The 57,671-nt window shown below is 35.6% G+C and carries 55 protein-coding genes (2 of these 55 running past the window's edge); 15 read left to right on the top strand and 40 right to left on the bottom strand.

The genetic code is table 11. The features are described 5' to 3' along the window. The 20 genes from N2Z58_04670 to N2Z58_04575 form a co-directional block, all read right to left on the bottom strand. Positions 1-392: the 5' end (the start) of an alpha/beta fold hydrolase gene (locus tag N2Z58_04670; protein MCX7653955.1), read on the bottom strand. Its footprint begins 1,306 nt before the window's first position; the window shows 392 of its 1,698 coding nt (coding positions 1-392); its start codon is at positions 390-392; the stop codon falls past the left edge of the window. After that, positions 392-1,270, bottom strand: coding sequence for a branched-chain amino acid ABC transporter permease (locus N2Z58_04665; GenBank protein MCX7653954.1), 879 nt, complete (start codon positions 1,268-1,270; stop codon positions 392-394). The genes N2Z58_04670 and N2Z58_04665 overlap by 1 nt, the downstream gene beginning before the upstream one ends. Beyond that, positions 1,267-1,980, bottom strand: coding sequence for an ABC transporter ATP-binding protein (locus N2Z58_04660; GenBank protein MCX7653953.1), 714 nt, complete (start codon positions 1,978-1,980; stop codon positions 1,267-1,269). The genes N2Z58_04665 and N2Z58_04660 overlap by 4 nt, the downstream gene beginning before the upstream one ends. Continuing rightward, positions 1,970-2,746 carry an ABC transporter ATP-binding protein gene (locus N2Z58_04655; GenBank protein ID MCX7653952.1) on the bottom strand — a complete coding sequence of 259 codons (777 nt, stop codon included), beginning with the start codon at positions 2,744-2,746 and terminating at the stop codon, positions 1,970-1,972. Before N2Z58_04655 ends, N2Z58_04660 begins: the two co-directional genes overlap by 11 nt. 87 nt (positions 2,747-2,833) lie before the next feature. Next, positions 2,834-3,994 carry an ABC transporter substrate-binding protein gene (locus N2Z58_04650; protein ID MCX7653951.1) on the bottom strand — a complete coding sequence of 387 codons (1,161 nt, stop codon included), beginning with the start codon at positions 3,992-3,994 and terminating at the stop codon, positions 2,834-2,836. 44 nt (positions 3,995-4,038) lie between these two features. After that, positions 4,039-5,322: a 4-hydroxybutyrate--acetyl-CoA CoA transferase gene (locus tag N2Z58_04645; GenBank protein MCX7653950.1), complete on the bottom strand. Its 1,284-nt coding sequence runs from the start codon at positions 5,320-5,322 to the stop codon at positions 4,039-4,041. Then, positions 5,319-6,485, bottom strand: coding sequence for a TetR/AcrR family transcriptional regulator (locus tag N2Z58_04640; protein ID MCX7653949.1), 1,167 nt, complete (start codon positions 6,483-6,485; stop codon positions 5,319-5,321). Before N2Z58_04640 ends, N2Z58_04645 begins: the two co-directional genes overlap by 4 nt. 131 nt (positions 6,486-6,616) lie before the next feature. Further along, the gene (locus N2Z58_04635) at positions 6,617-7,600 is read right to left on the bottom strand and encodes a ketoacyl-ACP synthase III (protein ID MCX7653948.1); all 984 of its coding nucleotides are present in this window, start codon (positions 7,598-7,600) and stop codon (positions 6,617-6,619) included. 301 nt (positions 7,601-7,901) lie between these two features. After that, entirely contained in the window at positions 7,902-8,750 is an 849-nt protein-coding gene (locus N2Z58_04630) for a DUF4438 domain-containing protein (protein MCX7653947.1), read from the bottom strand. A 36-nt stretch (positions 8,751-8,786) separates the two neighbouring features. Continuing rightward, complete coding sequence (locus N2Z58_04625) at positions 8,787-9,305, bottom strand: nitroreductase family protein (protein MCX7653946.1); 519 nt, start codon at positions 9,303-9,305, stop codon at positions 8,787-8,789. A 24-nt stretch (positions 9,306-9,329) separates the two neighbouring features. Then, positions 9,330-11,954 (bottom strand): hypothetical protein, encoded by a 2,625-nt coding sequence (locus tag N2Z58_04620; protein MCX7653945.1) that lies wholly within the window; start codon positions 11,952-11,954, stop codon positions 9,330-9,332. Positions 11,955-11,987: 33 nt separating this feature from the next. Continuing rightward, complete coding sequence (locus N2Z58_04615; GenBank protein MCX7653944.1) at positions 11,988-12,827, bottom strand: ABC transporter ATP-binding protein; 840 nt, start codon at positions 12,825-12,827, stop codon at positions 11,988-11,990. After that, positions 12,827-13,414 (bottom strand): hypothetical protein, encoded by a 588-nt coding sequence (locus N2Z58_04610; protein MCX7653943.1) that lies wholly within the window; start codon positions 13,412-13,414, stop codon positions 12,827-12,829. Before N2Z58_04610 ends, N2Z58_04615 begins: the two co-directional genes overlap by 1 nt. After that, positions 13,407-13,799, bottom strand: coding sequence for a GntR family transcriptional regulator (locus N2Z58_04605; protein MCX7653942.1), 393 nt, complete (start codon positions 13,797-13,799; stop codon positions 13,407-13,409). Before N2Z58_04605 ends, N2Z58_04610 begins: the two co-directional genes overlap by 8 nt. Beyond that, on the bottom strand, positions 13,796-14,761 hold the full coding sequence (locus N2Z58_04600; GenBank protein ID MCX7653941.1) for a hypothetical protein: 966 nt from the start codon (positions 14,759-14,761) through the stop codon (positions 13,796-13,798). The genes N2Z58_04605 and N2Z58_04600 overlap by 4 nt, the downstream gene beginning before the upstream one ends. A 247-nt stretch (positions 14,762-15,008) precedes the next feature. After that, positions 15,009-15,986 carry an aromatic ring-hydroxylating dioxygenase subunit alpha gene (locus N2Z58_04595; GenBank protein MCX7653940.1) on the bottom strand — a complete coding sequence of 326 codons (978 nt, stop codon included), beginning with the start codon at positions 15,984-15,986 and terminating at the stop codon, positions 15,009-15,011. Between the two features lie 13 nt (positions 15,987-15,999). Further along, positions 16,000-16,545 carry an isoprenylcysteine carboxylmethyltransferase family protein gene (locus N2Z58_04590; GenBank protein ID MCX7653939.1) on the bottom strand — a complete coding sequence of 182 codons (546 nt, stop codon included), beginning with the start codon at positions 16,543-16,545 and terminating at the stop codon, positions 16,000-16,002. A gap of 28 nt (positions 16,546-16,573) precedes the next feature. Further along, entirely contained in the window at positions 16,574-17,338 is a 765-nt protein-coding gene (locus N2Z58_04585; protein MCX7653938.1) for a hypothetical protein, read from the bottom strand. Next, positions 17,328-17,972: a glycerol-3-phosphate acyltransferase gene (locus N2Z58_04580; GenBank protein MCX7653937.1), complete on the bottom strand. Its 645-nt coding sequence runs from the start codon at positions 17,970-17,972 to the stop codon at positions 17,328-17,330. The genes N2Z58_04585 and N2Z58_04580 overlap by 11 nt, the downstream gene beginning before the upstream one ends. Then, on the bottom strand, positions 17,965-19,047 hold the full coding sequence (locus tag N2Z58_04575; GenBank protein MCX7653936.1) for a glycosyltransferase: 1,083 nt from the start codon (positions 19,045-19,047) through the stop codon (positions 17,965-17,967). The genes N2Z58_04580 and N2Z58_04575 overlap by 8 nt, the downstream gene beginning before the upstream one ends. A gap of 163 nt (positions 19,048-19,210) precedes the next feature. Here N2Z58_04575 and N2Z58_04570 point away from each other — a divergent pair, with 163 nt between their 5' ends. Together N2Z58_04570 and N2Z58_04565 are read left to right on the top strand one after the other, a co-directional pair. Continuing rightward, positions 19,211-20,410, top strand: coding sequence for an MFS transporter (locus N2Z58_04570; protein MCX7653935.1), 1,200 nt, complete (start codon positions 19,211-19,213; stop codon positions 20,408-20,410). A gap of 19 nt (positions 20,411-20,429) precedes the next feature. Then, complete coding sequence (locus tag N2Z58_04565) at positions 20,430-20,624, top strand: DUF3783 domain-containing protein (GenBank protein ID MCX7653934.1); 195 nt, start codon at positions 20,430-20,432, stop codon at positions 20,622-20,624. Positions 20,625-20,683: 59 nt separating this feature from the next. On the opposite strand, the gene N2Z58_04560 is transcribed toward N2Z58_04565, so the two are convergent. Beyond that, a complete protein-coding gene (locus N2Z58_04560) occupies positions 20,684-22,003 on the bottom strand; it encodes a S8 family peptidase (protein ID MCX7653933.1) in 1,320 nt (439 codons plus the stop codon). A gap of 134 nt (positions 22,004-22,137) precedes the next feature. After that, the gene (locus N2Z58_04555) at positions 22,138-23,715 is read right to left on the bottom strand and encodes an FGGY-family carbohydrate kinase (protein MCX7653932.1); all 1,578 of its coding nucleotides are present in this window, start codon (positions 23,713-23,715) and stop codon (positions 22,138-22,140) included. A gap of 114 nt (positions 23,716-23,829) precedes the next feature. On the opposite strand from N2Z58_04555, the gene N2Z58_04550 reads away from it, so the two are divergent. Further along, positions 23,830-25,236 (top strand): S41 family peptidase, encoded by a 1,407-nt coding sequence (locus tag N2Z58_04550; protein MCX7653931.1) that lies wholly within the window; start codon positions 23,830-23,832, stop codon positions 25,234-25,236. 57 nt (positions 25,237-25,293) lie between these two features. Here the strand turns inward: N2Z58_04550 and ppcA are convergent, their stop codons facing one another. The 3 genes from ppcA to N2Z58_04535 form a co-directional block, all read right to left on the bottom strand. After that, positions 25,294-26,757, bottom strand: a complete 1,464-nt coding sequence (gene ppcA / locus N2Z58_04545; GenBank protein ID MCX7653930.1) for a phosphoenolpyruvate carboxylase — start codon at positions 26,755-26,757, stop codon at positions 25,294-25,296. Between the two features lie 289 nt (positions 26,758-27,046). Beyond that, positions 27,047-28,738 carry an HD-GYP domain-containing protein gene (locus N2Z58_04540; GenBank protein ID MCX7653929.1) on the bottom strand — a complete coding sequence of 564 codons (1,692 nt, stop codon included), beginning with the start codon at positions 28,736-28,738 and terminating at the stop codon, positions 27,047-27,049. 129 nt (positions 28,739-28,867) lie between these two features. Then, the gene (locus tag N2Z58_04535) at positions 28,868-30,574 is read right to left on the bottom strand and encodes a methyl-accepting chemotaxis protein (GenBank protein ID MCX7653928.1); all 1,707 of its coding nucleotides are present in this window, start codon (positions 30,572-30,574) and stop codon (positions 28,868-28,870) included. 375 nt (positions 30,575-30,949) lie between these two features. Between N2Z58_04535 and aglB the strand changes: the two genes are divergently transcribed. Beyond that, positions 30,950-32,386 carry a cyclomaltodextrinase gene (gene aglB, locus N2Z58_04530; protein ID MCX7653927.1) on the top strand — a complete coding sequence of 479 codons (1,437 nt, stop codon included), beginning with the start codon at positions 30,950-30,952 and terminating at the stop codon, positions 32,384-32,386. Here the strand turns inward: aglB and N2Z58_04525 are convergent. From N2Z58_04525 to N2Z58_04505, 5 genes are all read right to left on the bottom strand, one after another. Further along, complete coding sequence (locus tag N2Z58_04525; protein ID MCX7653926.1) at positions 32,383-33,723, bottom strand: FAD-dependent oxidoreductase; 1,341 nt, start codon at positions 33,721-33,723, stop codon at positions 32,383-32,385. The genes aglB and N2Z58_04525 overlap by 4 nt on opposite strands. Before the next feature lie 142 nt (positions 33,724-33,865). After that, a complete protein-coding gene (locus tag N2Z58_04520) occupies positions 33,866-35,335 on the bottom strand; it encodes a carboxypeptidase M32 (protein MCX7653925.1) in 1,470 nt (489 codons plus the stop codon). Positions 35,336-35,348: 13 nt separating this feature from the next. After that, on the bottom strand, positions 35,349-35,807 hold the full coding sequence (locus N2Z58_04515) for an HAD-IIIA family hydrolase (protein MCX7653924.1): 459 nt from the start codon (positions 35,805-35,807) through the stop codon (positions 35,349-35,351). Between the two features lie 18 nt (positions 35,808-35,825). Beyond that, on the bottom strand, positions 35,826-36,449 hold the full coding sequence (locus tag N2Z58_04510) for a sigma-70 family RNA polymerase sigma factor (protein ID MCX7653923.1): 624 nt from the start codon (positions 36,447-36,449) through the stop codon (positions 35,826-35,828). A gap of 9 nt (positions 36,450-36,458) precedes the next feature. After that, entirely contained in the window at positions 36,459-37,292 is an 834-nt protein-coding gene (locus N2Z58_04505; protein MCX7653922.1) for an HAD-IIA family hydrolase, read from the bottom strand. Between the two features lie 150 nt (positions 37,293-37,442). Between N2Z58_04505 and N2Z58_04500 the strand changes: the two genes are divergently transcribed. After that, entirely contained in the window at positions 37,443-38,291 is an 849-nt protein-coding gene (locus N2Z58_04500) for a hypothetical protein (GenBank protein ID MCX7653921.1), read from the top strand. A gap of 190 nt (positions 38,292-38,481) precedes the next feature. Continuing rightward, positions 38,482-40,242 carry an NADH-dependent [FeFe] hydrogenase, group A6 gene (locus N2Z58_04495; protein MCX7653920.1) on the top strand — a complete coding sequence of 587 codons (1,761 nt, stop codon included), beginning with the start codon at positions 38,482-38,484 and terminating at the stop codon, positions 40,240-40,242. Positions 40,243-40,397: 155 nt separating this feature from the next. Here the strand turns inward: N2Z58_04495 and N2Z58_04490 are convergent, their stop codons facing one another. The 3 genes from N2Z58_04490 to N2Z58_04480 all read right to left on the bottom strand — a co-directional run bounded on the left by N2Z58_04490 (position 40,398) and on the right by N2Z58_04480 (position 43,480). Then, positions 40,398-41,240 carry a carbohydrate ABC transporter permease gene (locus N2Z58_04490; GenBank protein ID MCX7653919.1) on the bottom strand — a complete coding sequence of 281 codons (843 nt, stop codon included), beginning with the start codon at positions 41,238-41,240 and terminating at the stop codon, positions 40,398-40,400. Continuing rightward, positions 41,237-42,112, bottom strand: coding sequence for a sugar ABC transporter permease (locus tag N2Z58_04485; GenBank protein MCX7653918.1), 876 nt, complete (start codon positions 42,110-42,112; stop codon positions 41,237-41,239). The genes N2Z58_04490 and N2Z58_04485 overlap by 4 nt, the downstream gene beginning before the upstream one ends. Before the next feature lie 144 nt (positions 42,113-42,256). Continuing rightward, positions 42,257-43,480 carry an ABC transporter substrate-binding protein gene (locus N2Z58_04480; protein MCX7653917.1) on the bottom strand — a complete coding sequence of 408 codons (1,224 nt, stop codon included), beginning with the start codon at positions 43,478-43,480 and terminating at the stop codon, positions 42,257-42,259. A 280-nt stretch (positions 43,481-43,760) separates the two neighbouring features. On the opposite strand from N2Z58_04480, the gene N2Z58_04475 reads away from it, so the two are divergent. The 4 genes from N2Z58_04475 to N2Z58_04460 all read left to right on the top strand — a co-directional run bounded on the left by N2Z58_04475 (position 43,761) and on the right by N2Z58_04460 (position 48,299). Then, positions 43,761-44,639, top strand: a complete 879-nt coding sequence (locus N2Z58_04475) for a cytochrome B5 (GenBank protein ID MCX7653916.1) — start codon at positions 43,761-43,763, stop codon at positions 44,637-44,639. A gap of 29 nt (positions 44,640-44,668) precedes the next feature. After that, complete coding sequence (locus N2Z58_04470; protein ID MCX7653915.1) at positions 44,669-45,046, top strand: hypothetical protein; 378 nt, start codon at positions 44,669-44,671, stop codon at positions 45,044-45,046. Positions 45,047-45,169: 123 nt separating this feature from the next. Beyond that, positions 45,170-45,817: a hemolysin III family protein gene (locus tag N2Z58_04465; GenBank protein ID MCX7653914.1), complete on the top strand. Its 648-nt coding sequence runs from the start codon at positions 45,170-45,172 to the stop codon at positions 45,815-45,817. A 46-nt stretch (positions 45,818-45,863) separates the two neighbouring features. Continuing rightward, complete coding sequence (locus N2Z58_04460) at positions 45,864-48,299, top strand: SpoIID/LytB domain-containing protein (protein MCX7653913.1); 2,436 nt, start codon at positions 45,864-45,866, stop codon at positions 48,297-48,299. A 21-nt stretch (positions 48,300-48,320) separates the two neighbouring features. Here N2Z58_04460 and N2Z58_04455 read toward each other — a convergent pair whose 3' ends face one another. The 7 genes from N2Z58_04455 to acpP form a co-directional block, all read right to left on the bottom strand. Next, a complete protein-coding gene (locus N2Z58_04455; GenBank protein MCX7653912.1) occupies positions 48,321-49,178 on the bottom strand; it encodes a GNAT family N-acetyltransferase in 858 nt (285 codons plus the stop codon). 24 nt (positions 49,179-49,202) lie between these two features. Beyond that, positions 49,203-49,538: a ribosomal L7Ae/L30e/S12e/Gadd45 family protein gene (locus tag N2Z58_04450; protein MCX7653911.1), complete on the bottom strand. Its 336-nt coding sequence runs from the start codon at positions 49,536-49,538 to the stop codon at positions 49,203-49,205. A 48-nt stretch (positions 49,539-49,586) separates the two neighbouring features. Next, on the bottom strand, positions 49,587-50,378 hold the full coding sequence (gene folE2, locus N2Z58_04445) for a GTP cyclohydrolase FolE2 (protein ID MCX7653910.1): 792 nt from the start codon (positions 50,376-50,378) through the stop codon (positions 49,587-49,589). 42 nt (positions 50,379-50,420) lie between these two features. Beyond that, a complete protein-coding gene (locus N2Z58_04440; protein ID MCX7653909.1) occupies positions 50,421-50,969 on the bottom strand; it encodes a tetratricopeptide repeat protein in 549 nt (182 codons plus the stop codon). Positions 50,970-51,013: 44 nt separating this feature from the next. Further along, entirely contained in the window at positions 51,014-51,934 is a 921-nt protein-coding gene (locus N2Z58_04435) for an ABC transporter substrate-binding protein (GenBank protein ID MCX7653908.1), read from the bottom strand. 49 nt (positions 51,935-51,983) lie between these two features. Next, positions 51,984-52,673: a glycerophosphodiester phosphodiesterase family protein gene (locus tag N2Z58_04430; protein ID MCX7653907.1), complete on the bottom strand. Its 690-nt coding sequence runs from the start codon at positions 52,671-52,673 to the stop codon at positions 51,984-51,986. Positions 52,674-52,805: 132 nt separating this feature from the next. Beyond that, positions 52,806-53,030 carry an acyl carrier protein gene (gene acpP, locus N2Z58_04425; protein ID MCX7653906.1) on the bottom strand — a complete coding sequence of 75 codons (225 nt, stop codon included), beginning with the start codon at positions 53,028-53,030 and terminating at the stop codon, positions 52,806-52,808. 248 nt (positions 53,031-53,278) lie between these two features. Here acpP and N2Z58_04420 point away from each other — a divergent pair, with 248 nt between their 5' ends. The 5 genes in view from N2Z58_04420 to fabD are tightly spaced (at most 10 nt apart) and all read left to right on the top strand, a layout consistent with a single transcriptional unit that may run on beyond the window. Further along, positions 53,279-54,127: a DegV family protein gene (locus N2Z58_04420; protein MCX7653905.1), complete on the top strand. Its 849-nt coding sequence runs from the start codon at positions 53,279-53,281 to the stop codon at positions 54,125-54,127. Next, positions 54,127-55,365, top strand: a complete 1,239-nt coding sequence (gene fabF / locus N2Z58_04415) for a beta-ketoacyl-ACP synthase II (GenBank protein MCX7653904.1) — start codon at positions 54,127-54,129, stop codon at positions 55,363-55,365. Before N2Z58_04420 ends, fabF begins: the two co-directional genes overlap by 1 nt. A 10-nt stretch (positions 55,366-55,375) precedes the next feature. Continuing rightward, positions 55,376-55,828 carry a 3-hydroxyacyl-ACP dehydratase FabZ gene (gene fabZ, locus N2Z58_04410; protein ID MCX7653903.1) on the top strand — a complete coding sequence of 151 codons (453 nt, stop codon included), beginning with the start codon at positions 55,376-55,378 and terminating at the stop codon, positions 55,826-55,828. Next, complete coding sequence (locus N2Z58_04405; protein MCX7653902.1) at positions 55,821-56,795, top strand: nitronate monooxygenase; 975 nt, start codon at positions 55,821-55,823, stop codon at positions 56,793-56,795. Before fabZ ends, N2Z58_04405 begins: the two co-directional genes overlap by 8 nt. Further along, positions 56,785-57,671: the 5' portion of an ACP S-malonyltransferase gene (gene fabD, locus N2Z58_04400; GenBank protein MCX7653901.1), read on the top strand. 13 nt of this gene lie beyond the right edge of the window; the window shows 887 of its 900 coding nt (coding positions 1-887); its start codon is at positions 56,785-56,787; the stop codon falls past the right edge of the window. Before N2Z58_04405 ends, fabD begins: the two co-directional genes overlap by 11 nt.

The following is a 57,671-nucleotide window of genomic DNA, read 5'->3' as shown; positions in this document are numbered from 1 at the left end:
CTTATCCCTGCATGTCCACCAGTTATGTGCTCAAGTGAGCCAAATAATTGTTCAACTGCTACCACAAATCCCATAGTGGCTATGGCAAGATAAAATCCAGACAGTCTTAAAGCCGGAAATCCAATTATAAGTCCGAACAAGAAAGCAACAACTCCACTGATTAATATACCAAAAACAACAGGAAGATTGTAATGCATAACCAAGAGAGTGGAAGTATAGGCTCCAATACTCATGAATGCAGCATGACCAATTGATATTTGACCGGAGTACCCCATAATTATGTTTAACCCCATGGAGGCGATTGTATAAATGCCCACAAGACTTAAGATAGTCATTATGAACGCATTTTTAAGAAGCAAGAAGGGAATGATTGCCAAGACAATCCATATCATTATACTCGCCTCCTCACATTTCTGCCAAACAATCCCCTTGGGAAGAATATTAATACAAGTATTATTATGATAAGTGAAATCGTTGCCTTGAATCCTTCTGAGATATAGTTTCCGACGAGTTTTTCAATTACCCCAAGTATCAACCCACCAAATACAGCACCTGCAAATGTTTCAAACCCACCTAAAACGGCCGCTGTGAAGCCCTGAATTTGGTAAAAAGTTAGCATTACGGGTGAGACAAAGACCTTCGGAGCGGCAATTACACCAACAAGTGCTGCCATGCTTACGCCGAAAGCCCAGGAAAATGCCAATATACTTCCGACGTTTATTCCCATGTATCCTGCAATTTCTTCATTTTCAGAGACGGCACGGACAGCTATTCCAAATTTTGTGTATTTTGTGAATATGAATATTAGAAGAGATATGATGGCAAGAGTAACAAAGATTAAAATGTCTTGTTTTCTAAGTACTATTACACCAAATTCCCCTTTAAGAACGAAAGGCGTACCACTAACAAGCTCAGGAAAAGATTTATATTCTGTTCCCCAAATTTGTACAGCTAATCCTTCCAATATCATAAGGATTCCAAATGTTACGATAAGCATAGAACCATGAGAAAGGTGTCTGATAGGTCTAAGTCCAAATCTTTCCACACTAATTCCCATAAGTGCCGCGAGGAATATTCCGATTATTATTCCTATGTAAAGATTTATATTCAACGTGCTGGTGATCCACCAAATTATATAAGTTATAAACATTCCCATGTTTCCATAAGCAAAGTTCATGACGCCACTTACTTTGTACATCATCACCAAACCTATAGCAACTAAGGAGTACATTGCGCCAGTGGATAAACCGAGTAATATTTGATTAATCACTTTCTAGCACCTCCGAGATATTTTTCACGGATAATGTCGCTTCTAAGTAATTCCTTCGAACTTCCACTTGCAGCTACTTTTCCATTTTCGAATATGTAAGCGTAGTGTGATATGTTTAAGGCAAGTGAAGTGTTCTGTTCTACAAGAACAACGGTAATGCCAAAATCATTTATTCTCCTGATTACTTCAGCTATCTTGTTAACGATAACAGGTGCTAATCCCAAGGAGGGTTCATCAAGCAATAGATATCTCGGATTACTCATAAGTGCACGGGCAATGGCTAACATCTGTTGCTCACCACCTGAAAGTGTACCAGCCGTTTGCTTGAGTCTTTCTCTCAGAATCGGAAATGTCTCAAAGACAAGCGAAAAATCTGGTTTTTTGTTCCTATAAGCACCTGCTAAGAGGTTTTCTTTAACGCTCATAGTGTAAAATATTCCTCTCCCTTCTGGGCAGAGTACAATTCCCTTCTCAACTCTTTTGTGAACAGGTAGCTTATCTATGGTTTCATCACCAAGGAGTATATTTCCTATGTATTTCACCCCACCAGCTAGGGCTTTCAATGTGGATGATTTACCCGCCCCATTCGCACCAAGAATAGCAGTTATCTTACCTGCCTCAATTTTCACATCCACACCTTTAACTGCATGTATGGGTCCGTACCAAACCTGTAATTTACTAATTACTATATCTCCAAGTTTATCTGTCATCAAGATTCACCTCTTCGAAACCTGTACCAAGATAAGCTTTTATAACTTCTTCGTTATTTACTATTTCTTCCGGTTTGCCTTCTGCAATTTTTTTTCCAAAATTGATTACCGTTATTTCATCAGATATATCCATAACCATTCGCATGTCATGCTCTATGAGTAACACCGTTATACCGTAGTCTTTGATCTTTCTAATCTTTTCTTTCAAGATATCTGATTCCTTCTCTGTCAAACCTGCTGCAGGTTCGTCAAGAAGGAGTATTTTAGGCTCACTCATTAAGGCTCTGCCAACATCTATCAATTTTTGATAGCCGTACGGCAAGGTTCCTGCATACACACCAAGTAGGTTCTTTATACCTATCAAATCTGCTACATCAATTGCCTTTAGCATTGCTCTTTTTTCGTAGTTTTGGTGTTTTTTGGTGTCAGATATTTCGTCCAACATGGAATAATTTAACGAATGATGATAACCAAGCATCAAGTTTTGAAGTACTGTCAGATATTTAAAAATTATAACGTTTTGAAAACTTCTTCCTAATCCATACTCCACACGTTTGTGAACAGGTATGTTTGTAATGTCTTTATCGTGGATATATATCTTTCCATTATGTTTAACGAGTCCTGATATAGCGTTAAAAACGGTTGTTTTACCCGCGCCATTTGGACCTATTAATGAATGTACCACACCTTCTTTGACGATCATATTTAGATTATCTACAGCAACAAGTCCAGAGAATCTGACCGTAATATTTTCAAGTCTTAGCAACTAACTCACCTCACTCAGTTAGATGTTCATAAGATTAGAATAACAAAACGTAGCGCACAAAGATGTGCGCTACGTTCTGCAAAAATATTATGGTCTTATTAAATCTGTCAATGGTACAAATTGTTTGTTTTTAACAACCATAAAGTACATTGAGGATTTACCACGTCTTACATTCGGTCCCCAAGTAATATCTTTTGCAAGTATACCATTCCATCCCTTGAAGCTTTCAAGTGCTTTTACAAGTCCCTCTCTTGTAAGATTCTTTCCAGCTCTTACAAGTCCTTCTATAAATACCTCAGCAGCTATAAAGCCGGCAACTGCATATGAAGACATGTTTTGCTTTGGATAACTTTCCTGGAATATCGAAAATGCCCTTTGATAATCTCTGACAAATTCTGGTCTATCAGGTGTAGCAAGTGGTACCCAACCAGTGAATATTATTCCTTCTGCATAGTTTCCTGCGAGATTTATGAAAGATGGATCAGCATTTGGATAGATTGTTATAATCTTGCTGTTAAGTCCGTAATCTCTTATTGTTTTTACCCATCTTATAGTGTCTGTCAATAAGCCATAAATGATTATGACATCTGGATTCTTTTCAACAAGTCTTACGACCAAACCACTGTAGTCTGTATCAGCTGGGTTATATGAAACTTCCGCTACTGTTTGACGCTTGTAATCTGCTAATTTATCTTTGAAAGCTGCATAACCTTCAAGCCCTATGTCGTTGTTCATGTAAACTATCGCTGGTGCCTTGAAGTTATTGATTTCAGCAACAAATTTGGCTATAAGTGTTCCTTCAAGTGTGTAGTCTGGTTGAACTCCAAATATGTATCTTTTTGGTGGTACAACGAGTTTGGATGTACCTGCACCTTGGTAGACAAAAGGTACTTTGTTTTGTTCAAGATAATCCATAACGGCTAAACAACCGTACGTGCCAAGTCCACCAACGATTGCAAAGACTTTGTCTTGTTCCACCAATCTTTTTACCTCAACAACGGTTTTAGCAGGGTTGAGCTGATCATCTGCTACGATTAATTCTATGGTCCTGCCATGTATTCCTCCACGCTTGTTTATCCAGTTGAAATACGCTCTCATTCCCTTAGTCATTTCTTGACCAATGATTGCGTATGGTCCTGATAATGCTTGGAAAGTTCCAATAACTACTTTGTCGCTATATACGCCAACCTCAGCGAATAAACTTACAAAAAGACCTAAGAGTAGCAAAATACCTAAAAGTTTTCTCATAGAACCCACCTCCTGTGTTATGGTAAAAAAAGATTATATTTTTGCTAAATTATCCCCAACTTTTCCGCTTCCTTTTTGAGCTCTTGTCTAAAATCCGGATGCGCAACTGATATTAATGCTAATGCCCGTTTTCTTGTTGGTAGTCCTCTTAACCTAACTGCACCCCATTCCGTAACTAAATAATCAAGTTCCTGTCTTGGTACTGTGATTGGAGAGCCTTGTGGCAACAACGGGACGATTGTTGATATTGTGCCATCTTTTGCAGTTGATCTCATAGCAATTATGCCTTTCCCACCTTTACTTTTTACTGCACCTCTGTGTGTATCAAGTTGACCTCCAGTACCACTATAATGTGATGTTCCAATCGCTTCTGAGCAGACATTACCAGTTAAATCTACCATCAATGCAGTGTTGATGCTTACCATTTTCTCATTTTGTGATATAACATAAGGATCGTTTACATATTTACCCCTAAGAAACAATACAGCTGGATTCTCATCCAAAAATTGATACATCTTCTTTGAACCATACGCGAACGTGCAAACGAATTTCCCATTCCAGATACTTTTTCTTTTATTTGTTATCACTCCCTCCTCAAAAAGTTCAATCATGCTCTCTGTGAACATTTCAGTATGGACACCTAAATCCTTTTTTCCTTTTAAGAATTTTGCAACTGCATTCGGTATACCTCCAATACCAAGTTGCAATGTTGCACCGTCTTCTATGAGTTCAACTATATTTTCCGCAATCTTACGCTCAGAATCTGATGGTTCAAGTAGTTCTGCCTGAGGTAGTTCATAATCTACCTCGATTATGTAATCGACATCTGAGATATGAACTTGTGTATCACCATGCGTTCGCGGAGCATTGGGGTTAACTTCCAATACAACTAAATCGGCATGTTCAATAACATCCTTTTCATACACGACACTCGCGGACAATGTAAAAAAACCTTTCGAATCCATGGGTGAAGTAACCCCCACAAACATGTTTATCTTAGTAGTCTCTATAAGATTTGTTGCAGCCTGATGTAAATTATTTGGCACGTAGTAGGTATTTTTAGAAAGTTTTCTATTGTGTGGACCAAAGAACCATGAGTAGTTACTGAACTTTTGAAAGTGTTCAGGATTGGTACAATATTCGTATGGTTCTGTGTTCAAGCAAGTGAATATTTCAAGATTACTCGCTTTTGTACGATGTAGGTTTCTTTGAAAAACCTTTGGTTCCATTGGCGTCATACCAACAACTATTGTCCAATTGTCTTTTAAAATGGAAAGTACGTAGTCTATATCAACGAGCTTTTCTTTATAAAGCTTATCAACATTCATCGTGACACCTCCAAACCTCTGCATATGTATTCGTAAAGCTCAAAGAGAAAGCTTTGAATTTGTTCATCTTTTTCACCGTTTATGTGCCCTGTTAGAAGGTATTTTTCACCGGCATAATGTCCAAAACTCATCAACAAGAGAACTATGTAACTTATTTCTTCTTCTGCACTGTACGTCTTTTTTAAAACAAGCTGACCCTGTGCAACAGCTTTTTTTAAACTATTGATGTAAGGTTCATAGATAGAATTGTAATACTCTTTTGCGATGTTTCTGTCTACAGATTGACTTTCTCGAACAATTTTGTACATGTTGGAATGAACTTTGAAAAATTTCAAGAAAGCATACAGACCAGCTATTTCTTGGATAATGCGATTATGAGAGCTAAATTTTTCAACGGCAAGTTTTACGTTGTATCTTAAACCTTTACTGATCCATCTAACAAGTTCACGTAACACTTGTATTTTATTTTTAAAATACAGATAAAATGTTCCCACTGCTATTCCTGAAGCCTTAGCAATGTCATATACCAAGGTTTTCTCATATCCATACAGCCCGAACAAGCTCTCAGCACTTGCAAGTATTTGCTCTCTTTTCTCATCATCTTCCAAGACGTGTCTTAAAGGTGTAAAATCAAAAACACTTTCTGGGATTTTTTCTTCGCATTGAGCAATAGCACCATCTAAAATCAAAGTTATAAAGTGTTCGTAGTCTATATCAACTTCCAAAAGATCAAAAAACGCCACTATAAATTTTAGAGGTGACCAGAAATAAAAATGCCCAACATGAGTTAGTCCGAATTCTCTTGATACTTTCCTCAGTATATTTTCATACTCGTTTCTTAACCATTCAAACGAATATTCGTTTAAATGAACTATTTTCACAAAATCTGACCTTTCAAATGAAAAGTTTAAAAACTTTAATCCTACATCCTTGAGAGTATCTCCTCTTAAATTTGTTTCAAGTTCTGTAAAAAACTCTTCAGTTATCTCTCTAAATAATTCGTCTTTGTTTATGTAATATTGGTAGAATGCTCCTGTACTTAGATTTGCCAGTTTGGTAATCTGTGATACCGACACATCTGAAAAACTACGGGTACTAAACAATTGTATTGCTGAATTTTTTATCTTGCTCTTTGATTCAACACCATCAACTCTTTGCGGTATACGCTTTTGTGTTTTCTTTTTTGAATTACTTACTTTAGCTGAAAAATTATTTTCCAGATTACTACACCTCCGTTAAAATCGCGTTTCTTGGTCTATTAAAAGGATAAAGCAAAGTAGCAAAACCTTATAAACTAAACTCTAAATGCAACTGCAACTTGTTGGAAGCCAACACCTGAGGTTAAGAAGATAATAACTTTATCTTTAAGATCCGAGAGTCTCCCTTCATCGAATGCGTCATCGTATGCCATATATACACATGCAGAACCGGTGTAACCATATTTGTGCATTATCATGTGAGCTTTCTCTGTTGGTAACTGCATTGTTTCCATAACTTTTTCTATAGTTTTCTTTCTAACCTGTGTGAAGAATATCATGCCTATATCTTCCTTAGCAATATGGTATTTTTCTATCAATTTATTGATAAGCATAGGCCAACCTTCTTCATTGACTGTTGAAGGATATGCAGATCTCAGGTCTAATTTGTGCAAACCTCTTTCAAAACCTTGCAAATTCATTGTACCCGCTCCCATATAAATTCCCCAATTTTGCCACCAGCTTCCATCGGCTCTGGAAACACTACCTATGTAACCAGGTTTGTCTGATGCTGTTAGAACAATGGCACCAGCTCCGTCACTAAAAAGTGCTTCCCAAGAATATTTCCAACTGAGGAACTTCGTCATAGCGTAAGTACCAACAACGAGTACATTTTTGTAATCCCCCGTGGCTATATACCTTGCTGCTATGTCAAGTAATAAAGCACCATTAGCACAAGAGGCATTCACGTTAAATGCCAGCGGTTCAGCCTTATGTGCGCCAATTAAATATTGAACTCGAGGTGCATCTGGTGGAGATACAGATTCTGGTGTGTCAGTTCCGACTATGATTAAATCAAGCTCTTCGGGGTTCATCCCAATACGTTGAAGTGCCTTTTTCGAGGCTTGTGCTGCCATATAGGTTGGTGTTTCCCAATCTTCAGAAATGTGTCGATGGTTGATACCTATGACTTCAGAAAAATATGGATCGATAGTGAACATTGTTAGTTTTTCAAATTCAGCGTTACTCATAACTTTCTGAGGTACGTACATACCAGATGATATAATTTTTGCATACTTCATACATCTTCCTCCTTGTAAAATGTTAAAGATTGGAAAGATAGTATTACTGTTTGAGAAACATTTAATATGAATCATATTTCATATTACATATGAATCACCTTTCAGATTATATCACAATATACAATTTTGTTTAGCAGCCCGTATTTTGGCATAATCGTTGATGAAAAAGAAGAGGGCATGATTAATATAGGAATTTTTATTCTCATGCAGTCTATCACGGTTTGGCTTTTGATTAGAATATTTGATACAAAAAACCTGCGTCAAAATGAGACGCAGGTTTTTTGAAAGCACCAGAGTATTTCTATATCCCTAGGTAATTTTTGATGTTGCTTGATTCGTTGATTACCGGTATTATTTGACCATCTTTTGAAGTCATTATTATCACGATTCCAGGTCCATGTCCTGTTTTAAGACAGTTAGAGTGAACTACCACACCTATTGATATTGCACCAAGTTTATAACCTCCTGCGCCGTCACCATTATAATGATCTTCAATTGCTATTAAATCACCTATTCTAACTTTATTTAATCCAAGTTTCTTTACTTCATCTTTATCAAGTGTGTTCATGTCGTAATCTGTTGCTGCTGGATTACCTGCTCCAATCCCTGAACCTGTAAGATAGGCTGGAACTTTTGCTGTAACAGGTACATACAGTTTACTATCCTTTTCCTGAATTGGTATTTTTTCAAATAATTCTGGATCGATGTTAAAGAGCTTGATTTTTGGATAGTCTACTAACTCCAAACCTTGTCCGTAGGCTTTGATTTGTATTTTGTCTCCTATTACTAGTTTTTCTTTTTCTGGTAACCAGATGAGTATATGATCTATACCTCCATGCTTTCCGATAACATATCCTTTCATACCTTTACCATCACCAGAAACCACAATTGCTTCGTTTCCAATGCAAGCTAATGCCATACATGTGGGGTTGAGATCTTTATTGCTGTGTTTGGCACTGATGTCTGGTTCGATATGGTCTCCATGGATATCAAATGCGTTATCACCCAAACCAAAGTTGTAGGTTATTCCACCAACACCTGGGAGATAATGCGAGTTACCTTCTCCATCAACAACTGGCATGCGTACAATAGGATGTGCAACTTCAACAAGGATCGATAATTTGACAACTTTATCTTTGTTTGTCCTCAAGATTAAACATCTCCTTTCCTAAGTCTTTAAAATTAATTACCACTTTTCAAAATGTATTCTACTTTTGTCAACTTCTTCCAATGTGTGGAACGGCTTCTCTTCTGATGGATAGCCCATTCCAATTACACATAACACCCCAAAATTCGATGGTATTCCGAGGATCGTTTTAATTTCTTCTTCAACTGCCTTTCCATCATGGTATCTTTCGTGAGCATGTCCCCAGCAGCTACCAAGTCCAAAGTTAACAGCTAATAATTGGATATATGAAGCTACGATAGAGCTATCTGATATCCACGTGCCACTTTCTTGGTTTGCTGTCACCACTATGCATACTGGTGCAGTTTTCAAAAAAGAGAATGCACCTTCACGTGTTTTCATAATCTTTTTTATTGTATCTTTATTTTTTATAACTACAAGCTCAACAGGTTTCAAGTTTCTGCCACTTGGTGCTAAAAGCGAATATTTTACGATATTATATAATATTTCGTCAGGTATATCTTTTTCGGAGAATAAACGTATACTCCTTCTTTTTTGAACAACCTCCAAAATATCCAATGTAATCCCCCCTTTTTCGGTATATTAGAATGGTATACCACTTACAATATTAATTAAGTGAGGAGATGAACCTATACCAAAATAAATTATTCCGTTAAAATTAGGTGGTTGAAATCCATACAAATCCATCATTTGCAAAAACACACCAATGCTTGGATACAATTTGAAGCTACCAAGATACGTTTCTATGAAAAACTGTGAATAAAAACCATGAATGTTACCTGGGTTAGCAAGACCAAGTGTAACGCCAGAGTTTTTCAACAGTACTTGACCACCAAATAATTCAGCAGAATCTTTGAATAAAGTCAGTGCTAAGGAAACATCGTATTGAGTTTTTGATAGATCTGATAATTTTGTTGTTGTAAGAGCTAAGAAACTTGTGTCGTTGTTTAGTGCAAACAGTAGTGAGTTTTGTGTATAAAAACTATTCGGAGTCAAAAGCTGATCAAATTTGTCATTTGAAGAAACAATCCAGTTTGCAATTCTTACTGGTCTTGAGAAAAGGTTTGTAAATGTTAAAATGCCAAAGCTGACCGTTTTTGAATCTATGTAAGGTACGTCTAAACCACCTATTAAGCTGAAGACATTATCAAGTGTGTAATCTTTGCTTGACTTAAAATTAATACCACTGCGCAGATATACTGATGTGCTAGGTGAGATGTCAAAACTACCTAAAGTTAATTCTCCTAATAAACTATAATCATTAGTTGGATATATGTAGCTTGCTGAAAGACCCCAAAAGTCTTTTAGCGTAACAAAACCTACAAACTGCCTAAAACCAAGTATGGTAAAATCGAAAGAATTTGGTGTGCTTTGATAAACATCAAGTATGGGAGTTAGTGCAACAAATGTATCATTCTCAACGTTCGAAAAAGTAAAGATTATATACAGGTTATGTATGATACTCTCATTTTCCTGGACTTGAGAAGTATACATTGGAGCCCAAGTAACTGGTCTCAAAAATGTTCCAAATCTAAAGGCTAACTCATCACCTTTTTCATAATTGTGTTGTTTTATTGATATATTTGAAATAGGGGATTCGTTTGGCAGTTTATCTAATTCTTCCAGTTCTATTTTTTGCTTATAAATTCCCATACCGCCTGTCTTTCCGTAGGGCACATAACTGACATAGTATAGCTCATCCTTGTGTATGGTGAAGTCCGAAAGTAAGGTTTTGCTTGCAAGTTTGTAGAATTTGTTGTTATCTAAATTGTAATAATATGGTATTACATAATTTCCTTCTACTCTTGAGAAGAGTATACGTTTGCCATCAATCTTTACAAACGGACCTTTCATATTCCTATCTTTTATAAAAGCTACCTCATTGGCATTTTTATCTAGAACTACAATTTTGTTATCAATCGTCAAGAATACTATATAATCGTTGGAAACATCCATCGCTCTGATATAACCGTCGAAGGTGTACTCAAACTCACCATTAATTTGTTTGATTTTTGATTTCAATTTCTTCGTATCGTAATAACTTACGTAAATCTGACCATTTTTGACGCCGAAAGATGTTATGTACCCTGAGGCAACAAGTTTGTTTCTTGTTACGTCCCAAATCTTGTTTTCGTATTTGTCAAATGATAGTGAAGGAACAAGGGCGTATATTTTCCCACCATCGTACCTCACATCGTTTGCATTCAACGGTAAATCTTTTACAACTTTTAAATTCAAATCATCGATGAATAAGACTCCATTTTCAAATGAGCCTACATAGGATGTCGCAGCGCCGAATGATTGCCTTAGTATGGAAAGGTCTCTTCCGACTGAATCTACTCGCATTATGTATGAATTTCTCAATTGATAGATTAGTTTACCTTGTGAGTAATCAAGTTTAGTTAAATACATAATCCAATCTGTGTAAAGTTCATCAAATTTTTTGCCAAATGCAAACTCATATGGGTCCACGACCTCTTTATCAGGGTTTAATATCAATGGGACGGTTTCTGATGTCTTTGCAATAAATTTTTTCATCTTCTCAAGACCGTATGTGTCCACAAGGTATTTATAAAACCCTGCTGTGAAGTTGTAGTACAACAATCCACCACGGTAATCATCATACGGAACAATTTCCTTGTAACTGAAGGAGGGAAAATTTGGTAAAGAATAGTAGTACAAACCATTAGAGAAAAATGGATTGTTGAGTCTTCCGGAGGACAGTGAAAACGAGCTTTCTGCAAAAACTGTTGTTCCTTCGATAAATGGGCTACTAAGTTGAGGTAAGTATGGAAGTCCTGTTATCAAGCTTATAAATTTCGCTAGTTCGTCTTGATAGGAGAGATGACACATATGTGTGAATTCATGAATAATCAAATAAGTATACCAATCTTCCAAAGGTAGATGAAAATATGTGTAACCTTCTGGTGGCCATACGTATAGAACTATACTCTTGTGCAACAAAACCTGTGTATATCCATTGCTAATTGTTCCTTTGTCTTGAAGTATTATTGTGATCCTTCCAGGATCGTATCCAATAAGATTTATAACATCCGATCTGACGCTTTCAAATATGTTTCCAATCTTCACCGCAATGTCAAGATACCCTTCAGGATAAACGATATCCGCATGCTCAAAATGAAGTACGCCGGCTTGGACTATGGAGAAAATTGCTAGTAAAAAAATAACTATAGTCACCCTTTTCATGGAATATCTCCTCCTTTGATTTTTGGAAAGCTATTACAAAACTTTTGAGTTCAAATAACCAACCACTATATCGTTAAACTTAGGATATCTTCCAACGTTTATAGTATTCTCATTCAATCTTACAAGTAGTTCGTCGCCTAATAAGCCTATGATCTCCCCAGCCATAAAATTTTCACCTCTACCTATAACTCTGTGTTTTTCCTTTGCTTCGTCTAGAGAATCTGTATAAATTACCACACCCGATTTTATAATAGCAAAATCTGTTGCGTACTCTTCAAGCTCAAATATTTCATGTGAAGATACAAGGATTGTTCTACCTTCCTTAGCAGCATTTTTAATTAAATCCATGATTTCAAATCGAATGGTTGGATCCAAATGTTGTGTAGGTTCGTCTAAAATTAGTAAGCTTGAACCAGAAGATATTGCCAAGATTACAAAAAATAGTGTTTTCATACCTATTGAATATTCGTCAACTTTTTGAGCTAAGTTAAAACTGTATCTACTCATCAGTACGTCGAAAGTTCGTTTATTCCAATTTTTGTAAAGTGAAGCCCATAACTTTTCATAATCATTCGCTGTAAAATTTCTAAGGACCCTTCTATCTTCGGAGACAACGGCTATTTCTTTTTTTACATACGGTTTAAAGTGCTCACCAAATATAACAACTTCCCCACTGTCTTTTGAAATTACATCGAGTATACACTTTATTGTTGTTGTTTTTCCAGCACCGTTTGGTCCTATTAGCGCAAATATGCTTCCCTTTCTCACACAGAAAGATATATCGCTTAACACTTGTTTGTTTGTAAACCTTTTCGAAAGGTTTCGAACCTCAAGTACATTTTCGTCTTCTTCAATTATATAATTCGTATCCATCATTTTCTACCCCCTTTTTCAAAAGTTAAATACCCTATCAAGAGTAAGCCTAAGGAAAATATCAAAGAACTTACTGTATTTCCTTGACTAGATGGACTAATTGATCTGAAAACATTTGTATACGAGTCCCAAGATGACAAGATTGAATCAATTATCAAGAACAAAAAAGCAGCAGCAATTCCATCAATTCTAAGCATAGTCAGAGAAATTATTGCACCGTAATAACCAGATAGATATATCATACTACTTAGTAAATTAGTTAAAACAGAAGAGAAGTCTCTGTAAAATGGCAAACCTGCAAATGTAGTTAATAGCACCAAAAGAGTCATAAATCCAAATTCATACCAATACACCATCTTTCTTGTGAAAGGTAAGAATATCATTAATTCTATTCTGTTATGTCTTATGTCACTTATAATTGAAAAAAGCATGATGAAAAACAAACAGAACATTTTAACATTCTTATCTGGGAAGAGCATAAGAACGATGAAAAAAATTATGGTTCTAATTTTCTCCACAAACTGCTTTCTTAAATAAGCGTCAAAAAATCCAAAATGATCCTGTATGATAGAAAGAATGTTACTCATTTCGCCACACCTCCTCAATAAGTGCTATTGTTGTATAAAGATCTATATTTTTGTCTTTTAAGGATCTAACAAGCTTTTTAATACTCTCAATCACCATTTCCTGAACAGGTATGTTCTCCGAAATAAAGTATCCAATACCTTGTCTTGCTTCAACAATCCCTTCAAACTTAAGCCTTTCGAGTGCTTTAAGAATAGTATTTACATTTACATCAAATATATTTTGAAGTTCTCTTACAGGTGGTAATTGCATACCTTTACTCAACTGACCTGTCATTATTTTTGTTTTTATCTGATTAACTATCTGAAGATACGCAGGTACCCCACTGTGTTTATCAACTTTCTTAAAGTTGTTACAAAACATGTTATCAGGTATCTTCTCTATCATTTTCTCACTACCTTGACGCCATTGCTTTGAACATCAACAGAATTTTTTGATAGATTCTTGAATTCAAGAACACCTCCGACACCTTCAACATTTAGTTTGAAGTCCCTTTCTCCTAAGTAAACAAGAATACCATTTACTGCCGTGCCAGAGATGTCAAAACTGGTGCAATCTGAAACCCTCAAATTCAATCCTATACCAACACCACTGATTTTAACATCATCTGCATGACATGAACCTTTCAATTTCATCCCCACACTATCTAAGGAGAGTTTTTTTGATGAAAACTTTCCTTCAAATTCAATATTTGTGCCATCCACATCTATTTCTTTTGCAACAAATTCCCCATTCATTTCTACGGAAACGGCAGAAAACAATAAACTTAAGGCGCTTATTTTTCCAAGAGCTCTCAGATGCACCCCATTTATTTGAAGCCGTTCAACATTTCTATTTCCAATTTCGAAAACATACGTTGATTTCTTATCGCCTCCGTAAATTTCCGCAGCATCTCCAATTTTTTTAACAGAAAGGACTTTTGGATATTTTACTTTTGTTCCATTGACAAACGAGATAATGACTTCGCCTTTAACATCTATTTTCAAGTCTCTTGAAGCTGCCATTTCATCATCGAATTTATAGTACATACCTCTAGTTGGGAATTTCCAATCTTTTGCGATACTTTCGATAAATTCTGTAATAAAGTTGGTTTTTCCATTCTTTATCAGTTGCTCAATCAATGTAACTCCTGCAACGGGGATCAAAAAGATTAAAATAGCTAATACAATAAAACCCAACATACTTTTTGTGTAATGCTTTAACAAAAATCCAATACATACTATCGCACCGAAACTCGCAACAACTTTAATCGGAACATACGAAACAAAAATCCCAACGAGTCCTAAGGCTAAGCATGATGTAATTAAGATCACTACAACAAACGCCTTTTCCTTCACATCATTACTCATGCTATCCTCTCCTTCAAATAATCTCTTCCATTGTGTAGCAGCTTTCGTCCATCACACATTCCTTGATACTGTTTTATTTCTATATTGTTATATATATGTAGAACACCATAACAATATCACATCGCTTTGAAAAAGTCAAGTAAAGATTCAGAGACACAAATTGATAATATATTACTTTATATTTATAATTTAAATAAAATACCCTCCATAGGATGTGGAGGGTATGAGAAATTTGATTCTGATTTTCTTAGAATTTATTTTTCAATTTCTCTCTCTTTTTTCTGTATTCTAATATGGGTGCGTCACCCGGTATGAGATTTTCTCCCATTTTTAGTTCACTTTTCTTCGGAACCTGGGTTTCAACGACTCTTTTGTCTTGGTGTAAGACCTTCTTGTTGAAAGGCGTTCCCAAAAATGCAATTATTTTGTCGATTAGTCTTATTTTTGTAAGACCTACATAAAATCTCAGGTATATAGTTGTGTGTTGTTCATCTACAGGTGCAAATGCAGCGATAATTCTTATTCTTTCATCGATGTGATTTTGCCATACGTTTGGAAATTTAAATTCGAGATACACTTTGCTCTTTTCATTGACGCTAATTTCTTCGGCTTTCTTTGCCGGTGTTCCATCGTCTACTCTGTTGAATACGTAAAAGTAAAACAAAGTGTCATCAATCCATTTGACAAGAGGACCATCAACAACTGTTCTATTGCCCCTCCCTATGGTATTGTAATGTACAAAAGGAACGTGTACAGGATCAAGTTGGTTTTCAATTGCTCTTGAATAATGTACATTCCACGTTTCCCAAAACTCATAGTATGACAAATCGTCTGTTATATCATCAAAAAACTTCGGATCAGTTTTTGGTTCCTCATCACCATACCATAGCCAGATAAAGTTTGCATGTTCGTATGTTTTATAGCTACGAACTTTGAAATTTTCCGGAACTGGTGCAATTCTACCGTTTGCAGGGATTATTTTCACACGTCCTGTTGGGTCATACTCAAAACCATGGAATGGGCACATGATTCTTTCTCCATTATTAATGAGTCTTCCGTGGGATATAGAAGCCCCCCTATGGCAACATATATCCGAAATGCAATGGACTTTTCCGTTAAAATCTCTCCAAAGTGCCATTTTTTCACCAAAACGAGTAATACCAATCAATTTCCCCTTTTTAACTTGTTTTGATGATAAAACTACATACCACTGGTTTTTTATCACTTGATATACCCCCTTAAATAAACATTCTTGTTCTCTTCCTATACTGTAGATATTCCTCTCCGAACTCTTCTATGAGTTTCTTTTCCTCCAAAAATGCCCGATAAACAAATGCGATAGCGGGAAATACAAAGACAAAAATCGAAGACGGAATATGTTGAAAAACTAATGCAAGACCCAGGAAAGCCACTATTTCACCTGTGTAACTTGGATGTCGTATTTTACTGTATAACCCATTTGTCACAAGTTTCTTATCTTCGACAATGCCTATATCTGGTGTAAAATGTCTACCAAGCGTCATGATAGATAAGAAACGTATTACAACACCTATTGCAAGGATTATAGTACCAATGACTTGAAAAATTCCGAATTCTCTTGTCTTCCAGCTTTCCCTAAAATCTGAAGGAATAAGTGCTAAAATAATACCAAGAAAAATCAGAAATGTTATTATAAACTTACTTTTTCTTTCAAGAATTTTATGGTACCCGTTCTTTTTAAGCACGAGAACGTAAAAGTCTATGCTCCACCAAAGTATTACCACCACCCAAAATACTGCTCTCATCAAAATCCCCCCGAAACGTTTTATTTAATCATCTTTCAATTTTTTTAATTTCTTCTTTAGCTATTATAACATTTTCAGCGTGTGCCTTGGGAAATAATTTATGTGCTTCCATAGCCACAACTTTTTTGAACATTTCCAATGCTTTTTGCTTGTTATTCGTCTTTAAGTATAAATACCCCCAATTGAGGTATAAGCCAGAGTAGTCACCTATGTATTTTTGTGCTTCTTTGAAATATACATCACTTTTGTTATAGTCGTTAAAAGGCCAAGGTGGATTCATATATCTGATAGCAAATCCCATGTAAGCAAAACCTTTATATACATCTTCGTTTAGATACTTTATGGCTTTTGACATGTAATCATCAAAGTTGTTCAAAAGTGAAAGTTTTTGGAAAATATTAGCGTACTCAATAAGTCTTGATGTTGATATCGCGGCAATATAGTAAGCCTTTCCACTGTTTTGTTGCATGTTTATTACTTCCTGAGAAAGTGAAAGTGCTTTCTCAAAGTAGAATTTTCTTTCTTTTTCAGTTTTAAACAAATTTCCATATTCTAAATAACACTCAGCTAGTAGTACTTTGAAATCGTAGATGTGAGGATTGTTGATCTTCGTTAAGATATTCTCTAAGTTTTTTATCAACGCTGAAATCTCCTCAGCATTTTGATAAGCTCGGGCATTTAAAAACTTTTGATAAAAGTCATTGTAAATCTCTTGGTTTGCCAAGAGCACCGAGGAATAGAGTGACAGAGCTACTAAAAAAATTGACATTAAATGATGGTTTTTAACTTTCATTAATTCGCCTCCTTAAAGTTATAAATTTTTTCATTTCTGTTTTGTGTTTAAAGACTATTATCGCGAGGTTACCGAGATACAGTACTAATAAATCAAATCTACCACTTAAAACTTTCCACATCGTGTATATGAAAAGGACTAAAAATCCAACAAGAACTCTTAATGCATCCTCTTCTGGGGTTGTTTTTTGCTTGCCTTTAAGCTTGTTGATAATAGAAAAAATAGTAAATACAGCTCCAAGCAAGGTAGGGGCCTCCCACTTGGTTAGAACAGACCAAGCACCGAATGTAGTTGCTATGGCTTTTCCTCCTTTAAACTTCAGAAACGGAGAAAATGCATGACCAAGTACACCAAAGAGTGCTGCGATAGCTATCATACAGGAATTCAACTCGTTGACTGAATCTTTCCAAGCAAAAATTGCTGTGGGAAACACTCCTTTGAAGTAATCAAGTGCGAGTGCGGTGAATCCCCATTTGAGTCCTGCGACTCTCCATAAATTACTGGAGCCGGGATTACCATCTCTAATCTTTCTTAGATCAACACCTCGTATCCTCGCCAAGATGACAGAGTACATAATCGAACCTGATAAGAATTGAGATAGTATAAGTAAAGTGTAAAACAACCATTCAGACATCAATCTCTCGCCCCCTCCAAACCACTTTTCTAACAACAATGGTTCTATACAAAGAATAAAAGAAAACAATTAGGAAAAAAATAAAGTGTGCAGGATACAAGAGTGCATCGTACCATTTATAGTCGCCAATAGGTTTTGTCATTAAATACACCAGTAACGAAAAAATTAAATATCTTGCAATTGAATACCAAATTGGGAAAGAGAAATTCGAGAATGAGGAGTAATAACCTGAGATCCATAGAAAAGCCGAGGCGAAATTCAATATTCCACCGCTCATCGCACCTGAAGACATATTCTTAGAAAAACCTTCAAAGAGTTGTTTTATACCCCCCGGATACATACGAAATTTTACTATTCCGTTACCTATTAAGTTTGTTACCTTAATGCCCTTGCCAATGTACAGTTTTCCAAGTTTTATATCTTCCAAAACAGAATCTTTAACACTTTCATGGCCACCTGTGTATTCATAGTCTTTTCTGGAAGTTAAGATAATCGGTCCAAATACACCCGAAGGTTTCTTTGTGGGAAAACCAAACATATTGCTTGCGTAAACGACAATAAGGTTAAAGGTCAAGTTTAAATGTTCGTAGAATCTTTCAAATCTTTGATAAGGCCAAACTGAAATCAATCCTCCATATTTTTCGTACTCACCAATTAAAATCTCGAGTGTCTTTTCCGTTGGTTCTACGTCAGCATCCATGAAAAGTAATATATCACCGGAAGAATTCAAATACCCATTCCATATAGCCCATGATTTGCCAATCCAACCTTTGGGAGGATTATCTGTTAATTTTACCAACTTGACGTCATTAAAATTACTTGCTATTTCTGAAGTTTTGTCTGAAGAATTATCATCTACTACGATTATTTCATGAGCTGGAAAACTTTGGTTTTTCAACAAAGATAAAATCTTACCAATATTTTTCTCTTCATTCCTTGCAGGGATAATCACAGATACTTTCCAGTTGTTTAGTACTCTTTTTCCACTATCTTTCAATTTATTGATTGTTGCATATCTAAGATAAATGAAAGAAATGATAGCTGAAACAGTTAAAACAAGAACGTTTAATATCATAATATCCCCCTTTTTAAGTCAGCATCAATTATTTGGGTACGATCTGTGATTAATTATACCAAAAAATTGTTATCAATTCAAAAATTGACTTTGTGTAATTTTTATGTATAATTAGGTTAAACTAATTATTTGTTCATAAAACTTAAAGTAGGAAGGGATTTAGATGAAAAGTTTAGTTCGTAGCAGAACCTTAACTATACTTTTTTTCATTGTTCTTGCCGATATGATCGGCTTTGGGCTTGTAATACCTCTATTGCCATATTACGCGAAACAATTTCACGCAAGTGATTTTATAATAGGTCTTTTGTCGATGGTTTATCCACTTGGTCAAGTTTTTGCTGCACCTTTGATTGGTAGATTATCCGATAAATTTGGCAGAAAGATAGCACTTATTTTAAGTGTGGGAGGAACCTTTTTCTCACTTTTGCTTTTAGGATTTGCGAAGTCTTTAGTTTTAATATTTACTTCGCGGCTTGTCGATGGTTTAACTGGTGGAAATATAACAGTTGCTCAATCTTATATAAGTGATTTTACGGACGAAAAATCACGCTCCAAAGGTCTTGGGATAATTGGTGCAGCCTTTGGCTTAGGATTTATACTCGGTCCTGCCTTAGGTGGGTTTTTAAGCAGATGGGGATTATCTGTACCAGCGTTTTTTGCAGCTGGATTATCTTTTGTAAATCTTATGAACATAATCTTCTTGCTTCCAGATTCAAAACCATCACTTAACCCAAAACAAGTGTCATATACATTTGAAGAACTGAAAAAAACATTTTCACAAAAAACTGTTTTAAATTTGCTTTTAACAAAGTTTTTTTATTCCTTGGGTTTTACGATGTTTGAATCTTCCTTTGCGCTTTTTTCAATGCGAAGATTTAACCTTGCTATTTCTCAAACAAGCTTTATCTTGACTTATTTAGGTATTATAATCGTGACTGTGCAAGGTTTTTTGGTTGGAAAAATCAGTAAAAAGTTTACTGAATACAAATTAGTAAAATTTTTATTTCCTATATCTACAGTATTATTAAGTATTTACTCTTTCTCAAGAAATATACCAACTTTATTGATTATTTTAACACCACTTTCAATTTCTTCTGCTTTAGTTGGTGTTTCATTAACCTCTCTTTCCACAAAGGTAGTTTCTAAAGATCGATTGGGTGGAACACTTGGAATATTTAACTCAGTTGATAGTTTAACCAGAATATTCAGTCCTTTGTTTGGTGCAATCGTTATACAATTTTTTGGTCCGAATTATTTGGGAATAGTCATAGGTACTTTTTTAGCTATAGGTTATTTAGTATTTTCTTTCAAATTCAGTAGTAACTTTGTTAAAAGTAAAGAAATTGTGCCGGAGTCAAATTAATTTTATAAAGGAGGAGATCATGGAGAAAAAGGTAGTTTTATTGCATAACTTTGAAGAACAAGACATCCTGAGAGTTATGAAACTACTCAAAGAGGCATTTAATGAAGAGATAATATTTGCAACTACCACACCCACCAGCCTTAAATGGACTGTAGAGACATTATTAATGGAACTCAACAAAGAACACGAAGAATTCAAAAAGCTAAAAGAATGACGACAAATAAAGAACCAAAGCGGGTATTTAACCCGCTTTGGTTCGTTTTTGGATTTTAATCAGTATGCAAGAGCCTTGTATGCATCTATTAATCCATAACCAACATATTTGTTCCAACCAGATGAATAGGTGTAGCCGGGTATTTTATAAGCAGTCTGGATTAATCTTGATCTGATTGATTCGGGTGTAGTGTAACCTCTTGCATATAACATAGCAGCGACAGCTGCTACGTGTGGAGTTGCCATTGAAGTGCCTTGCATGAACATGTAAGTATCCTTATTTGTAGGTGTCCACGTAGTACTTAATACGCCATCGGCATAGCCATCGCCATTTTGGTCAACACTTGTATCGCCACCTGGTGCTACTATATCAAGATAATGAGTAACGTTCATTTTTCGATATGGATCATAATATGTCGTATAATTATAGTTTGAATATGGAGCACGTTTGTTATCGTACCTTGTCGCACCAACTGCTATTGTTTCAACGTATGCTGCCGGATAAGATAAAGAAGATCTGTTTTCGTTTCCAGCTGCACAAACCATTGTAATATTCTTTGAGTATGCATATTTTACTGCATCCATAAGTACCTGCGCACCACTTCCGCCAAGACTCATGCTGATTATTTTTGCGCCGTTGTCTGCTGCCCACCTGATACCAGCTGCAACATTATCAAGCGTACCAGATCCATCAGCGCCCAACACTCTTATTGGCATAATTTTTATACCGTAACCACCCCAATTCACACCAGCTACTCCAAGGCTGTTGTTTGTAAGTGCTGCGATGGTCCCTATACAGTGTGTACCATGACTTGCATCTAGGGCAGGATCGGTAGGATTGTTGTCACCATCTACAAAATCTCTACCAGTTACAAAAATTCCTTGTAAATCTGGGTGTGTAAAGCTAACACCTGTATCTATAACAGCGACGACTACGTTTGCAGCTTTCATTATATCCCAAGCTTGTGGCAATTTAATGTTCACATAGTGCCATTGATATCTATAGTATGTATCGTTTGGTGTTGCTAAAGCTTTGTAAATGTAATTTTTGTCAACGGATTTGACTCCGGGTAAACCATAAAGAAGTTCTGGTTTTTCTGTTTTAACAGTCACTATCTGAATATCGGAAAAACTGTGCGTTCTTACGACTTGAACATCAGGTATACTCATTAATGCTTTGATGTTGTTTTCTGAAGTTTCAAGTTGCACGACATATTCTCCGGGTACATAATCTCCTTCGGTTCCAGAAGTTCCAATCTTGTCAAAAACTTCGAATCTTTCTTTTGGCTCAAACATCTTGGGTTCAAAGGAATTTGTACAACTGTACAGTACAAATAACGTGGCAACACTCAGTAAAATAAACGTTGAAAGCCTTTTCATCCCCTTTTCCCTCCTTGCAAAAAAGATTGATGAGTGTATTTTATAAAAAACAAAGGTTACATATCAATAGGATTAAGATAAATTTATGTAACATTTATATTTGTGTACTATGGCAAAACCATTTTGAAAGCTTCTTATTCGTTAACCTTTTTCATTATTGAATCTATTTTCTGATACAAATGTCCGAGAGAATTCCAGATTCTTTTGTATATTTTGTCGTAGTATTCTTTATAAATGTGGTGATTTTCATAATTGGGATAGAATGTCTTGGTAGTGTGGACCATATTTGTGATGGCTTCTTCAAAAGAGCTATAGCAACCCAATCCTACAAATCCAGCGATAGCTGCGCCGAGTGCAGATGTCTCGTTTGTTTGAACTTTGTATGTTGGGATCCCAAACATATCTGCTGTTATTTGAGCTATCTCGTCGCTGTTTGATCCTCCACCTGAAAGACCTATCTTCTTCACTCTTACTTTTGTCTTTCTTTGAATGTTTTCCAAACCCTCAAAAAGCGCATAATTTATACCTTCTATAATAGCTCTATAAATGTGGATCCTGGTGTGTTTGTCGGAAAATCCGATAATCGCACCTCTCGAAAATGGCTTATCGAGTCCCGCCGTCCATGTTGGTTGTAACATCAGCCCTTCACTTCCAATAGGTATGCTTTTCAATCTTTGATTCAGTAACGCTTCCACAGTAAGCCCTAGTTTTTGAGCTTCTTTCGTTTCAGCATGCGCAATTTCTTTCTTAAACCAAGAAATTAACCAATATCCCCTAAACACACCTATTTCTGGGTTATATCTTCCTGGTAATACAGACGGATAAGATGGCATAAACGGTATGGGTTCTATGTATTGGTCAACAGTTGTTTGTATCGTAGCCGTCGTGCCAAGGCTTATGCTTGCAATCTCCGGTGATATGCACCCAACCGCAAGTGTTTCACATTGTTTGTCAGCTCCAGCTGCAATGACTGGCAATCCTTGTTTCAGTCCTGTTTGTTCAGACGCTTGTTTGGTAATGTATCCTAAGATATTAGTTGGCTCAACAAGATTTGGAAGTTTCTCCCTTTCGACCCCGAAAAGTCGCCATTTGAAGTGTTTTGAATTGCTTATCCATTCTCTCTTCCTGTAGTCAAACGGTATATAACCTACTTGAGAAGCTTTTGAGTCAACAAAGTCACCTACAAGTTTGTATGTAAGATAACCCGATAGTAACAGGTACTTATGCACTTTCTTCCATAGTTCTAACTCATTTTGTTTTAAGTAATTAGCCTTACTTCTTCGCCATGCCATGTACGCCGCTTGTTTCATTCCAGTTAGTGAAAATGCTATGTGTTCGAGAAAAGTCAGATTGGGTTTACCTTTGGCTTCTCTTTCATCAAGCCAAATGAAAGCATCTCTTAATGGTTTACCTTCCTTATCCACAACAACAATTGTTGCTCGTTGAGTTGTCAAACTTAGAGCTTCAATTGTTTTGAAAATTTCCGGATATTTGTGCGATAACATATTTGTTGCCCGACAAAGAGCGTTCCAAAATACATCCGGTGACTGTTCTGCCCAGCCAATTTGCAATGAATAGTAGGGTTCAAATTCGAATCTTTGAAATGCTAAAATTTCACCCTTTTGTGAAAATATAATTGCACGTAGACTTTGTGTTCCACAATCTATAGCTAATATACTCAGTCGCCTTCCTCCTTTTAATTCATTTATCAAATTTCCTTTAGATACTATTTTATCACAACATTTGTCTTGCGTATCCTAAACTTTTAAAGGTTTCGGAGTGATGATATAATACTTTTAAATACTAATATCTCGGGGGGATGCGTTTTGAAGATTGGTGTTAGATTATTCGTACTTTTTGTCTTAAGTGGTATTGTTGTGACTTTTCTACTGTCTTGGATTATAGAGTTTTACAAGTATCAAGAGAGGCTTGTTTCAAAACAAGAACTGCAAACGATTTCGAATTATTTAGTAAAGGTAGTAAATGAGATGTATCCATCAAAATTTTCAACTGAGAAGTTAAAGGAATTTCAAAGCGCTTTAGAAACCATACAATCAACGAAAAAGATGAAATTTCTACCAATAGAAGCATTTGCACTGATTCAGCCAGCTCTGAATGTTTTAAAAGATCAAAATTTGCGTTTGTTCGTTCCGAATGAACCTGTATACAGTGTTCTTCCTTTTTCTGTTAGGGTTTTAGACAAGAAAGTTATAGTTACGTCAACGGCTACTGAGAAAATTCCTTGTGGAGCACAGGTACTTAGCATAAATAATATTACTGTTGATGATCTTATCGATGAATTATTAAGATTTACATCAGGTGAAACCTATGAAATCTCGGAACAACAGCTTGGTCAACTAATTCAACTTGCTCCTGAATTACTTTGGAAAAAAAGAAGGTTTGTATGGATCTTTTACAATCAAGAAGACTACGATGTGAAATATATTATAGATGGAAAAACGCGTACAGAAAAGATAAAGACTGTAACTTTATTTAGTTACCCTGTTCTAAGTTCAAAGTATCAAGCGTTACCTTCTGAAGCTCCATATCACTTTGAAAGGGAAGGTGATATTGGAGTACTGAAAATACGGACATTTTCATTGTCGGGTACTGTGTATAACAAATTTAGGGAATTCCTTGATAATCTTTTTGTGTACAACAAAGATGTTAAGAAAATAATAATAGATGTTCGTGGTTCGTCTGTAAGGGACTTTACTGTGTTTAAAGAAGTATTTGAACATTTCATAGATAAAAAAATAGCTGTCCTTAGAAACGTATCTCTGATTAATACGGCTTACATTTTAAGAACTCTCGAAAAATATGGTATTGAATACAAAAAATCAACTGGAGAGGTACTAACAACAAAATATTCCTACGAATTTAAACCAAGAGAACCGTATTCATCTGCACAAATATGGGTACTCTTTGACAAATACACATCCCATGCAGCGTTAGATTTTGTGTATATTTTTAAGAAACTTTATCCAGGGCGAACAATTGGTGAAAAGACGATAGGATTGATAAATCATACAACTGATGTGGTTTATCAGTACTTTGACAATATAAGAACTTCACTTTCCTATCCGACAGCGAAGTTTTCAGATGAAGATGGTGAGAATCCAATCACAGCAGACATTGAACTTAATATTTCAACACAAGATAGATTAAATCAATTATTTGGATTAGAAGATATAGTGTTAAAAAGGGTAATAGAAATAGTGCAAAAAAGATAGCAAAAAAGTGGTCAGTTGATGACCACTTTTATTTTTTCAAATTCAGCTGTAAAAAAACTATCCTAAGAATTTTCTAAGATGTGCTGCTCTTAAAATTTTTTCTTGTAGACCGGTTTCAGTTCTTTCTTCTATCTGCTTTAAGATTGCCTTTGAAATACTTACATGTTCAAGATCTTGCTCGTATCCTTGGAAATTTTGCATTATGAACTCTTTCAATTCCTTAGGTATATATTTACTTTCAATATCACAGTATCTCAGTGAATCCATTATATCCTCCTCAAAGTTTACGTAAATTGTCTTCAAGAACCTCAATTCTTCCTTATTTAAAGCATTCAATCCAAGTAATTCAGGTGGAAAACCAATTGAATAAAGAGCTGCTGTAAAACTTATCACTCGTGGTAATTTTATTCCATCTACCTCTCTAGAGTATCCAAATAATCCCGTGTGCAATTTTCTTCGTCTTCTTCTTGGAACATGTTTTGCGACCTCGTTAATTATTCCAAACAGTTCTTTTAATTGTCTTTTGTATTCCTGTATGTATTTGGTCATTATCTCAATTGCCATATTTTCGTCTACTTGCTGTGGTAGCCCTCTTGGACGTGTCCTCAATTTCTTAATAGCTTCCCTTACCTCGTCAGGACTGTTGTCGTATTTGAAGGCTGACTGAATAGTAAATGTTTGCACACTTGGATACTCTTTAAGAACACGTTCAACAGTAGAAGGTTTTAAGTTACCTCTAAATGGTGCAGAACCAACACCAATAATTGGATAAATCTCTATGCCTATTTCTTCAGAAAGTTTGTACATTCTTTGAAGAGCAATTTTATTAAGCAAAACAGCGGTTATGAAGCCATAGTTCATAGCAGGGTCCGAACGTGCAAAGAAAACTCTTAAATAAGGCACATTTTTGTCCTTTATGTACTCTTTCAGTATTTCATCAGCATTCAGAATGTGTTCGTAATCTTCAAACAGCGGAATTACGTTTATGTAAGCCGGTTTGAATTCGCCTATCCACTCAGAAATTGTTGTTTCTTCGTTTCTGAATTTCATATGCTCTTTACCTACAACAAAATCATGATAATACCAGTAAATCCTACTTAGGCATTTGTGAGATGTTGTCATTGGCAATATCACTTCAAAGATAGGTGCTATATCCTGACCGTAGAAAAGCTTTGCTGTATCATAAGATCTTGGTATACTTTCCAAAGTTTCAAGCAGTATTTTTGCTTCATCTTTCTCAACGCTTGGGTTTGGTACGCGTAAAGTTATAAAGATGTCTCTACCCACAACCTTCTCCGAAAAAAAATATTCGTATCTTGTCAAGAGTTTTTTCACCACGTAATCGTCAACTTCCTTACCTTCACAGTCCCACATCTGTTCATCACAACCAAGATGAGAAAAGGCATAGTAAGCCTCCGTAATCTCATCTTCCCCGGCAAGCTCCGGATTTTCAGCGAAAAATGGTGTGTTCACATTGTCAGGATGCTGGGTACTCATGCATCTTGGTATTTTTCTTTCCAAAATCATCCCCCCTTTGGCTTTTTAAAGTAATAAACAATTTTAGTCATAGCTTACTCTAAGTACAATTATACACGCTTTCTCAAGAAAAATCAATCTTTAAATAACATTATCAAGAATTAGATTAAGGGTTGGAGTTAATATGCATTTTTTCTCGCTTAATGTCAAAATTACGATTTTTAGTGGTTCAACCCCCAAAGTTTGAATCGAAAAACAAAAAAATGTGGTCCTTTTAGACCACATTTAAAACTTTTTCGAAGGCTGTTATCTCTATGTGTGATAAGTATTTGACTTATAATTGGTCCACGATAGTTTTGAATACTTCCAAAACGTTTGGGTCAAAATGTTGAGGATTTACCCTTCCGTCACCTTCAAATATTATTCTGAGAGCTTCTTGCTTTGAAAAAGCTCGTTTATAGGGCCTTTCAGAGGTTAAAGCGTCGTAAACATCAGCGATCTTTACAATTCTTGCTTCGATTGGTATTTCTTCTCCTTTCAAACCATAAGGATAACCGGTACCATCGTAATTTTCATGATGATACACTGCGATATTCAAAGCTGTTTGGAATCTTGGATGACTAAGTATCTTTTGTGCGTAAATCGTATGTTTTTTCATCTCTTCCCACTCAGCTGGTGATAAAGCACCGGGCTTGTTCAGTATTTCTTTGGGTATAAAGATCTTTCCAATGTCGTGAAGTATAGAGTAAGAAACTATTTCTTCTCTAAGCTTTGCGTCTTCTACAATTTTTTCAGCTATCTTTTCTACGATAAATCTCACTCTTGTTAGATGTTTTCCGGTCCCCTCTTCAAAACCTTCTACTACGTATGCTAGCTTCATGGAAAAATCAAAAAATGCCTCTTGGATTTCTTTGTGAAGCATCTGGATCTCTTGATAACTTGCTTCAAGTTCTTCATTTGCAGCTGTTATTTCTTCGATATTAGCATTGATAACTTCAGAAAGGTTTGAAAAAGTTTTTAGTGTGTCTTCTATTTCAATTATTGAAGACGAAAATTCACCGCTAAAAATACCTGTATTACCGTATTCGCTTATTGCATTCTCTATCTTCTCAACCTCGTTACTAATACTATTCGTAAGTGATCTCAAATACATTAATGTAGATACAAACAACACAATCGAAAGTACCACTGCCATTTCGACTATGATGAATAGTTTGTAAAAGTTTGTTCTAACGTATATTTCAATTACCTCATCGTAAACTTTTTCCTCAAACCAATGTTCACTTTTATATAACTTTTGATAACCACTCACTCTATTTTTTGGTGGGGCGTCGAAAACAGTTGAAATAGGCTTATCGTTGAAAAGTATACTCACCTGCTCGAGAAATATAGACAATCTATTTAGCGCAGCAAGATCCTCTTCATATATACTTGGATTGATAAGAGCACCCACTCTGAGAATATCTTCATTTTGCGTATATTTGTAAACATATATTCTTCTCAGACCAGTTGATGGTTCTGTTGCGTATATTTGGAAGTAGTGGCCTTTTTCTTTTAGATTTTCTTTTAATCCATTCCAAAAATCTTTGAGTTCACCTAAGTTTGAGTTTAATTCCGGTAAGTAACTTGTTTTGTATATAATTCCGTTTTTGTCTATCAAGTAGTAGTCAAGCCTTAAAAATTCATTACCAAAACGATCCCTATGAACAGAGTCGAGGATAGAAGTAACATCTTGGTTTGTGTAAAATGCGTTTTCAATTCTGTAAAGTGCGTAAAGAAAGTCGTCTTCATGAGCTTTTGTAAGTAATTGAGCTTTTTGGTTTATTATAGAAAACGTGTTTAAGACCCTAGTGGGCAAGCTTCTAAGCACACTTTTTTTGATTGAATTTACAAAATAAGTAGAGAATGAAACAAAAATTAAGATAAAAATAAGTACAAACAATAGTTGTCTTTTCAGGTAGTGCTTAACAACATACATTCGCAAGGAAATTTTCGTTTTTCTTTGCTTTTTTAATTTCCGTTCCATTTCTCATTCTCCTCGGTAGAATGTTCCATGTTATATTTTATCACAAAAACGATTGTTTAAAAAGATTAAAGGTTTTGGTCCAAACCTTCAGTTTGAAAGAGAATACAAAATACTTGTTTTATGTATCTTTTACACTTTAAACATTCTTACCATCCTGATAAGTTCTTCAACAACCTCTTGTAATTTTTGACTTTCTTTTGCCACTTGTGTTGATGAAATTTCGAGTTCAGATATGGAATACTTTGTCTTTTCCATCTCCGAAGACTGTGCTGTCAAAGTACGTGCAGAGGATTCAACTGCACTTGATATTTCTTCAGAAGCTGCACTTTGTTCTTGTGCTGCAGCTGCTACAGATTCTATCATTGAGGTAATTTTTTTGATTTGCTCTTCTATAATCTTCAATTCATTTTTAACTTGTTTGGCAAGTTTCGAGGATTGAGCGATGGATTCGACTGTTTTTTCTGTTCTTTGATTTACGTTCAATGCCTGATCTCTTATCTTTCCAAGAATTTGATTTATTTTCTGTGTTGCGTTTTTACTTTCTTCCGCAAGTTTTCTGATTTCATCGGCAACAACGGCAAATCCTCTACCGGCTTCCCCAGCCCTTGCAGCCTCTATAGCAGCATTTAGTGCAAGAAGATTTGTTTGCTCGGCTATACTATTAATAGTGTCGACTATCTCACCTATGTTGTTTGCATTTTCAGATAATTCTTGAACAATCTTAGCTGTTTGTTCTATTTCTTGATAACTGCTATCCACTTGTTTTGCTACACCTTCTACTGCGTTTACACCTCTTGTTACTGATTTAACTATTTCTTCTGATTTTGATGATAGTTCTTGGGATGAACGAGAAACGGTTTGGGATGACGCGGCGACTTCTTCAACACTTGAAGTTACTTCCTGTAAAGAAGCGCTGATGTTTTGTGAGTCAACAACAAGCTTTTCAAATGTTAAATTAACATTTTGAGCTACCGCTTGAAGCTCTTCAGACATTGCTGCTAAATCAGAGGAAGCTCTTTCAACAAGAGAAGAAGAGTTAGCAACCAAATTCAATAAATCTCTCAATTTTCTTACCATTTCGTTTATAGCATTGTTTATTTTTCCAAACTCATCGTTTCGCTTGACTGTCAACGAGATAGTGAAATCACCTGTAAAAATTTTTTCAATATCTTTGATAGCTTCCGATACCTCTTTTTGGTTTTTCTTTATCAATACAAAAACAAAAATGGTGATACCAATTACTATTACAACCGAAAGTAAAATTATTATCTGGACTATTCGATTCACAGACTTTTGGACATCTGTAATGTACAATCCCGTACCGACCATCCAACCGTATGGTTCGAACCAACGGGCATAACTGAGTTTAACCTCAACTTTTTTTGTATTTGGATTTTCCCAGTAATACTCCAAGATAGTATTTCCTTTGCGTTTTGCCTCATCTACCAACGTTTTCACAACGGCTGTACCTCTTTTATCAACGATGTCGCCACCGTATTTTCCCCACATTTCTGGTTTGTTCAATACTACGTTTTTGTAATCTTTATCCCAGATAAAGATATAATTATCACCTTCATACCGCCACCTTCCAATAGTTTTTCTCACTAATTCAACCACTTCTTCGGATTTTATAGCTCCTGATTTTTCCATCTCGTAAATTGCTTCAAGTTCATTGTAAGCTACATCGGTAAGATGTTTGACAGTTTCAAATTTCTTTTCTTTTATTATTTGACTCACCTGACTTTTGACAAAGATAATCAGACCTACAGATATCAAGACAACACTTAAGACCGAAATCAGGAAGAATTTACTGAATATGCTGCTGCCTGACTTCACAAAAAACACCTCCTAGTTTAAAATATTGCAAATTTAATTACCACGTAATTTAGTTATTAACGATAAGATTTAAATCAAATTTATGGAAAAATTTATTAACGATTTTTAACAGTGAATGGATTTTTCGTTAGCAAGGTTTTGTATGCATAAATTCAGATTGTTCCCAACTACTAAATTTTTGCTTATATAAGTAATTCTTTGAAAAATTTGACCATGAAATATCAGAAATTTTTTTGACAGTCTGAAAGTAATTTTCTAAAACTTTGAAAAAGTACTATTTTAGGCATTTATGAACTTAATCAACAATCACTCATCTTACGAAATGTAGTGACTTTATGCAAAATTATGTTAAACTTGGAATTGAGGAGGATTATTATGAGGAGAGAATTCTCAAAGGTTACATATCCAACGCCATATTGGGTTTACGAAAGTGTGATTTATGAAATCTTTCCAGACAGGTTTTTCATAGGGAAAGGAAAAGATGTATTTCAGAATGCAAGATTATACAAAAAGGGTATTCTAAGAAACTGGAATGATTCTCAGACAGTTTACGAAGACAAACAAAGTAATGTGTTTTACGGGGGCAATTTATGGGGGATTGCAGAAAAAGTTGACTATTTAAAAGAACTTGGAATTAATGTTGTATACTTAACACCAATTTTTTCTTCTCCTTCGAATCACAAGTATGATACTATAGACTATTTCAAAGTGGACGAACAGCTTGGTGGTTTAAGTGCTTTCAAGAAAATGATAGAAGTTTTCAAGAAAGCTAACATTAGACTTATACTTGATGGTGTTTTTAATCACGTTAGTGATAAGCACACTTGGTTTAAAAAAGCAAAAGCAGGCAACAAGGATTATATAAGTAGGTTCTCTATTTATGAAGATGGACACAGAGGTTGGTGGGGGTTCAAGAGTTTACCAGAACTTCGTCTAGAGGAAAATTCTGTTCAAAAGCACATTCGAGCTGTCATAGAATTTTACCTTGGATTAGGTGTCGATGGGTGGAGATTAGACTGTGGGCAAGATCTTGGACCGGTCAACAATGCTGTTTTTGCTTCAGTAGTTAAGAACTTTTCTATAGACAAGTACATTGTCAGTGAATTGTGGACATATCCCGATAGGTGGGATATGATTGATGGTATTATGAATTACCATTTTCGTGAGAGTGTCTTGAGTTACATTAATGGAGAATTGGATAACATAGGTAAAGTCTTAGAAAAGATGTATTGTAAGACCAAGAGTATTTATGGATGTTGGAATATGTTGGATAGTCATGATACACAAAGGCTTGCAAGCGTCATTCCAGATAAGAAGTTAAGAAAATTGGCAATACTGTTACAGTTTACTTTTCCCGGTGTGCCCGTTGTATATTACGGTACAGAAATAGGTATGGAAGGTGGAAACGATCCAGATTGCAGAAGGCCAATGATCTGGAACGAGAACAGCTGGGATGTCGAACTAATGAGTTTTTATAAAAAACTGATAAATCTTCGCAAAAGCAGTACTGGGTTGAAAATTGGAAAGTTTGAGTTAGTTAGAGAAGATCCATTAGTTTTCCTCAGGAAAACACCTTACGTTTTAGACGATATCATAGTTGCAGTTAATAAAGGTAAAGAAAAATCCATCGCTGTTTCAATTAGCGATGGACGGATTCTTGACAGAACAATCTTCATAGACTTGTTTACAAACGAACGTTTCAAAGTTACAAGTGGAATATTAAGATTCTCTATTCCCGAAAAAGGGTTTAGGGTTCTAAGAATACATAACGAGACAGTCAAAGGTTACGATCAATACAAACGTATCTTTTAAGTTTCTTGTAATCCTTTTAACGCTACGGTGTTTAAAAAGTTCCATGGTTTATTAAAATATGGTTGGAAGAAGAAATCGGAAAATGCAAGGTCTGTTATTGTCATTTGGTTTTGTATTGCTATTGATAGTGTATTTGCACTTTCTGTAACATCGGCTTTTGACATGACTTGACCACCAATAATTTGACCATTATCGGTTCTAAAGACTATTTTTACTAAGACGGCTTCGTATTCGGGCATGAATTCTGGTTTGTTATTTTCAATTGAGAATACACTTTTGGCTGGAATTCCCTTTTCTTTTGCCCAGGTTTCTGTTAGTCCGGTTGTTGCTACGTTGTAGGAAAAAACCTTTACACCGGACGTGCCTTGTGTTCCTTTGTATGGAATGTTGTTCTCGAAAAGATTGTATGCAGCTATTGTTCCCATTCTCACCGCGTTCGTTGCAAGTGGTATGTATTCGTACGATGCTAACGGATTGAACCAAACAGCTGCACTGTCACCTGCGGCAAAAATATTTGCTTCCGATGTATGCAAATATTTGTCAACTAATATCGCACCGTTTGGCAACATCTCTACCTTACCTTTGAACAAATCAGTATTTGGTTTAAATCCTACGGCAAGTATCACCAAGTCTGTATCATATGAATTTTTTTCGGTAATAACACGTTTAACTCTACCATCTTTGCCCTCAAATGCTACCACTTTTTCATTAAGCACCAACTTTACACCGTTTTCTGTTAACTCTCGCTCAAGTATATCCGTGAATTCAACATCAAGATATTTTGAGAGTATTCTGTCGGATATATCTATCAAAGTTACATCTTTTCCAGTATGCTTAAAAGCTTCTGCAAGTTCGACACCTATGTACCCTGCACCAACAATTGTAACTTTCTTTGCATGTTTTGAAGAATTAACGATATCTTTTGCATGATAGAAGTTTTTGGATAACTTTATACCCTCCAGCTCCACACCTTCTACGTTTGGAATAATGGGCCAAGAACCGGAACTTATGAGCATCTTATCGAAATTTTCTTTTATCACTTCTCCAGTTTCAAGGTTTTTTGCTATAATAAACTTTTGATCAACGTTTATGTCAACAACTTCATGTCTCATCTTAGTCCTAGCACCGATACTCGATAAAGATTCTGGAGAAGAGTAAAAAAGCTTCATAGGATCTTTTACAACCCCGCCAACATGTAGTGCAATACCACATGAGAGAAACGAAATGGTATCATTTCTTTCAAAAACTACTATATCAACATCATCTTTATACAACTTCTTTGCAGTCGTTACAAAGGCTGTTCCTGCATGTGTACATCCTATAACAACAACTTTCATTTTTACCAGCTCCTTTCCAGTTCTACAATGGAATATTGATAAGAAATTCACTTATATTTCTGTTTATATTATACTTAGTCTAACCAAATTTGTCAAGGATCAAATAATAAGCCCCATCTGTATGGGGCTTTGACTTTTTGGATTAGAAGTTTATATTGTAAACTTTTGAATATTTTTCTCTGATATAATTCATAAATGGTTCGGGTGTTGGTTCACATCCTGTAACTATTTTCATTAATTCTTTTGGCTCATAGATTCTGCCTTTGGAGTATATTTTTTCTCTTAGCCATACTTTTACAGGTTCAAAATCACCGTTTTCGACAAGATCTTCGAAGTTAACATCCTGTTTTAGTTTTTCATAAATTTGAGCTGCATATAAATTCCCAAGCGAGTAGGTTGGGAAATATCCAAATGAACCACCGTACCAGTGAGGATCTTGCATGCAGCCCAATGTATTGTTTGGTACTTTCAAACCGACGTATTTTTCGAATTTATCATTCCATATTTCTGGTATGTTACTTACCTTTATTTCACCATTTATCAAACCTCGCTCTATTTCGAATCTGATTATTATGTGGAGGTTATAAGTTATTTCATCTGCTTCTGTGCGTATGTAAGAGCGTTCAACTTGATTTACGATTCGCCAAAGGTCTTCTACACTATAACCGTTGAATTCAGGAAATTTCTCAATAAATTCTTTGTATATTCCTTTCCAAAAGGCAAGACTTCTTCCAAGTGTGTTCTCCCAAAAGCGTGATTGACTCTCGTCAAACCCATAAGATGCGCTCGAGCCAATTGGTAACCCATGAAATTCTTCGGGAATTGAGAGTGCATATAATGCGTGTCCGAATTCGTGCAAAGTGGAAAATATAGAATCTTTTACACTTTCTTCGATGTATCTTGTTGTTATTCTCACATCGTTGATTCCTACTGGATTTGTGAAAGGATGGGTTGATACGTCAAGACGACCTTTAGTTCTATCATATTTTAGATAATCTATTAGCCACTCATTAAAATCTTTTTGCCTTTTTATGTCAACTTTAATGTTAAGATCGTATTTTTTGTTATCTGAATTTTCTATTTTTTCTAGGACCTCGAATGTGAATTTTTTAAGTGGTTCGAAAATTTTTTCAAGTTCTTTTGCAGTCATTCCTGGTTCGAATAGATCTAAAAAAGCGTTGTATGGTTCTTCTTTGTATCCTATGAGTTCTGCTATTTTTTTGTTTAGTTCCACTATTTTTTCAAGATAAGATTCGACTTTCGAAAAATCTCCATTAGATTTTGCTTTTTGCCATTCTTGTTCCGATATTGCTGTAAGCTTCGATAATTCTTCGTACAATTCAGGTGGAATTTTTTTGTTTGTATCATAATCCTTTCTACCCACTCTTATAATCGCTTCTTCAATTTCGTTAGTTGGTTGTGCTTCTTCTAACATTTTACCAAGCGTATCGTCTGTTAATAATTTAAAGGTGTAAGTGCTCACTTCAGAAATCACAGCTGCACGGTATAAACCTGCATCTTTGGGCATGTATGTCTGCATGTCCCAATAAAGTAAAGATAAAGCACTTGAAAATCTTGCTGCCTTCTTGTAATAGTTTATAAGTTCTTTCACTAATAGCCCCCCTTTAATGTAGTTTGAAAAGTTTTTCCAAAAATCTTAGAAGTTTGGTTAAAACAAACTCTTTGTCTGTGTCAATAGGTTTGACTTTTATTGTGTAAGCACCTATTAGTTTTCCAAATAAAACGTCGGTAAAGATTTGGTCACCAATTACAACAACATTCTTTCTTGATTTTATTACTTTGGACAATTTTTTTAGGACTTTGAACGGAAATGGTTTCATCGCACGCCAAATTACAAATACATCTTCGTTTATAATCCTACGCTTGCCGTTTGATACGATCACGACGATCGCGCCTTTACTCTTTAAATATCTAAAGATTTCTTTAACGTGCTCAGGTATCATTTCAGATCTCCAAGTGTTAATCGTGTTGTCAAAGTCGAATAAAAAGACGTCTTTTCCAAGATCTATAAGTTTATCGAAATCTATGTCTTTTAAACTATCGACTTTTTGGTCTGGATTCAATTTAATCCCTCCGAAACTTCAACCTTCTAGGAACGGCATTATTGAAACGCTCAATTTACTTCGTACTAATTTTTTCACTTTCTGTACTGTGTTATCAACTTTTTTAAAGTTCACACCAACACGTTCTTCGATTTCTTTGTAGCTGTATCCATCAAGCCACAATTCAAAAATTTGTGTTTCTTCTTCATTTAAAATTGAAAGGATTTCTTCGTGTATCATACTTAGTATAGTTTGTCTCACGACGTTGGTATTGGTGGCGGTATCTTCTACAAAGTAGTCTATTTGCTCGTCTTCTACATCGTCGAATACCGAATCCATGCTTGTTGATTCGGAAAGCATTTTGTTTTTCTTTCTGTTTTGGTACGTGATGAATGTTTTTATCTCTGATTCTATACTTCTCCAAGCAAATGTAGTAAATGAGCTTTTACCTTCTTCATAATAGAATATGGCTTTTATCAGCCCAATTAAACCATTTTGTACAATGTCATCAAATTCTGCCCAAGGTGCATAAAATTGTGAGGCTATTCTCACAACCATAGGATAGTATTTTTCAATTATTAGATCAACGGCTTCACTTAAACCACTTTGCGCAAGCTCGACTAATTTTTCGACAGGTTTACTTCTCAAAGAGTACTTTATCATTTACATACCTCAACTTGTTATAATATCAGCTATAAAACCTATGTCTGGTACTATTAAATGTGGCTTGATTGGACTTTTTTCCGCCTGTTCTTTTGTAGCTTCCCCTGTCAAGACAAGTATGGTCCAAGTGCCTGCTTGTATGCCAGCTAATATATCCGTATAAAGCCGGTCACCCACCATGCAAGTTTCATTTGGTGTTATGTTGTAATGTCTCATTATCATTTCTAACAACTTCGGTTCAGGTTTGCCAAATGTTATGTTTGGATAAACTCCAGAAGCTTTTCTAATTACAGATGCTATTGCTCCAGCATCAGGAAGGGGACCTTCATCAGATGGACAGTTCAGATCTGGGTTTGTTACAACAAAAAGTGCACCTTCTGAAACGAACTTTGTAGCCTTCTTTATCTTTTCGTACGTCAAAGTCTTGTCAAATGTTACTACTACTATTGAGGGATCAGTTTCAACAACACTATGCCCAACGCGTTCAAATTCTTTCTTCATATCATCCGTGCCTACGAGGTAAACTTTACTTGGTCCAAATTCTTCAAGTAAGTACTCAGCGGTTGCTACACCTGCTGTGATAAATTGCTCTTTTTTTAGGTCAAAACCAATATTCTTAAATTCTTCAACGTAACTATCAATTGTCCTGTTTGAATTGTTTGTCAGAAAGATAAATTTTCTGCCAAGCTGATTCATAGTATCAACAAATTTTTTTGAACCTTCGAAAGGCTTTCCACTCAAATAAAATGTACCGTCAATATCAAGTATAAAAAGTGAGCATCTCTTTATTCTTTCAATTGCACCTTGTTTCAGTTCTAAGACATCTTTATACAGCTTTTCCAATGTTCACACCACCTTTTGAACAATGTTATCGTTCTATGGTCTAATTATATGTACATATTTATGCAACTGAATTAAAACTATAATTATTATACCATAACAAAATTCGTGTAAAATCGATTGTGCTCAACTCACTCAAAAGGAGGAGAAAAGATGACAAAAGCTTTTGTGGTTATGACACTTGCTCTACTATTATTCGCAGTTGTTTTATTTTCCGCAGATTCGCAAACAGTGCTTAGTATCGTTCCGCAACACAAAGAAGGGTTATTTGTCGAATTTGCAGCTATTGGTTTTTCTTTTGGAAATACGGAGGTATCTACACAACCGTTATTTGATTTGCTTGGATTGTTTAACGTAAGGTTTAGGAATTACTTATCGCCGACATTCGTATTAAACTCAGAAACATACTTATTTGATCCATTTTTTATCTCAAAAGCATATGCGGGTGAGCCTTATAATGAATCTGCTCAGGTTTATATTCTTTTCAACAGGAGCTATCTGCATAATAACCTTGTCTTTGGTTCGACTCTCTTTAAACCTTATGGAGAACTATTAAGCATTTTAGTTGGTAACTATAATTTTTCAGAATATGCTGGATCTACCATAGCGCGTGGATTCTTGAGTATTGGAGTTCTCCTTGGAAGAAACGTTGAGATATTCGGAACGGTTGAATCAGGCATAGCGTTAAATGTTTGGACGAGTCAAAATATCAGTCAAGAAGAATGGGAAACATTTATAAGCGAGTTAAGGGAAAAAACACTTTACGCATCTGTCAGAGCCGGACTCACTTGGTATTACGATAACTACTCAGGCTTGGAGGTTGGTTATAGAACCCTCGTCTACGGTAAAGATAGTCCATTAAGACTAATTCAAGGTTTCACTTTCACAGATTACATTTACAATGTCTACACTGCTATGCAGTATTCTGGAGAAAACGGACAAGTTATAAATATACCATTCATAACTACCGATTATTACCTGAGTTTTTCCACAAAGTTCTGAGTTTGTTCTTTTTAACACGAATATAGGATAATGAATTGACTTTACGGTTTTTTGAGAAAAACTTAAAGAAGGGACAAATTCGTTGAATATTTTCAAAAATCGAGCACTTTTGTGCTTGTGAAATTTTTACTTTTATGGTAGAATTTCACTGGACGCACTTTGTGGATTACAATATGGAGGTGGGTGGCCGATGGTAACTGTTTACATCAACGACAAACCTTACGAAGTTCAAGAAAATAAAACTGTTCTTGAAGTAGCTTGGGAGCTTGGCTACAAAATTCCAACACTCTGTCATCATCCGGAGCTTGAACCAATTGGTGCATGTAGAATATGCGTTGTAGAAATTGAAGGAGCAAGAACACTTCAGCCTGCTTGTACAACGAAGGTTTCAGATGGTATGAAGATTAGAACAAATACAGAAAGAGTTGAAAAAGCAGTAAAGTTCAATCTTTCTTTAATTATGGCAAACCATCCACATGAATGTATGTACTGTGAAGCTGATGGTAGATGTGAACTCCAAAAGTTAGTGCACACGTACGATATTGAGCCCATTTTTGGTGTGAATGTCGCTCTTGAAAAAGAAGTTGATGTCAGTAGTCCATCGATAAATAGGGACCTTTCAAAATGCATAAAATGTCAAAGATGTGTGAGGGTGTGTAGTGAAATACAAGGAATGAATATATATTCAATGGTGGATAGAGGTTATGAATCTTTACCAGAAACCGAATTTGGTATTCCCGTTTATGAAACAAATTGTATAAGTTGTGGTCAGTGTGCTTATTTATGTCCCGTTGGCGCAATATATGAAACACCAGATTGGAAAAAGGTACTCAAGATGCTTAACAACAAACAACCTGGAAAAATTTACGTGGCACAAACTGCACCTTCTGTACGTGTAGCAATAGGCGAAGAGTTGGGTATGGAACCAGGAACAATTAGTACCGGAAAAATGGTTGCTGCTCTGAGAAGATTAGGTTTTGATTACGTATTTGACACAAACTTCGCGGCTGATCTTACCATTATGGAAGAAGGTTACGAACTTATCCATAGATTGCAAAATGGTGGGAAGTTCCCAATGTTTACTTCTTGTTGCCCTGGCTGGGTAAATGAGATGGAAAAAGAATGGCCCGAATTGAAAGAGCACCTTTCCACAGCAAAATCACCTCAACAAATGATGAGCAGCGTTGTAAAGACTTATTTTGCCGAAAAGATTGGAGTGAAACCAGAGGATATAATAATGGTTTCAGTAATGCCATGTACAGCTAAGAAAGACGAAATTACAAGACCTCAACAGCTTGTTGACGGTATTAAAGTAACCGATTATGTAATTACAACGAGAGAACTTGGAAAATTAATAAAGCTCAAGGGGATTCCATTTGTGAATTTACCGGAAGAGCATTACGATAATCCACTTGGAACATCAACAGGTGCAGCAGCATTATTTGGTGTTACAGGTGGTGTTATGGAAGCAGCGCTTAGAACGGCATACGAAGTAGTCACAGGTGAAAGACTACCAAAGCTTGTCTTTGATTCTGTTAGAGGACTTGACGGAGTTAGGGAAGCAGAGATTAATCTAAAAGGTAAGAAGATAAAAGTAGCAATAGCGCACGGTATGGCAAATGTCAAAAAATTACTTGCTGAGATGAAAGAGGGAAAAAGGTATTACGACTTTGTCGAGATAATGGCATGTTACGGTGGTTGTATAGGTGGTGGCGGACAGCCAAAGAATCTTGATGCCGATATTCTCAAAAAACGCGCTTCAGCTATCTATAGCATAGACGAAATGAGTGTTCTGAGAAGATCACATGAAAATCCAGATATAATAAAACTTTACGAAGAATTCTTGGAAAAACCAAACAGCCACAAAGCTCACCATTTGCTGCACACGCACTACACAAACAGATCGAAAGCTGCAAGAAAGGCAAAGAAACAAGAAGAGAAAGTAAATTAATATGAAGATAAAACGGTGGGATATCCCACCGTTTTATTTAGCTGAAACAAGGTAACTAAAACTTCTTTGTTTTTGGAACATTTCATTCATAAATCATTCTAAAAGATAGAAAGGATACGGTAATACCGAGAGCCAAATAAGTTTAAACAAAATAACTATCCTTTAACACTTCCCATAGTTAATCCTTGTATAAAGTATCTTTGGAATATTACAAATACAATTATTGGTACTACCGCTGCTATTATAGACCCTGCAGCTATAATATTCCAGCTGCTAATCCACTGACCTTGTAAGGATGTCAAACCTATGGTAACTGTTTTCTTAACGTCGTTTTGTAGCAGAATCAAAGACCAAAGGTAATCGTTCCAAATCCAAGTAAATTCAAGTATTCCAAGTGCAGCAATGGCAGGTTTAAGTAAGGGAAGTATTATCTTCCAATAGATTGTAAAATCATTTGCTCCGTCTATCTTTGCTGCTTCAAAGAGGCTTACGGGAATTGTTATCATGAAATTTCTTAAAAAGAATGTGCAAAAACCAATCTGGAAAGCTATATGAAAGAGAATTACACCAATGAGCTTGTCATACAGCCCCACTTTGATTGAGAAACTGTACACTGGGATTAAAAGCATTTGGAATGGTATAAGCATTCCTGTTACAAAGAGTATTATCAAAAATCTTTTTAATTTGAAATCATACCATGAGAGAGCAAAGGCACTTAAACTTGACAAGAACAAAGCGCCAGCTGTTGACATTCCAGCAACAATAAGTGTATTCACAAAATATCGTGACATTCTACTTTCATACCAAGCTATTTTGAAATTTTCAAAATTCCATTTCGAGGGTGGAGTCCACACATTTGGGTTCATGAATATTTCATCCATACTTTTAAAGGCTGTGAAAAAAGTAATTAAAAAAGGAGTCATCCATAATATAACAACTATGGTTGACAGAACGTAGAAATTCATCTTTTTCAAGATGCTAAGTTGGTATTTACTCATTCTCTTTCCTCCCTCTTAAGTACATTCATAAGGTAAGCGATTATGAAAATGAGTGTTATAAGAAATTGTATGACTGCTATAGCTGAACCATAGCCCATTTTGTAATTATGAAACGCCTGAACGTACATATAGTTTGCCATGACACTTGATGAATAAAACGGTCCGCCACGTGTCATGACAAACACTATATCGAAAGCCCTCAGTGAGTCTATTATATTCACAGTTATAGCTATCACGGTTGCTGGTCTAAGCTCTGGTAATATGACATACCAAAACCTTTGAAGAGCATTAGCACCATCCACGTAGGCAGCTTCCACGTGTTCTTTTGACACACCTTGTAAACCAGCTAAAAATAATATCATCGCATAAGCAACTTGTCGCCACAAAGCGGCAGCTATTAAAGAAAATGTTACTATGTTTGGATCACTTAACCACGGTTTAGTCAGCTCTTCAAGTCCAATGAATCTCAAAAACGTGTTAAGTGCACCATTTCGTGGTTCAAGAATCCAGGACCATATTTGACCAATAACAACAAATGACAAGGTCATTGGTAAATAAACAAGTGATTTATACAATTTGTGACCAGGATATTTTTGATCCATCAGCATAGCAAAACCCAAACCAAGAGGGATGGAAATCAAAACAAATCCTACCATCCAGTAGAAGTTATTCTTTAAAGAGAGTAGAAAATAATAATCTTTGAAAAGTTCTACATAATTCTGAAAACCAATGAATCTATAACTTGGGGAGATACTATCCCAATCTGTGAAGCTGTACAAAAATGTTCTAAAAATCGGTATTATAACCCATATCAAATAAAAAGTAAGAGGAATGATTAAAAAGGCGTAAGGAACCCACCATCTTCTTTTCATGAGAAAACCTCCTATTAGTATCAAAAACATCGAATATTGCACATAATGTAGAAATAGGCTCATAAATCTAACTACAAAAGTCACACACTATGTGCGTTGTATTAATAAAACCCAGGGGCGACCCCTGGGCGCAGTAAATAAATATTATTTACCGTAGATCTTCTTTCTTGAGGCTTCGAGATTACTGAGTATTTTGTTAATATCAGATGGCTTTGTAAGGAACTGGATCATACCATTCATACCAACTTCAGCCATTTCTGGATTTGTATCTCTATCATAGAATTGAGATACTCCTGCTGTTTGTAGTATCATGTTAAAGCCTTTCTTTGCATGTTCATCTGGTGGTGTAACCTTTACATGCGCAGCAAGTCTACCAAGATCAGTAGCAAATTTCCTTTGTGCTTCTTCAGAAGCAATAAATTTGAGGAATTCTATAGCACCTTTCTTATTTTTTGCATTTGCAGGCATCATAAATCCATCAATTGGGGTTTCTTCATACAATGGTACCTTAGAATCGATAATTGGAAATCTGAAGAAATCAAGATCATTTTTGACATTTTCAGGAGCAACGTCTTTTATAAATTGTCCCATGTAGTACATTCCGGCTTCTCCTCTGAAAAGAAATTGAGCAGCCTCCTGCCATTCGTAAGAAGTGTGGTTGGGCAGCAAATAACCTCTGTCAATAAGTTGTTTCCAATAATTAAATACTTTTAATACTCTTGCATCATTATAAGGAATTTCACCAGCTGTCAGTTTAATATGAAAATCAAGACCGTTGATTCTTAAATTCAAGATGTCAAACCATCCTGCTGCTGTCCACGGAAATTTTGTACCGATTGTTATTGGAGTAATACCATTCTTTTTTAACGTTTCGCAAACACTTAAAAATTCGTCCCATGTCTTTGGCTCCTTAAGTCCGTACTTTTGGAAGACAGACTTTCTGTAGTAAACACCCCACCAGTACCAACTCTGTGGGACAAAGTACACTTTTCCTTTGTAAGAACATGTGCTTTCGAATGAGCCTGGGAAAAAGTCGGTGAACTTCTTGCCTGCAAAGATGTCTGATACTGGAGCAATTAAACCCTTTTCAGCAAAATACCTCATCCTTTCACCAGCAAACCATGTCACTACGTCTGGACCCTCTGAAGCAGCAAGCCACGTTCTCAAAAGAGTCTTAAAGTCTTCGTGTGCAAATGTATTTACAACTACTTCGTAGTTCGGATACTTTGCTTCAAACATTTTTACAAGTTCGGCGAATGTTTTTCGTGGTGCTGGATCACTCATGTAACTGTTGATGACTATCTTCTCTTTGGCAAACGTAAAAGCAGCCACCAAAATCATCAAAACCACCAGAAGTGCCCTTTTCATACTATACCCCTCCCTTTTCAAGATGAAGAATATCGTTACCGGTAACGTAACCGAAAATCTACAAAGATATTTTATCAAATTAGCAAAAGGAATCCGAGAACAATTTACAGTACTTTGGATTGATTTAATCATTTTTATTGAAGATATACAAAGAATTCTTTCAAAATCTCTTGCTTACTTTTTTTTATCTTCTTTTATTTTAAACTGTACTAATTCCAATATTTGATGCGTTTTTGAGATAAATATGGTATAATAAATTAGAGTAATGGAGGTGATTCATATGGGAGGTAAGTTGAGGCTTTTTGTTTTAATCTGTGCAATTGCCTTTTACACTTTGTTGTACTCAGGGCACTTGGATTCGTTTTTTCAACTTGGTAAGTATTCAGGAGAGTATCCTTTAATCTCAACAGCTACTCTCGAGAGAACCTCTGGGTGGATTTCTGTTGAGGGAGTTGTATATAACCTTGGAAACGTCAATCTGAAGAAACACGTGAATTTGTCGGAGGTTGATTCTAAGTTATTAACAAAAGACAAGGTAGTTGGTTTTTTATGTGTAACATTTAGTGAGTTGTCGAAAATGAACGGTAAAAATGCTCCTGTTATGGTTTCTGTAAACGGTATTGTGTATAATCTGTCAAACTCACGATCATGGGCAAATGGCATGCATAAAAATCAACATGTTGCTGGTCAGGATTTAACGTACGATATTTTAAAGCTTTCGCCTCATGGTGTTTCAAGGATAAGGAGTTTTCCAAGTTACGGAGTTCTTGTTTTTAGTCCTGATGAGTTAATTAAGTTTGATGGCAAGAGTACAAAGAAGATTTATCTGTCGGTTTATGGTGTGGTTTACGATGCCACGTATTCGAAAAAATTTGCAGGTGGTGAACATTACGGTCATCCTATGGGAGTGGATTTAACAAAAGAGATACTCTCTCTTGAAGGTCACGTTCAGCTATTGAATAAATTATTCCCTATAGGCCTTTTGGTTTTTGATGAAAAGAACGTCTCAAAATTTGATGGTAAAGACAATAAACCGTTCGTTTCTGTTGGTGATAAGGTTTACGATATATCAAGAAACTCACAAGGTGTTCAGCCAGGAAAAGTGTTTGTCGGGGAAGTTCGAAAGGAATGGCTTTTGGTTGGTTATAGGTTTAAATGACGGAAGCAGTAAATGAATGGGGTGACCTTATGGAGTTTTTTAGACTGCTTGGAAATTTGAGTGCGATTTTGTTGTTTTACCAAATTTCACTTTTTGTGTTAAGAAGGTTATATAAATATCTGCCAAAAAAGCCAAATTTCATTGTTCCTATTTTACAATTCCTTAAGAATTCTCATATCTACACCGGAGTTACACTACTTATAATTAGTTTAACACATGGAATATTTATGCTTCGAGCTTTAAAACTACACACAGGTTGGATTTTATGGTTTGGAATATTCTTATCCTTTCTTGGGTTCCTATTAAAAGGAAAAATAGGCAAAAAATGGGTTTTTGGGCATCGTATCTTAGGCTTTGTTTTGATAATTTTGTTTTTTGTCCATTATTTTTTCCCCTGGATATTTTAGTGAAAACTCTCCCTCCTAAGAAAGGAGGGAGAGTTTTTTGACATTGGGTAGATGATAAGGTATAATCTGTATATGATTTGTTTTCAGTTTTGACAAATTTGTGTAAACAATGGGAGGCTTTTTATGAGAGATTTTGAGAACAACGAAAGCTACAGCATAGGCGAAGAGATTGCCAATTCAGTGACACATGGAATAGGTGCGATTTTAGGTATAGCTGGTTTGGTTGTTTTGATTGTTTTCGGTGGACTTAGTAAAGATCCTTTGAAAATAACTTCGTTTGCGATCTATGGTGCATCTTTAATTATTATGTATTTGGCATCGACACTGTACCATTCCATCCAGCACAAAGCCGCTAAAAAGGTTTTGGAAATTATCGATCATTCAGCGATATACTTATTGATTGCTGGCACTTATACTCCTTTTACGTTGATTCCTCTGAAAGGTAGGATTGGATGGATAATTTTCACTATAGTATGGGCGCTTTCGATTGTTGGAGTTGTTCTGAAAGTTTTTTTTGTTAAGAAGTTTATGATTCTTTCAACAATTGTATATATAGCCCTCGGTTGGTTCATTGTGTTTGCCTTCAAACCTCTTGTAAATTCAGTCAGCAAGTTGACAATTTGGCTGCTTGTATTTGGTGGTCTTTCTTATACCCTTGGCACTATTTTTTACATATTCAGGAGATTGAGATACGGACATATGATATGGCATTTATTTGTCTTGTTTGGAAGTATTTTGCATTTTTTTGCTGTCTTTAGCATTGTAAATTAGTTGCTTTTAGGATAAGAAAAATTAGTTTAGCATTAGGAGGGAAGGTATGAGATTATCTTCTTTTCTTTTTAGTACTTTAGTCATTATCGTTTTATCTTCTAGTATATTTTCATCTCCTCAAGAAGAATTTAAGACCGAGTATTCTTTCGAAGTGTTTCTAAACTTCGAAAACGAGTATAATTTTAGTCAAGAAAACTTAAAAGATATTCGTTATGTTGTCAGTGTGTTTTCGGATGGAAAATTAGTTTCAAAACTTGAATCTTACAACCCTGTGTTCATTTTTAATTACAACGGACAACCGTCGAAAGTCTTGAAACTGGTTTGTGAGGCATACTTAAAAGGATTTTTAGTTTTGAAAGGTGAAACCGTACTAGGAGTTGAAGATATAACGGATAAAAAGAAGGTAGAAGTTAAACTTTCAAAAGTGTTTGGAAATGTTTTGATCACATTTGATGGATTTGATAAGGGTTTTTCACTAACCAACGAAGAGAATTTGATAGTATACTTTAATAATCTTACCTATAATTACCAATATTCCTTGAACTTGAAACTGCCTGTCGAACCTTTATATCTTCTATTGCCACCAGGTACGTGGGAGGTAAGTGTTGTAAAAATAAAAATATCTCAAGAAGTTACTCCTACAGAAATTAGTCATATAAGCGACACAAAAAATGATTCGGGAAAAGAAGAAACAATATTGTGCACAGAAAAGTTCGATGTGTTTGCGAATGTTTTATCTGGATTGTTAATTACAAAAGTTGATAACGATTTCTCTATTTTAAAAAATAGAGGATTATTTAGTAAGGTTGTTGCTGCTGATACTTCAAAAGGTTTGTTGCACTTTGAGAAAGAAGGGGTAATACCACTGGACCGTAGTGTTGAGATAAACGATAAGATAGTTGCTGATTGGTCTTCGATGATATATCCTGGACTAAGGAATGTTTACACATGGTTCAGTAATGGTAAGGTCTACAAGATAAAATTTCAGGAGAAATTTCCTGCTTTTGTAAGAATATTAATCAGTTCAAAGATGAACTCGGTAGGTGGCATGATATCGTATTTATTCGAAAGTGTCAGACTTGAATTTGACGCAGGTTTCAAAATATTTGTTTCTGGTCAAGATTTTCCTTTTTATAATCAGGTCTTCGATAGTGAACTTAAGAAGGGTTTTTGTGATGTTTACGAAGCAAACAATTCCATTTTTATAACAATCAGGACCGATAATTATGAGAATACCTTAGGTCCTTTTTCAAAGGATACAAGGTTATATTTTAAACCAACTTCTGAAAGTGCAAGCTTTATTATAAAGGGCCGAAACAACAAATACAAAGGTTCAATCGAAGTTGTCTATGTGAGTGCTAAAGGATTTGCTGTTATCAACGATATATTTATCGAGGAATACCTTTGTTCAGTTGTTTCCGGGGAAATGCCGTCATTCTATCACATTGAAGCGTTAAAAGCGCAGGCAATTGCTGCGAGAACTTACGCTGTTGAGAAGATACTTTCAGACAGGAGATACTATTCACTGGGCGCCAATTTAGACGACAGTATTAATTTCCAGGTGTACAATACTCAAAAAACTTCGGAAAACGCCATTCGCGCAGTTAAAGAAACGGCAGGACAGATTTTAATGTTCAACGGTAAACCGGTTGCGACGTTTTATTATGCTGTCTCTGGTGGATTCACACTTGATCCTGGTGATGTTTTTAATATGAGGCTAAGATACCTCAAATCTAAACCAATTTCTGTGTTTGACAATGTCCTTGAATTGATAAAGTCTGAGGGGGGAATTGATAACTTTTTGAAAATCTGGGATAAAGATGTTTTGGAGAGTATGGGTTTTGTTGAAGTAAGTAGTGCATTTTTCGGGTGGAAGGTTGTTTATTCTGTTGATGAAATTGTTCAAAGAATTAATCTTCTGAAAAATCCCGTGGTTATACCAAAAATATCAGTTAAAAATAACAATGAGTCAAACTCTCAAAACGATACAAAAGCCACAAACGTAACAACAGAAGCTTCTGTCTTGAGTTTAACAGAATCATCCTTTGTAACAACAGAAACAACATCAACAAACTCTCAACAGAATGAATACCTACCTATTCAAAAATTGTATGTTTCTAAACGTGGAGCTGGTGGAATTGTACTTGAAGTTAAAATAGAGTTTGATGATAAAGAAATAACGATATTCAAAGACGATGTAAAAAGGTTATTTTCACCTGCAAATAAGGCTATACAACTTTTCAACAATTCAACCCGTAACGATTTAACATCTTTACCAAGTATGGTATTTACAACAGAATTAACAAAAAATACTGATGGAAAGGCTCAGATAATCCTTTATGGACGTGGATACGGTCACGGTGTTGGTATGAGCCAAGTAGCTGCAAACAACTTTGCGCGTAAGTATAACTGGGAATACACGAAAATACTTTCGTTTTTTTACGAAGGTACACAGCTATGGAATATTTTGGAGTATTTTTGAAAGTAAATACTCAGATTAGCTTTAGAGTTTTCTTTGCATTTCGTATTGTGTGAAGATGTGTTTGAAACTTAGAAATGTCAAAGCCTTATGAAGTATATCATCTTCCGGAACACAAACAACACTTATGAGTTTCGGATTAAGTTGAGTTGTGATGTAATCGACAGCAATTTGACATATTGTGTACCAGTCTTCTATCTTTGCTGACTTTGTAGCAAGATCGACTATAAAAGCACTGTTATCTTCGTTTTTTCCCCAAACAAGATAACCTTCCACATTCGAGGTGTGAAATCTAACATAGTTATATCTACCATTTGCTAAAAGAAGTGTTATTGGTTCCCTTTGCCAATTTACTTTTCTTTGAAGCTGCAATTCGTTATTCAGAGATACTGAGTATACGTACTTGCAATCAGTTATTATATGAGAGTAGTTAATATTTACCTCATACGGGTTCTCAAGTATAAACGTATGAAGTTCTCGCACTTTTCTAAAACCATTTTTATCGTAAAATTTAACAGCCCTCTCATCGGAAGCTGCAACTTCAAGGAATATTTGCTCTACGTTTTTGAGTTTCAGATGATGAAATGTATGTTTTAAAATCCTTTCTGCTAATCCTTTTCCACGTTCACTTTCAACAACTCCCATAGCATCTATACGCGCCCTTTTTCCTCTAACTGCATTGAGTATAAACCCAACAGGTTCATTTTTCTTAATGAAAACAAACGAATCGGCAAAAGATACAGAATTTTCTCTTGCATCCATTTTAAAATTCAGAACATTCCAATTTATTGGAAGTACATAGTCAGCGAAAATTTTGTTCACTAACTCTACAAAATCAATTAAAGAGTATTCAGACAAAGTAACAATTCTTTCTTCAAACATAAATTTCCCCCCTAAGAAAGCATTTTATTTCAAAGCATCTATTATAGACTTTGCAAGGTTTTCGTCGCCGATACCTATTGCTGCGACTTGTTTTAATCCTACTGCTTTAGATAGAACTGTCTTTTCACACAGTTCAAACAAATTGACTTTATTAATTTCACATCTTATTTTTAAGTCTTTTTTTACACGTTGACCAGTATCTGTTGCGATAATTATTACCTTAGTTTTAATACGTGGATCAGTTATATAATCTCGTAACATGTCCTTGCCATAAACTATTTTATTCGATTTTGCTGCAAAACCAAGGTAGGATAAGATTTTTTTCAGCTTTTGTTCGTCAATCATAGGCTTATCAATCACTCTTCCACACCTCTTTGGCTGTTACTCTTTGATTGGTAAGTTGGACATTTACAAATTTTGAGAACTTATTTCATCGCTTGTTACACAAGCATAAGCGTTATGCGCATGTATAGATTCAAAGCTTTCAACCTCTATTTTGTACCAAACAATTTTATCATGCATTTTAAGCTTTACAGCAACGTCCCTGGCAACGTCTTCTACAAACTTTGGGTTGTCATAAGCTTTTTCTGTTAGATATTTTTCATCAGGTCTTTTCAAAAGAGTGAATATTGGTGCACTGGCACTTTCCTCAACAATGTTTACAATGTCCTCAAACCATACCATTTCTTTGCTTTTAAATGTAACTTTACATACTGCTCGTTGATTATGTGCACCGTATCTACTGATTTCTCTTGAACATGGGCAAAGTGTATGTATTGGAATACTTACAGAAGATGAGAAATCAAGATGATCATTGTAAATTTCTGCTTCGAAAGCGCAAGTATATTCAAGATAGCTTTCAATATTTGTTATAGGAGCCTTCTTTAGTATAAAATACGGAAATTCCAGCTCGATAACAGCTCTTTTAGCGTTGAGAACTTTTTTCAAACTATTCAATATTTCTCTTATTTTTTTCGGATTTATTTCCAAATGATATTCATTTAAAACCTCAATGAACCTACTCATATGTGTGCCTCGATAATTTTCAGGAAGATCGACAAACATATTCAGTGTGGCTATGGTGTGCTGGTTACCGTTTGTTTTATCAAGCACAACTACTGGGTATTTCAAATTCTTGACTCCTACTCTTTTGAGATAGATATTCCTTCCGTCAAGTTGATTTTGAACATCTACAAGCATCTTGCATAACCTCCAAGGTAACAACAAAGTTGGTTTAGTGGTTCATCTCAAGCTTTTTGAATTTTGCTCCGATAATATTTTATCTATTTGTTTTTTTAAATCTTCACTGGAAATTTCTTTCAAAATTAGCAGCGATTCTTTTCTGTAGATGGAATATTGAAAATTATCTAAGAAAGACGACAAAAACAATTTGGCGCTTTCAAGTTCTCCAATTCTGTACAAAGACATACCTAAATAAAAATAAATTTCATCCATCCATGGATTTTCAGAATCTTTTATCTCTCTCAACAAACTGGCAGACTCAGCGTAATTTCCTTCTCTGTAGGATATCTTCGCTTTGTCAAGTTTTGATCTTATTTCACTCATTAATCTTTTTGAAAGAAGCCAATCTAATTCTTTCAAATCATTTTGTTTTACAAAATCGGTAAATTCTTTGCTTTCTAGCAAGTACAGTTCATAAGCTTTCACAACCTTTCTAAGTCTTGTCAGTTGGTTAAACTGATTAACATTGTAAAAGTATGTAAAGATGAACATTAAAGCAAATAAGGTTGTAAATATCAAAAGTATCTTTTCAAACTTTGTCTTTTTCACACTATGTCACCCTTTTTGATACAACGAGTTTTCAAAAATCTTTTTCAATCCTTTTCTACAAACTTACCGTTTACAACCTGGAAGAGCCTTATTTTTCTGTTCATACTGTTATTTGAAAAGGTATGCCTTCCAGTTTTTGTCTCCACCACACAGTGTTTCAAAAATCTCCTGAACTGATCAGCAGATAAGAACCTATGTTTGGAAAGAAAGTCAGCTACCTCACTTATCAGTTCTACTTCTGGGTTTTCAAGGTAAGGCATTGGGTAAACTAAGTAAGTACCTTCAACAGAATTACCACCATAACTTAGGTAATCTGCAGACATAACACTTTCGGTACCTATTATCCTTATTGTTGGATTTGAAGATTTGAGAATCTTAACACAATCGACTGCATCCCTCGAGAAAATAGTCATAACGACAGAGTCGTAATCTTTCAAATTCAAACTCTTCAATGAATTTTCGTTATAGTAGTAAACATTCGTACCCTTAAACGTTTTTAAAAGTTCCATGAACTCGTCACTGTATTGCCTGTTTTTAGGATCTGATATTAGCAATAAATTCTTGGTCTCAAGATCTTCGAGTAATTCCCTTATACGACTGATTATAAGACTGTTTGATGGCGTAAAGGAAAATATGTAATTAGTGCTAAGTAATTTCGAAGAAGAAATCGTTGCAGAAACAGCTACCATATTCAAACTTTTTAAAAACGATAGTGCATTTTCACCTTCCGCAGATGTTGGTGGTCCGAGTATTATTTTTACTCCTCTTGAAGAAAACAACTTAAACGCTTCGTTCATTTTAGTAGAATCAGAAGCTAAAAAGTTCAGATCGCTACGATTGTTGTGCAAAAATTCCTTTGACTGAGTTGCCGGATTGTACAAGAACCCGACATATTTCGACGAGTACTCGTGCCAAAAAATAGCAATTCCAAACATTAAAAATACTGTTATGAAAAGACGGTTCACCGAAATCACCCCAGCAAAGGTTTTTGGTATAATTGGTCTGAACAATGGATTAAAATCCACTAAAAATTCTTATATCATCTGTAATTAAGTAATCTATACAATGTTGTATAGATTTTATGGCTTCCTTTGAATTAACTGTCCAAAAGACTATTTTTATCCCCATATTTTTGAGTTTTTCTACAATTTTCTCAATGATCTCAGGTTCTTGCTCATAAGCTATTATAGGTAAATGTGCACTGTAGGTGTTGAAAGTAAATAAGTTAAAAAATTCTTCCTCAGACATGTTTGAATGCTCTTTACTGAAAAGATAACCGAACTTTAAGTTTGGATACATTTGTTTGAGCTGGTCTATAAGTCTGTGATTGAATGAGCTGTATATTACCTCTCCTTCGTAGTCTTTTGAAAGTTCAACTGCCAGTTCCCCAGCCTCGTAATCTTTTATTTCCAAGTTGAGGCACTTATATTTCGGAACAACTTCAAGAAATTCCTCTAATGTTGGGACTTTTAAACCATCCGAGGAAAATTTCCTCAAATCACTCAATTCCAGATCCTTGATTCTAATGTCCTCACCACAGAAACTTTTCAAAGTTTCGTCATGTATCAAAACAATTTTACCATCCTTAGTAATTCTAAGATCTGTCTCAATTCCATCGGCTCCAAGCTCAAATGCCTTAAGTAAGGAAGGTATTGTATTTTCTTTTAGTAGAACCGGTACGCCGCGATGTCCCAAGAGCTTCATCTGTATCTATCTCCTTTGAGTAATTTTAGGTTTTCAAAATAGATTATATCATAAATTTTCTTGAAAAAAACAAACCCCGATACAATCTTTCTTTTGTATCGGGGTCTTTGTTTTAAGAAATTGAATTTAAACTTAACTTCTTTGCTTGATAGCTTCAATTACATCTTGAACTGTTTTGATTTTAGAAAGGTCCTGATCACTTATCTTTACACCAAACTCATCTTCAAATGCCATAACCAAGTCTACTATGTCAAGTGAGTCAGCTCCAAGGTCTTCCATCAGGTTTTTGTCAGGCTGCACATCGTTCAAATCAATACCAAGTTGTTCAGCTATAATTTCGCATACTCTTTTTTCCATGATCCATACCCCCTTAACGACAAAATTCTATGCGTGCTTGGTTACCTTAAATAGCAACAGTTTTGTGAAACTATCTCAGTAAAAAAGTTTACATAGATACATTTTTACACTTTTAATTGTGTTTACAAAGTTAATTTACCATATAAATCTTTCGTTGTCAATAAGTAAGTTATCATATATTTATGAAATTTAGCATTGACTAAAAAAGTTGAACATGATATAATTTTTCATGATATGGAGGTGGTTCTGTGTACATTTTTATTACTGATTCAGGTTATGATTTGCCAAACGATGTAAAGCTGCCATTTGAGTTGAAGGTCTTGCCATTGCGTGTGTTTTTGAAAGAAAAAGAATACGAAGATAAGGTTACAATCGATGCAAATGAGCTTTACCGTTTAGAACTTGCTGGAGAATTGGCCACAACTTCTCTCCCAAAACCAGAGGTTATTGAAAGCACAATCAAAGAAAGTGCAGCTAGGAGCGAGAAAGTTTTTATTATTACAATTTCTGCAAAACTAAGTAACACCCACGATTTGATTAAGAATGTGCTATCATCTTTAAAATTTAATAACGTAGAAATATTTGATTCAAAGACAGCCTGCATAAAGCAAGGATATGTACTGCTAAGAGCTATGGAGCATGTCAAGCAAACTGGTGTCTTAACTCAAAGAGACATAGATCGTTTTGTAGATGAATCCTTGCTTGTTTTCTTGGTACCAACTCTTGACTATCTTTACAGAGGAGGACGAATAGGCAAAGCAAAAGCTTTGATAGGTAAAATGCTCAGTTTAAAGCCGATATTGACAACCGATAACGAAGGAGAAGTTAACACACTTGGAACAACGCGTTCCATAGAGGCAGGTATAAATACTATGCAAAATATCATCAACAAATTCCTGGAAGCAAAAAATCTTTCAAACGATTATTCAGTGATAGGAGCCTATACAATTCCAGAGACTAAAAAGTATGCGGAGAAACTTTCAGAGTTCTATAAGAAACAGTTAATAGGATTAACTAACATAGGTTCTGCCATTGCAGCACACGTGGGACCAGAGGCATTTGGTTTAGTCATAGGCAAGGGGGTGCATTTGGATTGATGGGACTAAGAAGAAGGATAGTTATTACCGGAATGGGGGTTGTTTCACCGCTTGGATGTACATTATCAGATTTTGAGAAAAACCTTAGGGAAACGAACATAGCGATTGATAAGATATCATCTTTTGATGCTACAAATCTACCCGTTCGAATCGCTGCAGAGGTTAAAGACTTCAAACCAGAAGATTATATGGATAAAAAGCTTGCCAAAAGGTTAGATCGTTTTTCTCAATTTGCGCTTGCAGCAGCTCGTCAAGCAGTTGAAATGAGCGGCTTGAATTTTGTTGGTATTGAGGATAGAGTAGGAGTTGTCATTTCTTCTGGCATGGGAGGATTTTTGACGCTCTCAGAACAAAACGAGGTGTTAAGAGAAAAAGGTCCTGAAAGAGTTAGCCCTTTTTTAATACCTATGATCTTAATTAACATGGCAAGTGGGATCGTCGCGATGGAGTTTGGACTTAAAGGTCCAAACTTTGCACCTGTGAGTGCGTGTGCTACGTCAATTCATTCAATAATTTTGGGTAGCATGCTTATTAGACATGGATATGCGGATGTAGTGATAGCAGGTGGTTCAGAGGCAACAATCGCTCCGTTACCTATTGCCGGATTTGCTTCTATGAGAGCATTATCTACAAGGAACGAAGAGCCTAAGAAGGCTTCTCGACCATTTGACAAAGCAAGGGATGGATTTGTTATGGGAGAGGGTGCAGGCGTAATAGTTCTCGAGGCTGAAGAATTTGCAAAATCCAGGGGAGCAAACATTATAGCAGAAATTAAAGGTTTCTCCATGAACGATGATGCATATCATTTTAGCGCACCAGATCCGGAAGCTAAAGGTTCAACAAAAGCTATGAAGATGGCATTAGAAGATGCGCAAATTGAGCTAAGTGATATCGATTTTGTAAATTGTCATGCCACCAGTACACCGGCTGGAGATGAAGTTGAATTGAAAGCAATCGAGAATGTTTTTGGTGATCACGTGAGAAAACTGTACGTAAATTCTACCAAAACACTTATTGGACATTTACTTGGCGCCGCTGGTGTTGTGGAGCTTATAGGTGCTATTCTTCAGATGAATGGTAATTTTGTACACGGAATGCCAAACCTCGAAGATTTAGATGGACCAGATTACTTCAATATACCAAGATCTACTACTCAGGCTAAAATCAGAAATTTTGTAAAGAATTCGTTTGGTTTTGGTGGACACAACGCCTCGTTGGTGGTGGGATTTTATGAATGAAAGTGTTGTTATGAAAAAAGAAGAGATAATGAAAATTTTACCTCATAGAGAACCTATATTGCTTGTTGATGAAGTGATTGAAATGGGAGAAGATTATATTATCGCAAGAAAATATATAGATATTAATGAACCAGTCCTAAAAGGGCATTTTCCAGGTTATCCTATCTATCCAGGGGTATACATAATCGAAGGACTTGCGCAAAGTGCCGGTGTGCTTTTATTAAGTAAGTTGAAAAATAATCCTATCCCTCTTTTCTTGGGTATTGACGAGGCAAGATTTAAGAAAGAGGTCAGACCAACATGTGAACTTGTTTATCACGCGAAAGTGTTAGAGAGAAAAGGAACAATTGCTATTATCGATGCGAAAGCTTACGTGGAAAGTCAGGTTGTTGCAAAAGCTAAGTTGATGGTTGGTACGAAAGAAGGTAATCTTCAAAAACTGGCAGGTGTTTCAGATGAATAGAGTGTGCAAAATGCTTGACATAAAGTATCCAATAATTATGGGTGGTATGTCATGGGCGGGTACTCCAAAGTTAGCTGCCGCAGTTTCAAACGCTGGAGGACTTGGAATAATAGGCTCTGGTCCGATGAAGGCAGAACATCTTGAAATTGCTATCGAGCAAACAAAAGCACTTACCGATAAACCTTTTGGTGTAAACATAATTCTTGTTTCACCGTTTGCAGACGAACTTGTTGAAGTTGTGATAAAAAAACAGGTTCCTGTCGTAACATTTGGAGCAGGAAATCCATCAAAATACATTTCAAAGCTAAAGCAGGCCGGTATAAAAGTTATTCCTGTAGTAGCTTCAGATAGCATGGCTAAGATGATGGAACGCATTGGGGCTGACGCAGTCATAGCTGAGGGTATGGAATCCGGTGGACACATAGGCGAAGTGACTACTCTTGTGCTTGTAAATGCTGTTTGTAAAGTTGTTAGTATTCCAGTTATAGCAGCTGGCGGAATTGCGGATGGTAAAGCAATGGCTGCTATGTTTGCTCTGGGCGCAGAAGGTATTCAAATGGGGACAAGGTTTATAGCTACTTTGGAAGCTGATACACATGAGAATTTCAAAAGATTGATAATTAAATCAGGAATAAGAGATACCATTGTAACAGGTGCCACACTTGGTCATCCGGCAAGGGTGATTGAAACAAAGTTTGCAAAGAAGATCCGTGAACTTGAAGTGAAGAACTTACAAGAAGCAGAAGAATTGTTAGTCGGTAGCTTGAGAAAAGCCGTTATCGACGGCAACATAGACGAAGGTTCATTCATGGCTGGACAATGTGTTGGACTCATAAATGAGATTAAATGTGTTGAGGAAGTTATAAGAGATATTATGAATGAATTCTTTAAGGCAGTCGAGAACTTAAATCAGGAACACAGTAAGCTAAGACTGCAAATGAAAGAGGTGAATGCGTATGTCAAATAGGGCTTTTATTTTTCCTGGACAAGGTTCCCAATACAGCGGCATGGCAACCGATTTTTCGGTATATCCATCATGGGATGAATACGCACAAAAAGCTATAGATGTACTTGGTTTCGATATTGTTGAGATAATGGACGGGGATGAAGAGATACTGAAGATTACAGAAAACGCGCAACCTGCTATTTTTCTTGCAAGTTATGTTGCCTATGTTGAATTGCAAAAGAAAATTTTACCAAATTTTGTTGCTGGACACAGCCTTGGTGAATATACGGCACTTGCTGTTGCTGGTGTTTACGATTTTGAAACTGGAATATATTTGGTGAGAAAAAGAGGAGAGTACATATCGCAAGCTATTAGACCTGGTGAGGGTAGTATGGCAGCTGTACTTGGTGTTCCAGCTGAAAGAGTACAAGAGTTGTTAAGTAATTATGATGAATTATACATAGCTAACTATAATTCAGCGGATCAAATAGTGGTTAGCGGAAAAACTGAGAGTGTAAAAAAATTTGTGGCAGATGTAACTAATCAAGGGTTAAGAGCTATAGAGCTAAAAGTATCCGGACCTTTCCACACACCATTCCTTGACAAAGCTCGAGAAAATATGATAAGGGAAGTTGAACATATAAAATTCAAAACTCCAAAGTTTCCAATAGTTATGAACAGTATAGCAAAAGAAGTTACAGATCCTGAGCATATTAAACATTATATACTTGAGCAGATCAGTGGACCAGTGTACTGGAAACAATCGATTGACAGATTTGTTGAACTTGGCGTAGAAGAATTTGTAGAAGTGGGGCCTAAAAATGTCTTGACATCTATGCTTAAGAAAGCAAAGCTTAACGCAAAACACTTTACAGCCTTTGTTACAGGAGGCGTTCT

This window comes from Fervidobacterium sp., assembly GCA_026419195.1.
Classification (GTDB): domain Bacteria; phylum Thermotogota; class Thermotogae; order Thermotogales; family Fervidobacteriaceae; genus Fervidobacterium.
Note: the sequence above shows the minus strand (reverse complement) of the source record. Positions and strands in the feature narration are given on the sequence as shown.

Coding starts and splice junctions, on each gene's coding strand:
- N2Z58_04660 (MCX7653953.1), bottom strand. CDS start 1,980: ATGACAGATAAACTTGGAGATATAGTAATTAGTAAATTACAGGTTTGG.
- N2Z58_04650 (MCX7653951.1), bottom strand. CDS start 3,994: ATGAGAAAACTTTTAGGTATTTTGCTACTCTTAGGTCTTTTTGTAAGT.
- N2Z58_04645 (MCX7653950.1), bottom strand. CDS start 5,322: ATGAATGTTGATAAGCTTTATAAAGAAAAGCTCGTTGATATAGACTAC.
- N2Z58_04635 (MCX7653948.1), bottom strand. CDS start 7,600: ATGAAGTATGCAAAAATTATATCATCTGGTATGTACGTACCTCAGAAA.
- N2Z58_04620 (MCX7653945.1), bottom strand. CDS start 11,954: ATGAAAAGGGTGACTATAGTTATTTTTTTACTAGCAATTTTCTCCATA.
- N2Z58_04615 (MCX7653944.1), bottom strand. CDS start 12,827: ATGGATACGAATTATATAATTGAAGAAGACGAAAATGTACTTGAGGTT.
- N2Z58_04610 (MCX7653943.1), bottom strand. CDS start 13,414: ATGAGTAACATTCTTTCTATCATACAGGATCATTTTGGATTTTTTGAC.
- N2Z58_04605 (MCX7653942.1), bottom strand. CDS start 13,799: ATGATAGAGAAGATACCTGATAACATGTTTTGTAACAACTTTAAGAAA.
- N2Z58_04600 (MCX7653941.1), bottom strand. CDS start 14,761: ATGAGTAATGATGTGAAGGAAAAGGCGTTTGTTGTAGTGATCTTAATT.
- N2Z58_04590 (MCX7653939.1), bottom strand. CDS start 16,545: ATGAGAGCAGTATTTTGGGTGGTGGTAATACTTTGGTGGAGCATAGAC.
- N2Z58_04585 (MCX7653938.1), bottom strand. CDS start 17,338: ATGAAAGTTAAAAACCATCATTTAATGTCAATTTTTTTAGTAGCTCTG.
- N2Z58_04580 (MCX7653937.1), bottom strand. CDS start 17,972: ATGTCTGAATGGTTGTTTTACACTTTACTTATACTATCTCAATTCTTA.
- N2Z58_04575 (MCX7653936.1), bottom strand. CDS start 19,047: ATGATATTAAACGTTCTTGTTTTAACTGTTTCAGCTATCATTTCTTTC.
- N2Z58_04570 (MCX7653935.1), top strand. CDS start 19,211: ATGAAAAGTTTAGTTCGTAGCAGAACCTTAACTATACTTTTTTTCATT.
- N2Z58_04565 (MCX7653934.1), top strand. CDS start 20,430: ATGGAGAAAAAGGTAGTTTTATTGCATAACTTTGAAGAACAAGACATC.
- N2Z58_04560 (MCX7653933.1), bottom strand. CDS start 22,003: ATGAAAAGGCTTTCAACGTTTATTTTACTGAGTGTTGCCACGTTATTT.
- N2Z58_04540 (MCX7653929.1), bottom strand. CDS start 28,738: ATGGAACGGAAATTAAAAAAGCAAAGAAAAACGAAAATTTCCTTGCGA.
- aglB (MCX7653927.1), top strand. CDS start 30,950: ATGAGGAGAGAATTCTCAAAGGTTACATATCCAACGCCATATTGGGTT.
- N2Z58_04525 (MCX7653926.1), bottom strand. CDS start 33,723: ATGAAAGTTGTTGTTATAGGATGTACACATGCAGGAACAGCCTTTGTA.
- N2Z58_04510 (MCX7653923.1), bottom strand. CDS start 36,449: ATGATAAAGTACTCTTTGAGAAGTAAACCTGTCGAAAAATTAGTCGAG.
- N2Z58_04500 (MCX7653921.1), top strand. CDS start 37,443: ATGACAAAAGCTTTTGTGGTTATGACACTTGCTCTACTATTATTCGCA.
- N2Z58_04495 (MCX7653920.1), top strand. CDS start 38,482: ATGGTAACTGTTTACATCAACGACAAACCTTACGAAGTTCAAGAAAAT.
- N2Z58_04490 (MCX7653919.1), bottom strand. CDS start 41,240: ATGAGTAAATACCAACTTAGCATCTTGAAAAAGATGAATTTCTACGTT.
- N2Z58_04485 (MCX7653918.1), bottom strand. CDS start 42,112: ATGAAAAGAAGATGGTGGGTTCCTTACGCCTTTTTAATCATTCCTCTT.
- N2Z58_04480 (MCX7653917.1), bottom strand. CDS start 43,480: ATGAAAAGGGCACTTCTGGTGGTTTTGATGATTTTGGTGGCTGCTTTT.
- N2Z58_04475 (MCX7653916.1), top strand. CDS start 43,761: ATGGGAGGTAAGTTGAGGCTTTTTGTTTTAATCTGTGCAATTGCCTTT.
- N2Z58_04470 (MCX7653915.1), top strand. CDS start 44,669: ATGGAGTTTTTTAGACTGCTTGGAAATTTGAGTGCGATTTTGTTGTTT.
- N2Z58_04465 (MCX7653914.1), top strand. CDS start 45,170: ATGAGAGATTTTGAGAACAACGAAAGCTACAGCATAGGCGAAGAGATT.
- N2Z58_04460 (MCX7653913.1), top strand. CDS start 45,864: ATGAGATTATCTTCTTTTCTTTTTAGTACTTTAGTCATTATCGTTTTA.
- N2Z58_04455 (MCX7653912.1), bottom strand. CDS start 49,178: ATGTTTGAAGAAAGAATTGTTACTTTGTCTGAATACTCTTTAATTGAT.
- folE2 (MCX7653910.1), bottom strand. CDS start 50,378: ATGCTTGTAGATGTTCAAAATCAACTTGACGGAAGGAATATCTATCTC.
- N2Z58_04430 (MCX7653907.1), bottom strand. CDS start 52,673: ATGAAGCTCTTGGGACATCGCGGCGTACCGGTTCTACTAAAAGAAAAT.
- acpP (MCX7653906.1), bottom strand. CDS start 53,030: ATGGAAAAAAGAGTATGCGAAATTATAGCTGAACAACTTGGTATTGAT.
- fabF (MCX7653904.1), top strand. CDS start 54,127: ATGGGACTAAGAAGAAGGATAGTTATTACCGGAATGGGGGTTGTTTCA.
- fabZ (MCX7653903.1), top strand. CDS start 55,376: ATGAAAAAAGAAGAGATAATGAAAATTTTACCTCATAGAGAACCTATA.
- N2Z58_04405 (MCX7653902.1), top strand. CDS start 55,821: ATGAATAGAGTGTGCAAAATGCTTGACATAAAGTATCCAATAATTATG.